Here is a 56,680-nt window from a genome sequence, read left to right as displayed (position 1 = left end):
CTTCGTCGTAGTGCCCTTCGCGCATCAGACGGCGCCCCAACAGTTCCCTCAGCAGGGTGGCGACCGGGCGACGCACGTACTCGTCGTGATCGGTCTGTTCCTGCGGGGTAGGGGCCGGCACCTTGGCATCGACGAAGCCCTTCAGTTCGTTCAGGGTCAGCACCCGCTCGGCGAGGGCGGCGGTGTCCTCCCAGTAGATCGCGCCGCTGCGGTAGAGCATGTCCAGGGCGTCCAGATAGTCGCCGCGCTTAAGCGCGAGCACGGCGCGCTCGCCGTTGACCCGGCAGTGGGGCTTTAGCGTTTCCAGGTAGCCGTCGTTGTCACGTCGGTAGGCCCAGCTTTCATCCTCCGGGAAGGCCTGGGAGGCCTTGGCATAGGCCTGGGTGGCTGTGGCGATGTCTCCGTCGTGCAGGGCTACCTTGGCCCTGATCCACCAGGCGAGGCCCGTGTCGCCGGCCTTCTCCAGCAGACGCCGGGCGGTGTCGTACTGGCCGCTCTGGTAGGCCAGCGTGGCGAGGCGGTCGGCATTGGGCAGTGCCTGTTCGTCCAGCGACAGCAACAGCTGGACGAGGGTTCTTTCGGCTTCGGTCTGGCCGTCGTAGTGCCAGCCGATCCGGCTGAGCAGGCGGATGGTGAGCAACTGCTGCACCTCCGGGACGGCCAGCAGCGGGCGCAGTTGTGCCTCCGGCATTCGGGCCAGTTCGCCGGAGAGAAGCTTGAGGGAGCTGGCGCCGCTGCTGGAGTTCAGCGCTGCCTGGTTGGAATAGAAGCGGATGGCCTGGCCCCAGTCGCCAGCGTCCTTGGCCACGCGGGCCTCTTCTCCGAGGCTGGCGGCGGCCAGTTCCAGCGGGTCGGGGAAGCCGTCCCGGGCCAGTTGGCGGGTCAACTGGAAGGCCTCGCGGGCGGCCTGGGCATGGGCTTGCCGGCGCTGCTCGGCCTCGGCATCGGTCGTCACGTCATCGGAGGCAGGCAAGTTGCGGCTCATTTCCGCCTGCGCGCGTCCCAGGGAGTAGGCAGCCCAGGTGCTGCGGGCCCGGCGTTGCTCGGCGGGCAGGGCGAGCAGGCGGCGGAAGTAGCCGCTGGCCTCTTCTCCGTTCCGGCGGAAGGCCACGGCGCCGGCAATATAGAGACGCTGCTCCTCTGGCAGGTCGCCGGCCTGGGTTTCCACCTCGGCGGGGTCATCCAGGGCGCGCAGTTGCTCGACGCGCTGGGCCATGTCGCGTCCCAGTTCGTCCCGCTCCAACCGTTCCCGCTGGCGGACGTAGTTCTCGTTGTCCGCTTCCCAATAGATCACCAGGGTGGCCTGGCTCACCGGCTTGAGCCCGGCGATGGGCGGGGCCAGGTGGGTGGCCTCGAAGACGAAGTTGTTCTCCGGCATCTCGGCCAGGGTGCGGGCGCGGTTGTCCAGCAGGGTCAGGTTGAAATCAGGCCCGCAGGCCAGGGCCTGGTTGGCCAGCGGCAGGGCCAGGGTGATGGCCAGGACCAGATGGGCTAGGGGCCGATCAGGGGTGTGCATGGAGTCCTCCTTGAGCAGGTGCATGGCAGCGGGCCCAACCCAGCGCGCGGCGTTGGCCCGCTTGCAGGTAGAGGGTAGGGCCGGGCTCGCGTTCCAGGCGCAGGCCGGCGTCCTCCGTGACGAGGCGGTAGCCCGGCAGGGCGTCATGGGCGAAGCAGTCATGGGCGGCCAGTTGCAGGCGAGCAGGCAAGGGTGCCGGGGCATTGCCGAGGTTGGCCAGGGTCAGCTCGTTGAGCTGGGGGTCGTTGTCCGGGCGTCGCACGTCCAGGCGCAGGTCGGCCGCCAGCGCTTCGCCCCGGGCCACCGCTATCAGCGTCGCCAGCGGCCAGGCGCGGCGATCCTCGGGCAGTGGCAGGCGGAACCAGATCAGGCCCGCCAGGTGCGCGGGCGGGGCGCGGCGCAACTGGGTGACCAGCCCGGCGACGCGCTGGGGATTGGCCATCCATTCCTGGCGCGCCCCGGCGATGGGCAGCGGTGCTTCGCTCTCCACCTGAACGCCGTCGTCGGAGCGGATCAAGCCGGCGCCGTAGGCGGGCAGGGCGAGAAGGAAGGGTGTGGGGCTGATGGCATCCCAGCGGCGCGCCCACTCCAGGGCCTGGCGCTCGTCGAACAGGCCCTTATCCGGCGCGCTGACACCGTGCACCTGGAGGACGCTGCCGTCGACCTGGGCGAGCACGTCCGGCAGGCGGGGGCTCGACAGCCAGGCGGGCAGGGCGGTGATGCCGAGCTGCATGCCGGCGGGCAGGCTGGCGCGCAACTCGCCGAGGAAGCGGGCGTAGTCCGCCAGGCGCGCGCTGGCGCAGTCGTGGTCGATCTCCACGGCGACCGGGGCGAGCCCGTTGCGTTGCCAGTCCGCCAGCAGGGCACCGATCTCGTCCCGTGCGCGCCGGCTGTCCAACTGCGGCAACTGGCCGTCCAGGCGCACCACGGCGACCCAGGGGCGGCCGTCCTGGCGCAGCAGGTCGGTGTCGATGCGGGCCCGTGACCAGCCGGCACCCGGGTGGGCCTGGAGGGCCAGTACGCGCAGGGTGGAGAAGGTGGCGTGGCTGGCGCGCAGGGCCTCGGCGTGGGCCGGGGTCCATTGGCGTTGCCAGACGTAGAGCTGCTGATCGAGCGGCGGCGATTGCCCGTCCCGGCAGGCGGCCAGCATCAGCAAGGCTGCGAAGAGTGCCGCGATCCTGCGGCGGATTGGGCCGGTCATGGGCAGTCATCAAGGAAGCGGGCGGGCCTCCTGGCCCGGTCGCGGCGGATTAGACTCCCAATCCCCGGCGCCGGCAAGGGGCGTCCGCCAACCTGTTCACATCCCCTGCAACCGCCCGCCGGATGGTCGGCCGTTCGGTTTGACAGCCGCTTTTCTGTCACCAAAGCTGCATGAGCTATTCACCTTCTGATTACCCTGTGGAGTGCAGCTAATGGACAACCGACTGCTGGTCAAAGGTCTGATTGCGGGATTGCTCTGTGTTGGCAGCGTGGCGGCGCATGCCGATGCTGCCGGCGGCAACGGATGCGGCTGGGGCAACATGCTTTTCGAAGGGCAACGCGGCATGGCCCCCCACTTCCTCGCCACCACCACCAACGGCACCTCGGGCAACGCTACCTTCGGCATGACCTCCGGGACCAACGGGTGCGACACCAGCGTCAAGCTGGGCTACGGCGGCCGCTCGATGCTGGCCATGAACGGCATGCTCGACAACATCGCCGAGGACATGGCCCAGGGCCAGGGCGAGGCGCTGGATGCCTACGCCACCCTGCTGGGCGTGGAGAAGGCCGACCGTGCCCACTTCGCCAAGATCACCCAGGAGAACTTCGCGCGGATCTTCTCCGCCCCCGACGTGACCGGCGAGCAGGTGCTGGCCAATACCCTCGACGTGATGAGCCGCGACCAGCAGCTGGCGCGCTACGCCAAGCAACCGGCCTGATCGGCAGGTGCGACGAAGAAGCCGGGCGATGCCCGGCTTTTTCATGCCTGGGTGTTTGGTGTTTTCACCCTGGGGGCTTCAGCTCGCCGCCGTTCGGCTGTCTCGGCTGGGGGCATCCTCAGACCCTTCCTGCGATTTTCTGCATAAGGAGGGAAATACACCGAAGGCGAATTCCGGCGAGGTTGTCGGAAGGCTCTAGACCAATGTCTAGACCTCAAATCAGGGAGACGGGGCTAAGCTTGCGCGGCAGCTTGTCTGTCCATCCATTGGGAGTCTCCTATGAACAATAACAACAGCGTCGCGCGCCACCTGCCCTGGGCAGTGCTGGCCGTTATCGGCGCCAGTGCCTTGGGCGTGGTCGCGCTGCGCCGCGGCGAGGCCATTAACGCCTTGTGGATCGTGGTGGCAGCCGTGGCGCTCTACCTGATCGCGTACCGCTACTACAGCCTGTTCATCGCCAGCAAGGTGATGCAGCTCGATCCGACCCGCGCCACTCCGGCGCTGATCAACAACGACGGCCTGGACTACGTCCCGACCAACAAGCACATCCTTTTCGGCCACCACTTTGCCGCCATCGCCGGCGCCGGCCCCCTGGTGGGCCCGGTGCTCGCCGCGCAGATGGGCTACCTGCCCGGCACGCTCTGGCTGATCGCCGGCGTGGTGCTGGCCGGAGCGGTGCAGGACTTCATGGTTCTGTTCATCTCCACCCGCCGCAACGGCCGCTCCCTGGGCGAGCTGGTGCGCGAGGAGATGGGCCAGGTGCCCGGCACCATCGCGCTGTTCGGCGCCTTCCTGATCATGATCATCATCCTCGCGGTGCTCTCGCTGATCGTGGTGAAGGCCCTGGCCGAGAGCCCCTGGGGCATGTTCACGGTGATGGCGACCATCCCCATCGCGGTGTTCATGGGCGTGTACATGCGCTACATCCGCCCGGGCCGCATCGGTGAGATCTCGCTGATCGGCGTGGTGTTGCTGCTGGCTTCAATCTGGCTGGGCGGCCAGGTCGCCGCGGACCCGGTCTGGGGGCCGGCGTTCACCTTCACCGGCGTGCAGATCACCTGGATGCTGATCGGTTATGGCTTCGTCGCCGCCGTGCTGCCGGTGTGGCTGATCCTCGCTCCGCGTGACTACCTGTCCACCTTCCTCAAGATCGGCACCATCATCGCCCTGGCCATCGGCATCCTGGTGACCATGCCGATGCTGAAGATGCCGGCCCTGACCCAGTTCATCGACGGCACCGGCCCGGTGTGGAAAGGCAATCTGTTCCCCTTCCTGTTCATCACCATCGCCTGTGGTGCGGTGTCCGGCTTCCACGCCCTGATCAGCTCCGGCACCACGCCCAAGCTGCTGGCCAGCGAGACCCATGCCCGCTACATCGGATACGGCGGCATGCTGATGGAGTCCTTCGTCGCCATCATGGCCATGGTCGCCGCCTCGGTGATCGAGCCGGGCGTGTACTTCGCCATGAACAGCCCGCCGGCCGTGGTCGGCACCGACGTCGCCGCCGTGGCAGCCACCGTCAGCAGTTGGGGCTTCACCATCACCCCCGAGCAGTTGGAAGCCACCGCCCGTGACATCGGCGAGCACACCATCCTGGCCCGTGCCGGTGGTGCGCCGACCCTGGCCGTCGGCATCGCGCAGATCCTCCACCAGGTGCTGCCGGGCGAGAACACCATGGCGTTCTGGTACCACTTCGCGATCCTCTTCGAAGCGCTGTTCATCCTCACCGCCGTGGACGCCGGCACCCGTGCCGGGCGCTTCATGCTGCAGGACCTGCTGGGCAACTTCGTCCCGGCGCTGAAGAAGACCGACTCCTGGTTCGCCAACGTGCTCGCCACCGCCGGTTGCGTGGCCCTCTGGGGCTGGCTGCTGTACCAGGGTGTGATCGACCCGCTGGGCGGCATCAACACCCTGTGGCCGCTGTTCGGCATCTCCAACCAGATGCTCGCCGGCATCGCCCTGATGCTGGGTTGCGTGGTGCTGATCAAGATGAAGCGCCAGCGCTACGTGTGGGTGACGCTGATCCCGGCCACCTGGCTGCTGATCTGCACCACCACCGCCGGCCTGATCAAGCTGCTGGACCCGAACCCCGCCGTGGGCTTCCTGGCCCTGGCCAAGAAGTACAGCGACGCAGCCGACGCCGGCCAGGTGCTGGCACCGGCCAAGGACATGGCGCAGATGCAGCACGTCATCTTCAACGCCTACACCAACGCCACCCTGACCGTGCTGTTCCTCTTTGTGGTGCTCAGCGTGCTGTTCTACGCCTTCAAGGTCGGCCGTGCCGCCTGGAGCAAGCCCGAGCGCAGCGACAAGGAAACGCCGTTCCAGCCGATCCCGGACGCCTGAGGAGTGAACGCACATGTTCAATGACCTGAGCCGCATGGGTAAGTACCTCGGGCAGGCCGCCCGGATGCTGGTGGGCATGCCCGACTACGACACCTACGTCGAGCACATGCGGGGCAAGCACCCGGACCAGCCGGTGATGAGTTACGAGGCGTTCTTCCGGGAGCGCCAGGAAGCGCGTTATGGAGGCGGCAAAGGGCGGCCCATCCGCTGCTGCTGAAACCTGCCCCGCCAGGCTGCTGCGCTTGGCGAGGCAGATCGAGGTACAACCGCGCCACGCTTAGCCGTGGCGCGTGTTTTTGGAGATCACGATGTACCCAACACCCATCCCCGTCACCGTACTCACCGGCTTTCTCGGTGCCGGCAAGACCACGCTCCTGAAGCACATCCTCAAGGCCGAGCACGGCCTGAAGATCGCGGTGATCGAGAACGAATTCAGCGAGACGCCCATCGATGGCCAACTGCTGGGCGACGAGCCCGTGCAGGTCATGACCCTGGCCAACGGCTGCGTCTGCTGCTCCATCCACGTCGAGCTGGAAAAGGCACTGTTCCTCCTGCTGGAGTGCCTGGATGCCGGCGAACTGACCTTCGACCGCCTGGTGATCGAGTGCACCGGCCTGGCCGACCCGGCGCCCGTGGCGCAGACCTTCTTCGCCGATGAAGCCCTCTGCGAGCGCTACGTGCTGGACGGCATCATCACCCTGGTGGACGCCGTCAATGCCGAGCGCCACCTGGCCGAGTCCATCGCCCAGGCCCAGGTGGGGTTCGCCGACCGCATTCTGGTGAGCAAGCGCGACCTGGTGGACGAGGCGCACTTCGAGGCCCTCAACCAGCGCCTTTCGCGGATCAACCGCCGGGCGCCGGTGCGTGTCGTCGATCACGGCCGCATCGACCTGGCCGAGCTGCTGGACGTGCGCGGCTTCAACCTCAACGCCGACATCGGCCCCGTGCTGACCTTGCGCCCCGTGCGCCCGGCCGCCACCCCGGACCGCATCGGCACCCTGGTACTCAAGAGCGACAAGCCGCTGGACATGGAGCGCCTCAGCGCCTTCATGGAGGGCCTGCTGGAGCGCCACGGCAACGCCCTGCTGCGCTACAAGGGCGTGCTCGCGGTGGCCGGCGAAGCCCGTCGCCTGGTGTTCCAGGGCGTACTGCGCCTGTACGGCTTTGACTGGGACCGCGAATGGGAGGCGGACGAGCCACGTGAAAGCGTGATGGTCTTCATTGGCGACAACCTCCCGGAAGACGAGATCCGCGCCGGATTCGAAGCCGCGGCCCGCTGAGCGTCATCGGTGATTGGAGTGCCGCTTGAGCGTCAATGGAATCACTCGCATTGATTCTTTTCCTCTTTCGGCGTGCTCCCCATGACCGATGCCGCAGCGGCACCCGGCGACAACCCTTGGTTCGCTCTACCCTGAGCGCCAGCAACTGGCTCGGAGGCTGGCTGCGGCACCGCCTGGGATGCCGCTGACCCGAATCCACAGGCATTTCGTGCCCGTGGGGGCGAGCTCATTCGCCAAGCACTGCGCAGCGGCTCTGAAGTGTGTGCTGCAGGCACAAAAAAGCCCGGCAGGTGCCGGGCTCTTTCATTCGCCGCTCAGGCACTCAGTTGCCGTAAACCGGGAACTTGGCGCAGATGGCCTTGACCTGCTCGCGCACGCGGTCGACCACGGACTCGTCGCCCATGTTCTCCAGAATGTCGCAGATCCAGCCGGCCAGTTCGCGGCACTCGGCCTCCTTGAAACCACGGGTGGTCACGGCGGGGGTGCCGATGCGCAGGCCGGAGGTGACGAAGGGAGAGCGCGGGTCGTTCGGCACGCTGTTCTTGTTCACGGTGATGAAGGCGCGACCCAGGGCGGCGTCGGCATCCTTACCGGTGATGTCCTGCTTGATCAGGGACAGCAGGAACAGGTGGTTCTGGGTGCCACCGGAGACCACGTCGAAGCCGCGTTCGATGAACACGCTAGCCATGGTCTGGGCGTTCTTCAGAACCTGCTGCTGATAGGCCTTGAACTCGGGCTGCAGGGCTTCCTTGAAGCACACGGCCTTGGCGGCGATCACGTGTTCCAGCGGGCCACCCTGGGCGCCGGGGAACACGGCGGAGTTCAGCTTCTTCTCGATCTCTTCGTTCTTGCGCGCGAGGATCAGGCCGCCGCGCGGGCCGCGCAGGGTCTTGTGGGTGGTGGTGGTGACCACGTCGGCGAACGGCACCGGGTTCGGGTACACACCGGCGGCGACCAGGCCGGCCACGTGGGCCATGTCGACGAACAGGTAGGCACCGACCTTGTCGGCGATGGCGCGGAAGCGGGCGAAGTCCAGCACCTGGGAGTAGGCGGAGAAGCCGGCGACGATCATCTTCGGCTTGTGCTCGACGGCCAGGCGCTCGACTTCGTCGTAGTCGATCAGGCCGGCGTCGGTGATGCCGTACTGCACGGCGTTGTACAGCTTGCCGGAGGAGGATACGGAGGCGCCGTGGGTCAGGTGGCCGCCGTGGGCCAGGCTCATGCCGAGGATGGTGTCGCCGGCCGACAGCAGGGCCAGGTAGACCGCGGCGTTGGCCTGGGAACCGGCGTGGGGCTGGACGTTGGCGTAATCGGCGCCGAACAGCTCCTTGGCGCGATCAATCGCAAGCTGCTCGACCACGTCGACGTACTCGCAGCCGCCGTAGTAGCGCTTGCCCGGGTAACCCTCGGCGTACTTGTTGGTCAGCACGCTACCCTGGGCTTCCATCACCGCCGGGCTGGTGTAGTTCTCCGAGGCGATGAGTTCGATGTGCTCTTCCTGGCGCTGGGCTTCCTGCTCCATCGCGGCGAAGAGTTCGGCATCGTAGCGGGCGAGGGTCAAATCACGGCTGAACATGGCGGTCCTCTCAGGGATCGGTACGTGGAAAGGCGCGCATTCTAACTCATAGGTCGCTGGCTGACACATGAAGGTCGGTCATGCGACAGACAAGTGGCGCTCACGCGGATTCCTCTTCTGCGCCGCGCGGCTCGGCGAGCTTTTCCTGCGGGGCTTAGCTGAGCATGAACAGCGCGGCGCCGCCGAACTGGGCTTCCAACTGGTCGGCGGGCATCGGGCGGCCGAAGAGGAAGCCCTGCACTTCGTCGCAGCCGTGCTCGCGGAGGAAGTCGAGCTGGGCGTGGGTCTCGACCCCTTCGGCGATCACCGCCAGGTTGAGGCTGTGGGACATGGCGATGATGGCGCGGGCGATCTGCGCGTCGCGCTCGCCGTCGGGAAGGCCGTCGACGAAGCTGCGATCGATCTTCAGCACGTCGATGGGGAAGCGCTTGAGGTAGTTGAGCGAGGAGTAGCCGGTGCCGAAGTCGTCCACGGCGATGCACAGGCCGAGGCGCTTGAGGTTGGCGAGGATTTCCATGGCCTCGGCCACGTCGCGCATGAGGATGCTCTCGGTCAGCTCCAGCTCCAGGCAGGCGGGCGGCAGGCCGCTCTCGGCAAGGATGCCGGAGATGCGCTCGACCAGTTGCCCGTCGGCGAACTGACGGGCGGAGATGTTCACCGAGACCTTAGGCAGGCGCATCCTGCTTTGGTGCCACACGCGCAGTTGGCGGCAGGCCTCGCGCAGGACCCAGTCGCCGACCTCCACCACCAGGCCCAGTTCTTCCAGCACCGGGATGAACTCGCCGGGCGGGACCAGGCCGCGCTCGGGGTGGCGCCAGCGCAGCAGGGCCTCGACGCCGGTCAGGCGCTTGCCGTCGCCGGAGAACTGCGGCTGGTAGTAGAGGACGAACTCGTGCTGTTCCAGGGCGTGGCGCAGGTCGCTCTCCAGCTCCAGGCGCTCCAGGGCGCGGGCGTTCATCTCGGCCTGGTAGAACTGGAAGTTGTTCTTGCCGCGTTCCTTGGCGTGGTACATGGCGGTGTCGGCGTTCTTCATCAACTGGCTCGGCTCGTGGCCGTCCTGCGGGCCGAGGGCGATGCCGATGCTGGCGGTGACGAAGAATTCGCGGCCCTCCAGCACGAAGGGTCGGGCCAGGCGCGAGAGGATCTGCTCGGCTACGGTGATGGCGCGGTTCAGCGCGGTCTCGCGCCCGGCGCAGGGCGACAGCAGCAGGGTGAACTCGTCGCCGCCCATGCGGGCGACGGTGTCGTCCTCGCTGACGCAGCCGGCCAGGCGCACGGCGACGTCCTTGAGCATGCAGTCGCCGGCGGCGTGGCCGAGGGAGTCGTTGATCGGCTTGAAACGGTCGAGGTCAAGGAACATCAGCACTACCCATTCCTCGCGGCGCTCGGCGTGCTGGAGGGCGGTGTACAGGCGCTCCTGGAACAGGGTGCGGTTGGGCAGCTGGGTGAGTGCGTCGTAGTAGGCGAGGCGGTGGATGCGCTGCTCGCTGGCCTTGCGCTCGCTGATGTCGCTGAAGAAGCACACGTAGCTGACCAGGTCGCCTTCCTCGTCGTGTACGGCGGTGATACCGACCCAGGCAGGGTAGTGGTCGCCGACGCGGCGCTTGAGCCAGATCTCGCCCTCCCAACTGCCGTGCTGGTTGAGCTGGCGCAGGATGTAGTCGAGCTGGGTGGCCTGCTGGCGGTCGGCGGTGAGCAGCGAGGGCAACTGGTCGAGCATTTCGGCGGACTGATAGCCGGTGATGCGGGTGAAGGCTTCGTTGACCTGGACGATGTAGCCGGCCGGGTCGGTGACCAGGATGGCCGAGGTGGAGTGCTCGAACACCGTGGCGGCCATGCGCAGATCTTTTTCGGCACGGCGCTGCTGGCTGATGTCGCGGCCGACACCGAGCATGCCTTCGAAGCGGCCGTGCTCGTCCCACATGAGCATGATGCGCAGCTCCACCGGGATCTTGCGGCCATCGGCGCGCAGGCAGTCGAACAGGAACAGTTGTGGTGGCAACTGGCTGCGCAGTTCCGCCAGGCGCTGGGGATCGCCCAGGGCGTGGTCGACCTTGTCCAGCAGGATGAACAGCGAGGCCAACTGACGCGGGTTGGCCACGGTGCCGTTGAAACCATGGTCGATCACCCATTCCGGGCTCAGGCCCAGTACCGGTTGCACCGAGGGGCTGACGTAGTTGAGCTTCAGCTCGCGGTCGCTGGTGAAGATGACGTCGCTGATGCTCTCGGCCAGCAAGCGGTAGCGCCGCTCGCTGTCGCGCATCTGCTCGCTGGCCTCGATCTGCTCGGTGATGTCCTTGGCCACGCCGATCAGTCGGCTGACCCGGCCCTGATCGTCGCGGGTCAGGGCCTGCTCGCGGATGTCGAACCAGTGCCAGCTGCCGTCGCGGTGACGCCAGCGCAGCAGGCATTGCAGCAACTGCCCGTCGCTGACCACCTGCTGCAGGCTGCGCATGCGGGCGTACTGTTCCTGGTCGTCCGGGTGGAGGATCTGCTCCCAGAAGTGCTCGCCCATCTCGCGCAGTTCGCGCGGGCTGTAGCCGAGCTGCTGGCCGAGGCGGTTGTTGCTGAGCATCACCCGGCGCGCGCCGATGTCGTGAACGTAGAGGGTGTCGGGCACCGCCAGCACCACATCGGACCAGAAGCGCTCGCGCTCGATCAGCGACAGCTCCATGCGTTTGCGGCTGGTGATGTCGCTCATGCTGAGGGTGACGGCGTGCAGGTCCTGGATCATCTCGGGCATGCGCAGTACCACCCAGAGGTGCCGTTCCACGCCCTGGGGCGTGACGATGCGGGCTTCCAGCTCCAACTGCTGCTGGGTGCCGAGCACGGCGGCGATGAGCTGCATGCGCATGCCGCCGGGGCGCAGCGGGCGGTCGCCGATGATCAGTTGCCACGCCTGGTCGGCGTTGCGCACGCCCAGCAGGCGCAGGGCGAACTGGTTGACCTCGGTGACCCGCAGGCGCTGTTGCAGTGACAGATGCCGCTCGGGGTGGTCCTGCAGCCACTGTTCCAGGGCCTGGGCGTCGCGGATGCCGTTGTGCAGCAGGTGCTCGCGCAGGCTGGCGAGGTCGAGCACGCAGAGGGCGACGCCGGTGCCTTCGAAGATTTCCTGGTAGCGCCGGCGGGTCTCCTGCAGCACCCGCAGGGCCTGCTGTTCCTCGGTGACGTCACGCAGGACCCAGACGTAGCCGATGAGCTTGGCGCCGTCGTTGAGGTCGCTGCGGGTCACGGTGAACAGGCGTTGTACGGTGCCGACGCTGACCTGCACCAGGTCGGGGCCGAGGTCCTGGCTGTACTGGACGGTGTGCAGCAACAACGGGTCTAGGTTGGGCAGCAGGGCCAGCAGGTGGACCTGCTGGGCGTCCTCGCTGCTGAGGCCGAACATGGCTTCGGCCTGGGCGTTGAGGTAGCAGACCAGGCCGTCGGTCCAGGTCACCACCACGCGCTCTTCGATCGCCCCGAGGGCGCTGGCCGCCTGGCGCAGGGAGCGCCGCGAGGCGTCGTTGAGGGCTTGCAGGCTGCGCTGCTCGCGCTGCAGGACGAACAGCGCCAGCAGGGCCATGGCGGCGCAGACGGAGAACAGGGCGAGCTTGCCGATCAGGCCGGGCAGCCTGGTCGCTCGGGCCTGGCGCTCGTCGTACAGGGCGCGCAGTTGCCAGTCGCTGTTGGCCAGGGGCAGTTGGGCAAGGGTCTGGGCCTGCTCTTCGGCGGTCAGGGGCACGCCGGTGGCTTTGCTCTGGTCCGCTTCGGTGCCGCCGTGAATCAGCACGCGCTGGTTGAGGCGGTCCTCCAGCAGCCAGCCGCAGCTCAGGCCGCGCTCCCGTAGCCAGTCTTGCAGTACGGAGGCGTCGAGGCGCAGTGCCCAGCTACGCCCCTGGCCGTCGTGGAGCAACAGGTAGACCAGGCCGCCGGCCTCGGGGGTGAAGGCGAAATGGTAGGGCTGGCCGGCGCTGCGATGGGCCAGGGCGGCAATGTAGAGGCTGTCGTCGCTGCCGGGGGCACTGTCGTCGAGCACGCCGCCCCGGGGCGAGACCCGGACGATGCTGTGCATCTGCGGGTAGAGCACATGGAGGCTGTCGAGCAGGGCTGGCTCGCTGATCTCGCGGCCGCTGTACTGCAGCAGGGCAAGGCCGGCCTCGGCTTGCTGCTCCATGGTGCCCTCCAGTTGCCGTGCGAGCTGCTCGGTGAGGGTGCGGTCATGCTGGCGCTGGTCGGTCTGCAGGCGGTGGTACTCCTGCAGCAGTTGCCAGAACAGCAGCCCGATCATGACCATCACCAGTACCACGAGCAGGCCCTTGACCGAGCGCTGCAGAGCGGGGCCCTGGGGCTCTCCGGGCGCGCGGTGGGTGAGGGCGGGCGAGGTGTCGGGCACGGCGCAATCCTGATCCATCGGCGCGAAGGCCGAACGGGCTGGTCGGGGTTGTCTGGGGAAAGCCGGCTAGCATGCCTGGGGTTGCGGCAAAGTGCCAGCACAGCCGACGAGCGTCCGGCGGGCCGGAATCACCGGCGCGCCGCAGCAGGAAAACGCCCGCAGCCGGTGCGCGAGCAGGGACCCCGATCAGCCCTCTTCGGCGCTCGCTACCGTCGCTTGGGGGGTGGAGGCGGTGGAGGTGACGGTTGTTCCCGGGGTGGGGTGTCGGCGTTCCGGCCATATCTGCGCTGGCGCCAGCTCCAGGAGCGCGGCGATGGCGCGCTCGACCCGGGGATAGGGCAGGCGCTTGGCATTCTTCACCGCCGCACTGGAGACACCGAGTTGGCGGGCCACCTCCGCCAGGCTGTGGCCTCGTGTGCGCAGTTGGTACTTGACCCACTCCCAACGCTCGTCTTCGTCCTGGGGGATATCGAGGGGGAGCGAGGCAGGGTGCGGCGGTTGATCAAGGTAGGCCAGCAGGTGCCGGTGCAGGGCGGGTTGGGCTGTGCGTAATGGCCGCTCGAGGGCGGCGCGGGGGAAGTGCAGGCGGTTGTGCAGGCGTTCGAAGGCAATGGGGCAGGCGAAGGCCTGCCGGTGGAACCGTTCGTCGTTCGGCGCGGGGTGGGCCAGCTCAAGCCGCAAGGCCTGGGTGGATGGTTCGGTCAGCGGGGCCAGGGCATTGGCCAGCAGGGCCAGGATGAGTTCGTCGAACTGCCGGGTGTGGGGAGGGGCCCCGGGCAGCAGGCGGAATTCCACTTGCAGGCCATGGGTGCCGAGTCTCAACTCCAGCCGGGCGGGGGTCACCAGCCAGGCCAGGTGGCGCTGGGCGCACCTCAGTGCTTCGCCGAAGGTGCAGGCGCTCTGCACGGCCTGGCCGTAGAGACCGAGCGCGCCCAGGTCCAGCCGGGTGCCCTGGTACAGGCCGATATGGGGGAGGGGGCCCTCGTCGGCGTGCTCCAGGAGGTTGAGAAAGTCGTCCAGGGGCCAGGACGTGCCCGGCAGCAGGGCGTCTGGACCGTGGCCCAAGGCCTTGGCGAGGGGGGGGAGCAGGTGGCGGCAGCCCAGCAGCAGGCTGGCAGAGATCACCCGCCCCTCTGTGGTGTCAGTCATCGGGAGGGTCAGTAGTAAATGAGTGTGAACACTAACGCGCCGTTGGCGATACCAGCGTTGAACGGTTCGTTCAGCCTTAGATAACGCGCACGGTAGGGAAAGGCGTACGACTGCCCTGGGGAGTCGGTCAGTGCCAGCACGCCCCGTACCACGCGGTTATCCAGGGGGGCCGGCCCCGTTTGCCCCTCGAAGCGCTGGTGCACCTCGATGGCCACGCCCTGGGCGCTGTCGGGGTCAGGGCTCAGGCGCATCAGACCACGGGCGGCGTCCACGGCGCCGTCGCTGGGGCGCAGGGCGATGCCGATGTCGTTCTGCTGCCAGCCGGCCTGTCCGTCGAAGAGCCGGCGGGTTCCGTGGAACGGTGGGCAGTTGACCAGTCGCACGGCGAAGTCGACCCAGGGTGTGGCATCGCCCGGCTGGGCCAGCAATGCCGCAGAGAAGGTGCCGAGGACGACGTCGACATCGGTGGCCATGCAGGTGCTGCTGACCAGGTTGAGGCTGCCGCTCAGCTCGGTTCGCCCTATTTCGCCAGTGCCGCAGTGGAGTGACAGTGCAGGCAATTGGTCACCCGCCAGTGCGCCGGGTTGCAGGGTGGGTTCGGTCTTCACCAGTTGCAGCACCACGGCCGCACCCTGGGCAGTCGACAGGGCGGCGCCGCCTGGTGCGCTGTAGCGCACGCCGACGCCTGGCAGGCCGGTCTGGTAGACCGGCGCCTCGGCTGACTGGGCGTCTTGCCAGAGGGACTGTGCCGGGCGAGGGATGAGTTCGAGTGACAGGGGCTGATCGGCATCGTCGCCGCTGGTGACCTGGGGGGCCGGCAGCCACTGTTCATACAGCACGCTGCCGATGGGGGCGGAGGCCGGCAGGCTGATGGCGGGTGCTCCGAACGGAACCTGGCGACTGCTCGCCGTCATCGCCTGGCAATCAGCCTGGGCGTGGAGCGCTAGCAGACTGGTGAAAAGAGGGGGCAGCCAGGCGGCCAGGCGTATGAAGTGTAGGGTCGGCATGGTCGGCTCCTGATCAGGGGTGGCAGATGAGGTCACGGGGCGGCTCATTGGCATCGGGCAGCGGATGGGGAACTTGGAAGCGGCACTGCTGTTCGGTAGCTTTGCCCCAGGTGGCCATGAGTGTTTCGGGTTGGTTCTCCAGGCGCAGGTAGATGAGGCCACCCTGGCCGACCACGCCCAGTGCACGGCCCTGGTCGTCCTGCAGGCTTGCGCTGAAAGGAAGTGGTGTGTTGTCCGGCAAAACGCCACGGGCCAGCAGGACGCTGCCGGAACGCGTGGGGTACTTCACCATCAGCACGGCGCCGCTGCGGGGGGCTGCGCGCTGCTCGGTCTCGTCGAACTCGACGGTGTCGGCAGAGCCGGCCGGGTCGAGGATCAATTCGTTCATCTGATAGGGCTGGAGCCCGGCCACGACCGCGTGACCTTGACTGTCGAGCACCAGGCCGGGCTGCCTGGCAACCCGGGCCCCCGCGCCGCCCGGTGCGACCAGCACGGCGAATGTATCGCCCTGCATGGGGGTCAGGGTGACGCCCTCCGGGTGGGCGACCAGGCTGCCGTTGAGACCGAGCGTGGTGTTCCGGTAGCCGTTGCCCTGGGTCATGGCCCCGCTCATCAGTGCGCGTGACGACTGGTAGGTACCGCCGAGGCTGGTGGAGCTGGAGCTCTCGCTGCTTCGGGCCCGGGAGAGCGAGTACGAGAGCTGGCGCGCGCTGCCTGCACGGCCTCGCAAGGCCAAGCGTTCGTCATAGGAACCGTCGTGTTGGCGGGAGAAGGTGCTGGACAGGCTTTCGATACCGCCAAAGCGTGCGTCCAGTGGAATGCTGAGCGTCAGTCGCGCCTGGCCGTCGGGTTGTCCTCGGGCGTCCCGGACGCGGGTGAGGTCCAGGCCCAGGCTGACTCGATCAAAGCGATGGGCGTAGCCAATCTGGTACTGCCGCGCCCAACGCGGGTTCCCCCAGTCACGCTGGAGTATCACGCTGGTGTTGAGCTGCCCGGCCGCGCCGACATTGAGCGTAAGGTTCGCGCTTGCTCGGTCGCGCAGTCCGGCCATCGTCGCGTCGGCTTGCACGGGGCGCGGCGAATCCTGGCGGTGTGCTGCGCGGTTGAGGGACTGGTAACCCGGTGATGGGGCATGGCGCACCTCCATGGCGAGGCTTGGCCCGTCCGCGGGCCAGCTGCGTGCATAGGCCAGGCCTAGGCTGCTGCCCTGCTCGCGCTGGCCGTGAATCCGCGCCTGGCTGCGGGTGAGGTCGGCCGCGAGGGCGCCCAGTCTGGTATTGAGCGCTGCGCCAATCATCAGGGCGGTGTAGCCGGGGCTGGCCTGGCCTCCGAGGTAGGCAGTGGTGCGGTTGTCCAGGCCACGTCTGAATAGCCCATCCAGCATCATGGGCTGGCGCTTGAGCGACGGGGCGCGCAGGCGTCCGGCCGCCAGGCTGAAGCGCACCTGGCCCGGCCGCAGCAGTTCCACTGCCGGGCTGTAGGGCAGCGAGATGCGCTGCTCGCTGCCATCGGCTTCCAGGACCCGTACTTCGAGGTCCCCCCCTCGTCCGGGGGGGACGAGGTCATCCAGTTCGAAAGGCCCGGGGGCGACGTTGATCTCCTTCAGCAGGGTGTCGCCCTGCCAGACCTGGACACGTGCCTGGGTTCGGGCGACCCCTCGGAAGACCGGTGCGAAGTTGCGCTGGGAGTAAGGCAGCATGCGGGCGTCGCTATAGAGGCGAACGCCGCTCAGGGGCACGCTCGGGAGCAGTTGCCCGCTGCTGTTGACCTCGCCGATTTCCAACTGGCTGCTCCAGTCGTCCAGATCACGCTGCAGGTAGGTGGCTGCGTTGTGGTAGGTGGATGGGACGCCGCTCTGCCAGGCCTGGCTGCCCTGGTGGCGGAGTCGCCAGCGGCCCAGGTTGAGCCCGCCATCCAGGCTGAGGAAGAGGTTGTCGGTGGTGCCGCTCTCCTGTTCCTGGCGACTGGCATTGAGGTTGTAGCCGAGCGCGAGGGCCGTTACGCCTTCGTCCCACAGGCTGCGGTCCACATAGTCATTAGCATTGCGACGCAAGGCGAACTGGGGGATTTGCAGGTTCAGCACCAGTTCCGCCATGTCGAAGCGGGCTTGCCCGGCGTCCACTTGGTCTTCCAGGCGGCCGCAGGTCGCAGGGGCGATCGTGTGCAGGCGTGCTGCATCGACGCCAATGAGGACGAGCATGTCTGGCTGCAGGCAGGGAAAAGGGCCTCGGTCGTCGGTCACGACCTCGATCTCGCGGCGCAGAGCGATCCGTTCGTTCACGCGGATATCCACCGGGTAGCGGCCCGGCACCACCGGGTACTCGTCCTCGAACTGGCTGAGGTCGAAGTCTCGCGCTTCAGGGGGCAGGAAGGCGTCGTCGAAGACGATGGGGTCGTCGGCAAGGCAATACCTATCCAGAACCAGACACCCTCCAAGTGCCAACAGCACGAGCAGCAGGCAGCGGCAATGCCGCTGCAAAATGGGGTGCATCGAGGGTCAGGGGGTCAGGGGGTCAGGAGGGCGTCATGATCAGCGCTGGCACCGAAGTCGTTGATGATCCGGAATTCGACGGGCGCTTTACCGGAGGCTTGGTGTAGCCCCTTGAGCGGCAGCCGCAGGGTTTCCTTGGGGGCGACCATGGCGGAGCCGTTGTCCAGCGGAATGTTCTGACCGTCGAGGCGAATGCCGACAAAGGTGATATGGAACGGACCCGGGTTGCTGCAGACCAGCTCGCCATCCCGAACCATCCACTGCAGGGTACCTATGCCGGATTCCAGGCTGCCCAGCCCCTTGGGGCGGTAGAACAGTTTGAGTCGGCTGGAAAAGGCCACCTGCAGCTTGTTGCTGGCGCTTCCGGCTGCCGGTTTGGGGGGCAGTTCGAGCACGTTAAGCCAGAACAGCGATTCGCGGTCCTGCGGCAGGCCCTGTTCAAGCAGGCGGATGCGCAGGCTCTGGCCTTTACCCGGATTGACCCGGGACACCGGGGGGGTCAGCAGGAAGGGGCTACGGGCCGTTGCTACGCTTTCGATGTTCGGGCTCTGGTCGATCCAGGCTTGCGCCAGTGCTGGCAGTTCCCCGTTATTGGTCATTTGAACGGTGATCTCCCGTTCTTCGCCGGGGTAGATCACCCGGGTACCGGTAATGACGATGCCCCCTTGGGCGAAGGCGGGGGCGAGCATGGCAAGCATGCACAGCCAGGTGCGGATAGGGTTCATGGTGACTCTGTGACTGGAAATGAAGGGGGGGGAAGGCAGGCATTGCACCTGCCCTCCAGGGTGTTACGGGTAGCTGATGACGTAGGTCGCGGTGGACTCGACGGCACCCGGGGTTACAGCAGCCTTGGCGTAGTAGCGCACCTTGTAGACGGCACTGCCCTGGCCGGCGGTCAGGGTGAGGCCGGTGCTAGTCCCACCAATCAGGTCGAGGGGGTTGCCATTGTTGTCAGTCAGTTCCAGAAGCGCGTTGTCGGCCGGGTCGGTCGCGGCGATGTTGCGCAGGTAGTTCCCGTCCGAGTTGGAGGAGTAGAACACTACCTGGGCCTGGCCGGAGTTGGTCAGGCAGTCTTTCACGCTGATGGTGAAGGGGGTATCGCCGGTGGTGTTGCCCGGAAGTTGCAGGAGAGATGCGTTGGCCTCAGGCAGCGTGACGTTGGCAATGGCAGGGCTCACCACGCCGTTGACGGCGACGGTGCAAGTCTTCTCGACGATCTTGCCGTTGAAACGGATTTCCCCGGTGTCAGGGCCCGCGTTTGCAGCGAAGGCGGTGAGGCTGGCAGTGGAGAGTGCGACAACGGCGGCGGAGGCCATCAATTTCCTGATCATGTTGCGTTCCTTGATTAAGTAAGTGTGGATGTCTGCGCCGTGTACTCCCGGGGCATGGGCAGACCGGCAGCATGTTAGAAAGAGCGGCCTGTGGGACGCTTGCCAGCGTTCTGTAAGGAGGGGAAGTGGTGTTCCGGGAATTCGGCTATCACCTTGGACATAGTGACGATGCTGAGCTACAGGGGGGAGGGGGCGTTGAGGGAGGGCGTGCGGCGTTTGCACAACCCCAGGGGAGCTAATAAGCTGACGCACTTTCCCATCCATTCCGTCTGCGGCCAATGCCTTGCCACGCAAGCCATTGGCCCGATTCCACACGTTCAGCGAGGTCAAACAGTTTGGCTCAGTACGTCTACACCATGCATCGGGTCAGCAAGGTCGTGCCCCCGAAGCGTGAAATCCTCAAGGACATCTCGCTGTCCTTCTTCCCCGGCGCCAAGATCGGCGTGCTCGGCCTGAACGGCGCGGGTAAATCCACCCTGCTGCGCATCATGGCCGGCGTCGACACCGAGATCGACGGCGAAGCCCGCCCGATGCCGGGCATCAAGGTCGGCTACCTGCCCCAGGAACCGCAGCTCGATGCCAGCAAGACGGTCCGCGAGATCGTCGAAGAGGCGGTCGGCGAGATCAAGCAGGCCCAGGCCCGCCTGGACGAGGTCTATGCCGCCTATGCCGAGCCGGACGCCGACTTCGACGCCCTGGCCGCCGAGCAGGCCAAGTTGGAGGCCATCCTCCAGGCCGCCGACGGCCATAACCTGGAGCGCCAACTGGAGGTCGCTGCCGACGCCCTGCGTTTGCCGCCGTGGGACGCGAAGATCGAGCACCTGTCCGGTGGCGAGAAGCGCCGCGTGGCGCTGTGCCGCCTGCTGCTGTCAGCCCCCGACATGCTGCTGCTCGACGAACCCACCAACCACCTGGACGCTGACTCCGTCGCCTGGCTGGAACACTTCCTCCACGACTTCCCCGGCACCGTGGTGGCCATCACCCACGACCGTTACTTCCTCGACAATGTCGCCGGCTGGATCCTCGAACTGGACCGTGGCCACGGCATCCCCTTCGAGGGCAACTACTCCGGCTGGCTGGAATCCAAGGCCAACCGCCTGGCCCAGGAAGCCAAGCAGGAAGCCTCCCACGCCAAGGCCATGAAGGCCGAACTGGAGTGGGTGCGCCAGGGCGCCAAGGGTCGCCAGGCCAAGTCCAAGGCCCGTCTGCAGCGCTTCGAGGAAATGCAGTCCCAGGAATTCCAGAAGCGCAGCGAGACCAACGAGATCTACATTCCGGCCGGTCCGCGCCTGGGCGACAAGGTTATCGAGCTGCACAACGTCACCAAGGGCTACGGCGATCGCGTGCTGATCGACGACCTGTCCCTGAGCATCCCGAAAGGCGCCATCGTCGGCGTGATCGGCGGCAACGGTGCGGGCAAGTCCACCCTGTTCCGCATGCTCACCGGCAAGGAGCAGCCGGATTCCGGCCGCATCGAGATCGGCGAGACCGTGCAGATCGCCAGCGTCGACCAGAGCCGCGACAGCCTGGACGGCAGCAAGACCGTGTGGCAGCAGGTTTCCGATGGCTTCGAGCAGATCAAGATCGGCAACTACGAAGTCCCGTCGCGCAGCTACGTCGGCCGCTTCAACTTCAAGGGCGCCGACCAGCAGAAGTTCGTCAAGGACCTCTCCGGTGGTGAGCGCGGTCGCCTGCACCTGGCCCTGACCCTGAAGCAGGGCGGCAACGTGCTGCTGCTCGACGAACCGTCCAACGACCTCGACGTGGAAACCCTGCGCGCCCTGGAAGAGGCACTGCTGGACTTCCCCGGCGCCGCCATCGTGATCTCCCACGATCGCTGGTTCCTGGACCGTATCGCCACCCACATCCTGTCCTACGAGGACGACGGCAAGGTGACCTTCTTCGAAGGCAACTACACCGAGTTCGAAGCGGACCGCAAGAAGCGCCTCGGCGAGGCGGCTGCCCAGCCGCACCGCGTGCGCTACAAGAAGCTGGCTCAGTAAGCCGGCAGCACCACGAAAAACGGAGCCCTCGGGCTCCGTTTTTCATTCCGGGGGCGCTTACTTCACCTTGCGGCTCAGGTCCTCCAGGCTGCGTTGCAGCTGATCGATGCGGCTGTCCTGGCTGTCCACCTCACGCTTGAGGCCGGACAGGTCGCTGGAGGAGGAACTGCTGCGCTTGGCATCCTCCAGGCCACGCTGCAGTTGATCGATGCGGTTGTCCTGGTTCTCCAGCTCGCGCTTGAGACTGGAGACATCGCTGGACGACGAACTGCCACGCTTGGCGTCCTCCAGGCTGCGCTGGAGCTGATCGATCCGCCCCTTCTGGCTGTCCAGGTCGCGCTGGACGTTGGACAGGTCCGACGAGCCGGTGGTGCGCTTCACCTCCTCCAACTGGCGATTCAGGGTGCTGATGGTGCTGGCCTGGTCACTGACCTGCCGGGTCAGCTTCTCCAGGCTTTCCTGGGTTCTCTTCAACTGCTCCTGCATCTTCTCGAGGGTGTCGATGCTGATGCGGGATTCCTTCAGCGTTGTGCCACCGAGCGGATTGCGATCGACCGTAACCAGGTTGCTGTAGCTGCTGGACGAATTACCGACCTCGATGCCCGCCTGAGCCGCCCCGGCAAGACCCGCCAGGACCAGGGCGGCCAGGGAAGCGGTGAAGGGACGGACAGAACGCTTGGGCAAGCTGGACATGAACAGGTGCTCCTGAGTAGGTGCCGATATGGCACATCGCTATGACTGGAGCGCCGGGGTGCCGTTCCGTTTGTCGGGACGGATCAGTTGTATCCAATCATGACGGCCGATGACGACACGACGGCAGTGGATCGCCGAGCCGGTTTACCTGTGTCGTGAAAACGTCACTTTCTGGTGCTGGCAGCGCTCGAAAGAAGTGCAAAAACGCCAGAATCCGATGGCACGGGTATCTGCCGGAACAGAGCGTTCGGAGCGTAGGTTTATGGCGTGTGGTGGCGGGGATTTACAGCAAATGCACCAAAAAGTTTCATCAATGCGTCATTTTGCCCTGTTTATGTGTCAGATCGCTTGCTAGAGTCTCGCGCTACCGATTGTCCACAAAAGAAAAATACTGGTGAGCATCATGACTCCTTCCCTGGACCTGTTCCTGCAACGGCTCAAGCAACGCGACCCCCACCAGCCCGAATTCCACCAGGCGGTGGAAGAGGTCCTGCGCAGCCTCTGGCCCTTCCTCGAAGCCAACCCCCGCTACCTGCGCGACGGCCTGCTGGAGCGTCTGGTCGAGCCCGAGCGCGCCATCCTGTTCCGCGTGCCGTGGGTCGATGACAAGGGCCAGGCTCAGGTCAACCGTGGCTTCCGCGTGCAGATGAGCAGCGCCATCGGCCCCTACAAGGGCGGCCTGCGCTTCCACCCCTCGGTCAACCTCGGCGTGCTGAAGTTCCTGGCCTTCGAGCAGGTGTTCAAGAACTCCCTCACCTCCCTGCCCATGGGCGGCGGCAAGGGCGGTTCGGACTTCAATCCCAAGGGCAAGAGCGACGCCGAAGTGATGCGCTTCTGCCAGTCGTTCATGAGCGAGTTGTACCGCCACATCGGCGCGGACCTGGACGTACCCGCCGGCGACATCGGCGTCGGTGCCCGCGAGATTGGCTACCTGTTCGGCCAGTACAAGCGCCTCTCCAACGAATTCACCTCGGTGTTCACCGGCAAGGGCCTGGCCTACGGCGGCAGCCTGGTGCGCCCCGAGGCCACCGGCTATGGCTGCGTCTACTTCGCCCAGGAAATGCTCAAGGACCAGGGCCGTGGTTTCGACGGTGCGCGCGTGGCCATCTCCGGGTCCGGCAATGTGGCGCAGTACGCCGCGCAGAAAGTCATGGAGCTGGGTGGCAAGGTGATTTCCCTGTCCGACTCCGGCGGCACCCTGTTCATCGAAGACGGCCTGACCCCCGCGCAGTGGGACGAGATGATGGAGCTGAAGAACGAGCGCCGTGGCCGCCTGGAATCCCTGCAGGGCGCAGGCTTGCGCTTCCTGGCCGGCGAACGGCCGTGGAAGCTGGCTTGTGACATCGCACTGCCCTGCGCCACCCAGAACGAACTGGACGCCGACGACGCCCGCACCCTGCTCGCCAATGGCTGCATCTGCGTGGCCGAGGGTGCCAACATGCCCTCCACCCTCGAAGCGGTGGATGCCTTCCTCGGGGCCGGCATCCTCTTCGCCCCGGGCAAGGCCTCCAACGCCGGCGGCGTCGCCACCAGCGGCCTGGAGATGAGCCAGAACGCCATGCGCCTGCACTGGACCGCTGGCGAAGTAGACCAGCGCCTGCACGGCATCATGCAGAACATCCACCATGCCTGCGTCTACTACGGCGAGGAAAACGGCCGGATCAACTACGTGAAGGGCGCCAACATCGCCGGCTTCGTCAAAGTGGCCGACGCCATGCTGGCGCAGGGGCTGGTCTGACACGACCCACCCGCACCCGGACGAACAAGGGCAGCCAATCGGCTGCCCTTTTCATGCCGCTCCGGCGGCAGGGCCTGTGCGCTACAACGGGCCGTGTAGTCCGCACATAGGCCTCGCACTCAATCGCTGTGCCCACCCAGGGCGCGAGCGGCCGCGCGGTCCTTGTCCCGCTTCCACTCGTCATCACGGTCCCGCGTCACCTGTTCGCGGAACTCCCGCAGCTCCTGGCTGCGCATCTGCTCCTTGCACTGCTCGAAGCCGTCGCCCCAGCCCTCGGCATAGGTGCGGTCGCGCAGGTAGCGGGGCACGTCCTTGCGGAACTCGCCGGTGATCGCCAGCGGCGGCCTGGCGGCCGCTGCTGCAGCCGTCCTGGTAACCGTCGGCGAATGCCGGTGGATAACCCTGGGCAACCGGGTAGTCATGGGTGGTCTCGCAACCGGCGAGAAGCAGGGCCGCGCAGAGCAGGACAGGCAGGGTGGCGCGCATGCACGCCATGGTGAGCTCCCATGCGCCGATAGGGCGGGCGCATTCGCCGGATGGTCGGGGCGCGGGCCGGGTCCGCGCGCCCATTCTCGGCAGCGGGATGTCGTCTTTTCGTCAAGACGCCGTGAGCGTGACGTTGTGGAAGTCTTCCCGCTCGCTCTGGATCAGACAACGCACGGGCAGGAATTGCTGGATCACCTCAATGTTGCTGGTCAGGTGGTCGCTCAGCACGCAGGTGCTGAACTGCCCGCCGCCGGCCAGGGCCATTGGCAGCAGCAACTGGTCGGCCAGGTATTCCGAGGTGGCCGCCCCGCTGGCGAGCCAGGCCAGCAGCGGCCGGATTGCCAGGTCCGCCACCCGTTCGGCCGACAGGCGCGTCTGGCCCAGGGCGCAGAACAGCTCGGTCACCGCGTCGCAGCCCACCTTCAGCAGCAAGGCATTGCCCGGCCCCATGCCGGGTGCGAGGTAGGCGCGTTTCAGCGCCTCCTCTGGCCAGCCCAGGCGCATCGCCACCTGGCGCAGCTCGCGCTCCCCGACGTGGTGCGGGATGTTGGCCAGCACGGCCGTGGCTTCCTGCTCGCGTACCTCGCCGCGTGCTGGCAGCGCCAGCGGGCGCAGTTCGCCCGGCTGCACCTGCAGCATCACCTCACCACCGCCGGCGGGCATGAAGCCATGGCGTAACAACTCCATCTCCACCTGGGCGCCCATGCGGCGCAGCAGGGGCAGCCAGGCATGCTCGATGAAGTCCGTCGGCGGGGCCAGCGGGTTGTGGGTGCCGCCGCTTATCCACAGGCGAGCCGGGCTGTCGGCGAACAGCAGGGCCGGCAGCAGGGTCTGCAGCACCAGGGTGCAGCTGCCCGCACTGCCGATGGCGAAGCGGTAGTCGCCCCCGCGAATCGTGCCGGGAATGAAGGTCAGCTCCATCGAGCCCAATTCGGCCCCCTGGGTGCGTGCGCCACAAATCTGTGCAGAGGCCTGGACCGCCGTCAGGTGCTGGCGCAACAGGCCCGGACGCCCGCGCTGCTTGCGGATGTTGCGGATGCGCATCGGGAGGCCGGTAATCATCGACAGGCTCAGCGCGCTGCGCAGGATCTGGCCACCGCCGATGGCGCCGTCGAGTTCGAGAAAATCCGTGTTCATCTTCAGTGTTCCAATCAGTTGCTTCCGCCTGTGGCGGTTGGCCAGGTCATGGCCATTTCAGTCGGTTGTACGGGTTCCGGATGCTCGCCGGAGAAGTCAGCCAGTTGCGTCCATTCGAGGCTTTCTCTGGGGCGCGGACATACCAGTACCTGGCCCTTTCGTCCCATCAGCAGGCGGCCGCTGCTGTCGAAGTCGACGAAATCGGCATCCCCGAGCGCGGTGGGCTCGCCGTTTCTCCACAAGGTGAAGTGATTCCGCCACTGATACCGAGGCGCCTGGTGTTTCTGCCAGACCAGCATCAGCTCGTCCTGCTGCTTGGTCAGGCGTGTCTGCGTATGCCAGTGGTAGCTGGCTGTCATGCCGGGATGCAGATCCGGCGTCTGCCAACCTTTGCGCAGGAACGCCTCTATGCCGGTGAAAAACTCCCCGCTCGACTCAACCTGCAGCGGCAGGTTGGCGTCTGTGAGCTGCTCACGCGGTTTAGCGATGTTCAGACGCACACGGCGGGGAGCTATGAACAAACCTCCCCCGATAACCGAAGAGTGTGGCCATAGGGCCAACGCGGTGAAGTAGGGGGGGCGGCTGACGGCAGTCCAATGGGGGCCGTAATCCTCGGACCAGTAGCGTCGTCCCTCGCGGCGAGCGAGATAGAGAAAAAGCTCGCCATCTTCCGAGAGATCGCATTGCCCCGTGGCGATGGCGCCATGGAACCACTGGCCAGGCTCGAAGCTGTCGTCCCTCAGGTCCCAGCGGATCATCCGCACCCAATCGCTGGGGCCACGGCGCAGCAGCACCGCTACCGGTGCGCTGCGGGCGAACCAGGCCTGCAGGCTGCACTTGGCGGGTGTTCTTGCCGGGCCCTTGGTCTTGCTGGTCATGTGTTCCTGGTCGTCCTTGTTCATGGTTCGCTACAGCGCCCTCACCAGCGCCGAGAGTTCTTCCTCCGGCATCAGCTGCTGGCCACGCAGGCTTTCCAGCCGGGCCTTGAGCTGGGTCGTGCTGGTCCAGTTGACGAGTCTTTTCTGCCTGTGGCGCCAGGCGCTGAGTGCCTGCAACCAGGGTTCGCGTGATGCTTGCGGTGCCTCGCAGAGCCCGTCCAGCAGTGCCTCCAGCTGGGCGTGGGTGGGGAGTATCCGGCTGAGGCGAAGACCGCCCGCCATGTCGGTTGCGGCAAGGCGTGTCATCGCGGTCCGGAGTGCGGGTTCGAACGCTGGATGGCAAAGGCGCTCCAGGCCCTGCAGCGCTTCGACGACCACGCCCGGCGCGCGGTCATCCAGCAAGGCGAGGCAGGCATCGCCGGCCTGCTCCGGAACCTGCTCCACCAGCACCTGCAAGCCTCTGCGGCGGACCGACGGCAAGGATGAGGCGAGCGCCTGGCGGGCCAGGGGCACGGCCTCATCCATACGCAGCTCGGCGGCCTGGCCGAGCACGCCGTGCCAGCGCCCCCTGTCCGCCGGGTCCAGCACCAGCGCCCGGCGTACCACGGCCGCCGCATCGACACCGTGGCGCGGTGCGGCCCAGCGGGCCAGGTCGCGGACGGATGGTGAGACGTCCAGCAGGGCCGTTTCCAGCCAGCCGTGCAGTTCCGGTGCATTGGGCTCGGCCTTGATCAGCGCGTACAGCGCCCTGGCGCGCAGGCGGCCGTTGCGGTCCGAGAGGGCCAGCCGCCAGAGCGGTGCGGCGGATTCCGCCGGCAGGCGGCCTAGCCTGTCCATGACCCGGGCACGCAATGCCGGATCGGAGTGCACCAGGGCCTTGTCGATCAGCTCGGCATCCGGCTGTTCTTCGTTTGCCAGGGCGTCGAAGACGAAGCGGGCTTCCTGGCCGCGCAGGCCTGGCAATGCCGCCCGCACGCTGCCTCGCAGAGCGGGCTCGCGCAGGCGCGCGCGGATGCGCTCCAGGGCCACGCTGTGGTCGGCGCGCTGCTTGCGCTGCAGGTCCAGCAGCAGGTCGAGGTTATCCAGCAGGCTTTCGGCCGTGGCGTTGGGTTGCCGGTGCTCCAGTTCGGCCCGGGCCAGTTCGCGCAGGCTCGCCACCGGGTCGTTCAGGCAGACGAGGCAGTAGGCGAGGGCGGTTTCATCCTCGCGCTCCAGCTGGCGACGCAGCACGCCCTCGCGGATGAAACCGTTGCGTTGCAGCGGCAATTCGCGGGCCGTGATGACGGTCCCATTGGCCAGTACGGTTTCGGCCTCGTCCAGCCGGTACCGCAGCCAGTCGGTGTACTCGCCCGCTGCCTGTTTTACGCGGAGTTGGTCCCGCCAATGGGCGAGCCATTGTGTGGTGTTCATTGGGTTCTCCTTGGAGGGGGATCAGGCCCCATCCGCTTCCCGCCGGCTCATGGCTTCGGTGCGGGCGTGGTCGATAGCTGTGCCAGCGGCACGGTCTCCGGGCGCAGGGTCGCTGCGCAGGCGTACAGGCGGGTGGTTTCCGTCTGGGCTTCGGCGTCGCTTTCCGCCACCTGTGCCAAGGCGTAGCGGGCCGCTGCCGGCGCGCCGGTATCGATGACTGCGTAGGCTGCCAGGCAGCCTTCCTGCTGGTCCCGGGCGGCCATGGCGCTGGGGTGGCGCTCGGCGACCACGGCGCGCAGGGCTGGCGAGGGCGGTGCCATCGCCTCGGTGAAGGCCGTGCGATCCGGGTGCCAGGTCAGGCGGCGCGTCTCCAGGCGGTCCGCTGTGTCGATCGCGGCGGCATGCTCGTGCACCAGCAGCACCGGGCCGTCGCCCGTGGGTGCCAGCACCCAGCTCTGGTTCGGCCCCGGGGCTTCGTCGTGGGACCAGGCCAGGTGTGGGCCCTGGGGCGTGGCGAGGTACAGGGCGTGATGGCGCTTGGGGTGCTCGAAGCCACCCATCTGGCTGACCAGCAACGCGGGTGTGCCATCCGCCAGCCGCAGCAGGCGAGCGGCCGCGCTGACCTGCCCCTCTTCCTCGCCGGTTATCCACACCCTGGGTGCCGCGTCAGCCCCCAGGGGCGTGCCGGCGCCGTACAGGGGGTCGGGCGCTGCCAGGCTGGCTGGTGCCGCTGTCGCTGCCCAGGGCAGCGCCAACGTGGTGCCGTGTCGGCGGCCGTCTTGCAACAGGCGCAGCTCGAACGGGCAGGGCGCGGTGGTGCAGGCGGGCAGTGACAGCTCGTAGGCCGTCGCCGAGTCCAGGGGCAGGGTGTCCAGCACCTGGCGCTCCTGGGCGGCGAGGCCGCTGGTCAGGCCCAGGAGCAGCAGGCCGGTGAAGGGTTTGAAGTCCATTTCAGCGGTTCTCCATTGAGGCGATGGCGTCAGGTGGCGTGGGTGTGCACGCAGTGACGCATGAATTCATCCAGCAAGGCGTCGTCCCCCTGGCCGCGCGGCAGTTGCGGGGCTTCGCCGGCGCTGGCCAGCTGGGCCTCGATGAAGGCGTGCAGCACCTCGCGGCGCGGGCCGTGGGTGGCTTCGGTGGCGGCACGCTTGAGCTGCAGCAGCTCGTCGATTTCCGCCAGCAGCGCCGGGTCGTCCAGGGTCACCAGCAGGTCCTCGAAGGGCATCGGCGGGCGGCCACGGCCCTGGTCGAGCCAGCGTACCGCCAACAGTGGGCGCAGGACGTAGAGGTACTTCTTGAAACGCACCTCGTCGCCTTGCAGGTAGCCACGGAAGTTCTTCTTGGCCATGGACAGGTAGTGATGGCGCACGGCCCGGGGCGACCAGAAGGCTTCGGCCAGTTCGCGCAGGCGCGCGGTGGCGGCGTCGTCCTGGCGGTAGACCAGGGGCGAGTCGAGCCACTCCAGCAGCGTGGGGTTGGAGTTGCGCAGCAGGCGCAGGGCCTTGCGCAGCTCCCAGCCGCTCACATCCAACTCGTCGTCCAGCGGGCGCTCGATCACGTCGCGCGGCTCGCGTACCTGCAGGTACCAGTCGGGCTGCTCGACGTAGACGAAGCGCACGTCGTAGTCGCTGTCGCTGGAGGCGAAGCCCCAGGCGCGGCTGCCGGATTCGCAGGCGTAGAGCACGGTGACGTTGCGCTCGCGCTCGACCCGTTGCAGTTCCTCCAGCACCCGCTCGCGCATGGCGGCGGGGAGGGGATGGCGGTTTTCCAGTTTCTGCAGCATCAGCCGCTCTCCCTCAGGGGCGAAAGGCGTTGGGAGGGCAACGCCGATCGTTTCTCATCCTTTCACACAGACTACCTGGCGCAGGGTATGCACCACTTCCACCAGCTCGCGCTGGGCGTGCATCACGGCGTCGATGTCCTTGTAGGCCATTGGGATCTCGTCGATCACGTCCTCGTCCTTGCGGCATTCCACATGGGCGGTGGCGCGGATCTGGTCGTCCACGGTGAACAGTTTCTTCGCCTTGGTGCGGCTCATGGTGCGGCCGGCGCCGTGGCTGCAGGAGCAGAACGCCTCCTCGTTACCCAGGCCGCGCACGATGAAGCTGCGCGCGCCCATGGAGCCCGGGATGATGCCCAGCTGGCCCTTCTGCGCCGATACCGCGCCCTTGCGGGTCACCAGGACTTCCTGGCCGAAGTGCTGCTCCTTCTGCACGTAGTTGTGGTGGCAGTTCACCGCTTCCAGGTTGGCCTCGAAGGGTTTCTTGATCACCGTACGCGCCGCCGCGATCACGGCGTGCATCATCAGTGCGCGGTTCTGCTTGGCGAAGTCCTGGGCCCAGCCCACGGCCTCCACGTAGTCGTCGAAGTGCTGGCTGCCTTCTTCGAAGTAGGCCAGGTCGCGGTCCGGCAGGTTGGCGATGTGCTGGCGCATATCGGCCTGGGCCAGTTCGATGAACAGGCTGCCGATGGCGTTACCCACACCGCGCGATCCGCTGTGGAGCATGAACCAGACGCGCTGGGCCTCGTCCAGGCAGACCTCGATGAAGTGGTTGCCGGTTCCCAGGGTTCCCAGGTGCTTGCGGTTGTTGGTCTTCTCCAGGCGCGGGTACTTGTCGGTGATCACCTTGAAGCGCCCGGCCAGGGCCGACCAGGCGTGGTCCGCCAGCTCCGGCACGTCTTCCCAGGACCCCTTGTCTCGGCCACCGCGAGCGGGGCTACGACCGTGGGGCACGGCCTTCTCGATGGCGCTGCGCAGGCCCGCCAGGTTGTCCGGCAGGTCGGAGGCGGTCAGCGAGGTGCGTGCGGCGATCATTCCGCAACCGATGTCTACGCCCACGGCGGCCGGGATGATGGCGCCGACGGTGGGGATCACGCTGCCGATGGTCGACCCCTTGCCCAGGTGCACGTCCGGCATCACGGCCAGGTGCTTGAAGATGAAGGGCATCTTCGCGGTGTTGATCAGTTGCTTGCGCGCGTCCTCCTCCACCGGTACGCCCTGGGTCCAGAGCTTGATCGGCTTGCCGTTGGTGACTTCCAGCAGGTTGTAGTGCTTTTCCATGGTTCCTTCTTTCCTTTCAAAACGGCGACAAGTCGGGTGAAACGGCATCGCGCTCTATCCGATTGAGCTACGGCCCCGGAGAGCCGGCGGGAGTCGAACCCGCGACCACGACGTCCTGTAGTTCCACCGGCATTCGCCGGGCAAATTCGGTTGGCCGCCTGGGCGGCCGGGGTGCAGCGACAAGGGATGTGGACATGAATTGCTCTACCCGCTGAGCTACCCGTTGCCGGGGCGGGGCTCGAACCCGCGACACATGTAGTGCCCATTGCATTCGCTGCCGACCCTTGCGGGCCGTGGTGAAACAGGTGCGACGACAAAAGGTGGTGAAACGTTTTCGTGTTCTACCGTTGAACTACGGCCCCGCAGTATTGGAGCCGACGGGATTCGAACCCGCATCTCGACCGTTGGAGGGTGTAGTTCCACCGGCATTCGTCGCAAAACTCAAGGTGGCACGACAAGGGAAGGTGACTGTTCCGCGTTGCCGCGGGCCGGAATCGAACCGGCTCAACCGATGTACAGCCACCTGCATTCGTGCCGCGCGCTACGGTGACAAGAGTGTGCAGGGACATCGGTGATGGAGTCCCGGCTGCATTCGCCGTCTCGCGCTTCAACGCGTTGCGGGCCCCACCCCATTGCGGGGCCCTTGTTCAGTTCCTATCGCTACAGCTCGGTCGCCTCGATCAGCTCGACCCAGTGCCGCGCGCCGTATTCGCCATTGGCGAACTGGGCGATCACATCGAATACCGCATCGCCGAAACCGCCGACGTTGAGGATGTCCGCTTGCTCCTGCGCCTGGGTGGTGCCGTAGGGCTGGATGTCGATGCAGACCATCTTCGCCTTCGGGTTCAGCCGCTTCAGCTGCTGCCACTGGAGCATGGTTTCGGTGGCGCCGCGCCGCTTGGCGTCGATCCAGGATTCGTTGTCCGAAACCAGGATCAGCGTGTCCACCTTGGCCTTCTCCTTCACCAACTGCGCCAGCGGGGCCGAGCAGTTGGTGCCACCGCCGCCGATCGAGGCCAGCTTCTGCGCGTTGCTCATCACGCTGTCACGCGGGTTGAGGCGCACGTCCACCACCTGGTTCTCGAACGGCATCACCCGCGCCGCCGGCTGCTTGCGCAGTACCGCTGCGGCCATCAGCGCCGCCACGTCGATGCAGCGCACCGTGCTGGTGGCGCCAGGGCGGTAGCCGGTGGCCGGGCTCTGCATGGAGCCGGATACGTCCGGGCACACCACCACGTTGCCGCTCAGCGCCGGCACGTTGGCCAGCGACAGTTCCAGGGCGTCCTGCAGCGCCTCGCGCACCGGCTCCGGTACGTCGCTGCCGGCCATCGTGTAGGCGGTCAGCAACTGGTACGGGTAGACCCGTGACTTGGCCACTGCTTCCCGGTCCGCCAGCCGCGCGGCAACCGCATAGGCCGCGCCGGGCAACTGGAACACACCGTGGCGCGCCAGGGTGTTGAGGTTCATCCGCAGGGTCTGCCAGCCCATGCGCTGTGCCTGTTCCAGCCATTGCGCGGCGCTCAGTTGACGGTCGCCCAGCAACTGGAAGGGCACGTCCGGCAGCTCGTCGCTGGCGCCGCTGCGGAAGGCCAGCAGGGCGCGGGTCAGCGGCGGCAGCGCGTCGGCATCCGCCGGCTTGCCGAGTACCCAGGCGAAGAAGGCTTCACGCCAGGCTTCGCTCGGTTTCGGGTGGACCATCTTCAGCACGTCCGCCAGGGACGGCTGGTTGCCGATCGCGGCCTGCAGCAACTGGCGCTCGCTGGCGGTATTCAGCCACGCCTGCACCAGGCGCTTGGGCTGTGTACCGAGCGATTTGCGACCGGTCACGCCGCTGCGCAGGATCTGCACGACGTTGCGCAGCATCTTGCCGTTGTCCACCACCTGGCCGAAAACCGCCGGCAGCAGGGAGGAACGTTGCGCCGCGAGGGCGGCCACCAGCAGGGCCGGCATGTCCTTCATGTGGCCGGCACGGCGGGCGTAGATGGCGGTCTTGGCCACGAAGGCCGCGTCCAGCTGGGCCACCAGGGCCAGCACCTCGGCCAGTTGCTCGGGAGCGTCGGCGTAGAAGGTCTGGTTCAGGCAACCGGTCATCGCCAGCTGGGCCAGCTTGTGCTTCGGTTGCAGGGCGTAGGCACCGGCCTTGCTGCGGTTGTACGTATCCACCTGCGGCAGGCTGGCTGCCTGAGTGTTGAAGAGGGCGGTGTTGGCCATCGTGGCGTCTCGCTCTGTTGTCCTTTCGTTGAAAGGGATATAGCGAGCGGCGTGCCAGTTTCGTTTTTTGTTCCGGAAATATTTTTCAAGTAATTGATATTTAAGGATTTTATTTTTATGACGAGTGATTCAAGGATCTTGCCCAGGGGGCTTTGAGAAAGATATCCATATTCATAGATATACGAATTTATATTTTTGGATAAACTCGCCTTCACTGACGCACCCTCGACAAGGACATGCAATGCGCTTTTCACTATTTCTCATCTTCAGCCTGCTCGCCGGCCTGGCCCAGGCGGTGCCGCTGCCCGAGGTGCAGGAGGGCGACATCATCTTCCACCAGTCGCGCTCGGCGCAGAGCCTGGCGGTGCAGCAGGCCACCCACTCGCGTTACAGCCACATGGGGCTGGTGTTGCAACACCAGGGCCGGTTGCAGGTGTTCGAGACGGGGGCGCGGGTGCAGTACGTGCCGTTGGCGCGGTGGATCGCCCGGGGCGAGGGTGGCCACTACGTAGCCAAGCGCCTGATCCGTGCCGATGAGTTGCTGACCGCTGACGCCCTGGAGCATATGCACAGGTTGGCCGAGGGCCTGCGTGGGCGCCGCTACGACCTGACCTTCGAATGGAGCGATCAGCGCCTCTACTGCTCGGAGCTGGTGTGGAAACTCTACGAGCGTACCCTCGGCCTGCGCCTGGGCGAGCTGCAGCGCATTCGCGATTTCGACCTCAGTTCGCCGGTGGTGAAGGCGAAGATGCGCGAGCGCTACGGTCAAAAGGTCCCGCTGGATGAGACCGTGATCTCGCCGGTGGCGATCTTCGAGTCGCCCTTGCTGATTACCGTGGCGCAGGAGTGAGCATGGCCCGCAAGACCGTTGCCATCGGCTTCGTTGGCGCGACCCTGGACCGCATGGGCAAGGGCGCCGACCGCTGGAACAAATGGCGCCCCACTGTGGGCCTGTGCCAGCAGCCGGACCTGCTGGTGGACCGGCTGGAGCTGATCCACGGCAGCGATGCCCGCGACCTGGGCCTGTCCCAGCGCATCAAGGGCGACGTGGAGCAGGTGTCGCCGCAGACTGAGGTGCGCCTGCACGAGATGCCGCTGCGCAACCCCTGGGACTTCGAGGAGGTGTATGGCGCGCTGCATGATTTCGTCAGCGCCTACCGCTTCGACACCGAGCACGAGGACTACCTGGTGCACATCACCACCGGCACCCACGTGGCGCAGATCTGCTGGTTCCTGCTCACCGAGGCGCGCTACCTGCCGGCGCGGCTGGTACAGACCTCGCCGGGCCGGCGTCGTGAGGAGGATCGCCACGCCATCGGCACCCATTCGCTGATCGACCTCGACCTGTCCCGCTATGACCGCATCGCCTCGCGCTTCCAGCGCGAACAGCTGGAAGGGCTGGAGCTGCTGAAGTCGGGCATCGCCACGCGCAACCCGGCGTTCAACCGCAGCATCGAGCAGATCGAGCGGGTGGCGGTGCGTTCGCGGGCGCCGATGCTGCTGATCGGCCCCACCGGTGCGGGCAAGTCCTTCCTGGCGCGGCGGGTGTACGAACTCAAGCGGGCCAGGCACCAGGTGGCGGGGCGCTTTGTCGAGGTGAACTGCGCCACCCTGCGCGGCGACGGTGCCATGTCGGCGCTGTTCGGCCACCTCAAGGGGGCCTTCACCGGCGCGCAGAGCGCCCGTGACGGCCTGCTGCGGGCGGCGGACGGCGGCATGCTGTTCCTCGACGAGATCGGCGAACTGGGCCTGGACGAGCAGGCCATGCTGCTCAAGGCCATCGAGGAGAAGCGCTTCTTCCCCATGGGGGCGGACCGCGAGGTGGAGAGCGACTTCCTGCTGATCGCCGGCACCCACCGCGACCTGCGCACTCGGGTGGCCGAGGGGCTGTTCCGCGAGGACCTGTTCGCCCGCATCAACCTCTGGACTTTCGAACTGCCGGGCCTGGCGGGGCGCCGCGAGGACATCGAGCCGAACATCGACTTCGAGCTGGAACGCCACGCCCGCGACCAGGGGCGCCTGGTGCGCTTCAACCTGGAGGCGCGACGTCGCTACCTGGCGTTCGCCTGTTCCGCCGAGGCGCGCTGGAGCGGCAACTTCCGCGAGCTGTCGGCCTCCATCACGCGCATGGCGACCCTGGCCGACAGCGGCCGCATCGACGAGGCGCTGGTGCAGGAGGAGATCGACCGGCTGCGCCGCGCCTGGGGCAACGAGTCTGGCCCGGATGACGGCCTGGCGGCGCTGCTGGGTGAGCGCCTGGCCGAGCTGGACCGCTTCGACCGCCTGCAACTGGCAGCGGTGGTGGCGGTGTGCCGCGAGGCGAGCAGCCTGTCCGAGGCCGGACGGCTGCTCTACGACGTGTCGCGCCAGGCCAAGGCGCAGCCCAATGACGCGGACCGGTTGCGCAAGTACCTGGGCAGGTTCGGCCTGGAGTGGAAAGACCTGGCGCGGTAGGGCGTGAAGGCGCGGGCTCACGGTGAGCGTGCCGATCCGGGCACAGCCGGTGCCGGCGTGCTCGGCTATCCTGTCGGCCTTTTTCACCCGCCATGCAAGGACCGCCCATGAGCCTTCCCCTGTCCGTCGAGCAGTTGCGCGAGCGCTGCGCCGCCGGAGACACCTTCGACTACCTCTACTTCTGGGGCCACACCTCGGCACCGGGCGCGCCGCTGGGCAAAGCCTGCTTCAGCCAGTGGTTCAAGTCGCCCTTCGTGCTGGAGGGTGTTCGTTATGCCACGGCGGAGCACTGGATGATGGCCGGCAAGGCACGCCTGTTCGGCGATGAGCGCGCTTTGCAGGCCGTGCTCGCGGCGCGCACGCCGGCCGATGCCAAGGCCGTCGGGCGGGAGGTGCGCGGGTTCGATGAGGCCCGTTGGCTGGCCGCCCGCTTCGACCTGGTGGTGGCTGGCAACCACGCCAAGTTCGAGCAGAACGCCGAGCTGCGCCGGGTGCTGCTGGCCACGGCCGGTCGGGTGCTGGTGGAAGCCAGCCCGGTGGACCCGGTGTGGGGCATCGGCCTGGCCGAGGCGGATGCGGCGTCCCGCACCCCGGCCACCTGGCGCGGGCTCAACCTGCTGGGCTTTGCGTTGATGGCGGTGCGCGAGCGCTTGGCGGTGGCGCAGCCGATGCAGGAGGTGTGCGAATGAACGCCTTCAGCGCGGAAGACCTCCAGCGCCTGGCCCGGCACGGCCTGGTGCTGTTCGGCGGGCGGCTGATCCACCAGGCACAGCCGCCCGTCACCGACGAGCAACTGGCCGAGGTGGAGCGCCGCGTCGGCCGCCCGCTGCCGCCGACCCTGGTGCGGCTGTGGCGCGTCGCCTATGGCGGCGTGCTGGATTACGACCTGCGGGTGGATTACCAGGGCCACATCCATCCCTATTCGCTGCGGGAGCTGTTCTACCCCGGCAGCGATGGCTACAACGACCTCTGGGGCTGGCTGGAGCACGAGCAGGAGTGGGCCCGGCAGATCGCCGAGGAGGAGGGCCGCGAGTGGGACGGGCGGCTGGACTTCCTGCCCATCGGCGGCTTCGAGTACCTGGAGCGGCTGTATGTCTGCGTCGAGCCCGGGGATTACTTCGGCCGCGTCTACGCCTGGAGCCAGGGCCTGCCGCCGGCTTGGGCGATGCGCCTGCATGAGGATGCCTTTGCCCGGGTGGCTGATGACCTGGAAGGGCTGTTCGCCCAACTGGCCTACGAGCGCGACCCGCTGGCGGAGGATGCCGACGGGTCCGGCCTGGAGTTGCTGGAGGCGCTGATCCCGCTGGAGGAAGGCGATGCCGCCGATCAGGCCCTGGCCGAGCGGGTGAAGGCCTGCCTGGGCGCTCTGGTGCTGGATTGGCAGGCGGCGCTGGAAGCCGGCGCGCTCAGTTCACGACCTGACCTGCAGCGCCTGGCCCTGGAGCAGGCGGTGGAGGCCGACGACACGGCACTGCTGGAGCGGCTGGAGGCGTCAGGTGTTGAGCTTGGCCAACTGATCCGCGGCGGGGTCAACGGGCCGGTGTATGCCCGCCTGCTCAAACGGGACGCGGTCGGTGCCTGGTTCGCTGCGCGCGGCATCGCGGAGCGCCAGCGCGGGGACGCTCAGTAGTGGTACCAGCGCAGTTGCAGCATCACCTGGTTGTCGTCCCCGGCGAGGTGGCTGAACGAGCGCTCCGCTGACAGGCGCAGGCCCAGTTGCTGGCTCAGTTCCCACTGCTGGGTCAGTGACAGCCGGCGGCGCACTTCGCCGTTGTGGAAGTAGTCCCCGGCGGCTTCCAGGCTGAGGGTGCCAAGGCGGTTGTGCCAGAGCAGGCCGGTGTCGAAGCCGCCCGCGCCGGCGACGAAGGCGGCGAAGTCCGGGTTGTGTTCCACGCGGGCCGTGGCCAGGGCGTAGTAGAGGGCATCGTCCCCCAGTTGCCAGGTGGCCCCGGCGCCGCCGTTGAGGTGGCTCACCAGGGTTTCGTCGCCGTCCTTCCCGGGCACCCGCTCCAGGCCGCCGGCGACCTGCCAGGACCAGGGCTGCAGCAGGGCGGTGCGGGGCGTCAGCGAGCGGATGGTGGCGAAGTCCAGCTGCTGCAGTTGCCAGTGGTTTTCCTCGTACTGGCGCAGCTTGAGCTGGAGGATTTCGATCTGGGCCCCGAGGGGGAAGCCCGCCAGGTTGTCCTGCAGGTCGTGGTAGGCCATGCGCAGGCCGTACTCGGCGTAGGCACGGTCTTCGCGGCTGCCCAGGCCCAGTTGCCAGGTGCGCGAGTCGTGGCCGTCCTCGGGCAGGGCCGGGCGTTCCACGTCGAGGGCGGGCGGCGGGTTGCGGTTGATCGCCTGCAGCAGTTGGAAGCCGCGCCGTGCGCGGTCCTTGTCGCGCTCTTCACCGGCGCTGCGGTAGCGGTCCAGGCGGAAGGCGGCATCCTGCACCAGGGCCCGGCGTGGGGCCGGCAGGGCCTGGAATTCGGGTGCCTGCAGCAACGAAGCGTCGTCGGCCAGGCGCAGGGCCCACTGCTGTTCCACGGGCTCCAGCGGTTCGGCTCGGGCGGCCAGTTCCCGCTCGCGGGAGGGGCGGAAGTCGATGCGGTCCACCAGACCGGCGTTCTTCACCGCGCGCACGGTGTCGGTGGGGATGGCGGTGAGGGGGAACTGCTCGGTCAGTTCGGTGCCGGGGCGGGCGATCTCCAGCAGCTCCAGCAGGCGGTAGGAGCAGTTCTCGTCGAAGAAGAAGTAGTCGAAGCGCACCTGCTTCAGTTCCCACACGTGCTCGACCATGCGCCCGGTCTCCTCGGGGCTGAGGTTGAGCCGGTATTCCCACAGGTCGCGGTTCTCCAGGCGGCTGTATTCCTTGAGCTTGTCGCGGTAGGGGACCAGGGCGAAGAGCCCGGGGTAGCCGCCCATCAGGCCTTTCCAGGCGTAGAGGATGCTGTTGTCGGCGCCTTCGATGAAGGCACCGAAGTTGAGCGCGTAGCTGAGCAGGGCGGTGTTGTTCTCGTCCACATCGCTCTGGTCGATGCGCAGCAGGGTGTGGCCGAACATCGAGGAGGGGCTGTTGAGGTAGGCCGCCGGGAACACCAGGACGGTGCTGTGGGGGTTGATGTCCTGGAACCACTGCCGGTATTCACTGCACGCCGGGGTGGGCAGGTCGCGCAGGTCCAGTTGCTCGCGCAGCCAGCGGGTGCGGGCGGGATAGACACATTGAGGGTGCTGGTCGCCGAGGGCCGGGTCGCGGTACAGCGCCTGGACGGTGGCACCGAGTTCCGCTTCCGGGTTGTGTGCGCCTTCGGGTGAGAGGAAGAAGCGCCCGTCGTCGACGTAGCTGCGCCAGCCGCCGAGCTTGCCGCGCTCGTAGTGGCCAAGGGCAATCCAGTAGGGGTCGTTGGCCAGGCGCTGCAGCCTCTCCACGGGGATGGGCGTGGCGGCCAGCAGGGCATTGCAGGTGAGCAGCAGCGGGAGAAGGACAATCCGTTTCAACGGGCGGCTCGCTTTGCCTGGGGAAGGGGGCGAGCTTTCGGGAAGGGCGGGGCGGGTGTCAAGCAAGGTCAGGCGAGGGATTTTCGCAAGCCGTGACGAGGCTCGCCGGCACAGTCGGAACGCCTTGCCACACGCTTCCGGCGAGCGCCAGAATGCGGCCATCTCTCGCGTCGCCCACAAGGATTCCCGATGCCCGCTCCATTCGCTGCTGCTCTCCGCCTGGCTCCTGAAGCGCTCACCCGCTGCTTCGACGCCGGCCAGTTCTCCTTCACCACCACCGACGACCTCGAGCCCTTCCGTGGCGTGCTTGGCCAGGAGCGGGCGGTGGAGGCCCTGCAATTCGGCGTGGCGATGCCCCGTGCCGGCTACAACGTCTATGTCATGGGCGAGCCGGGCACCGGCCGCTTCTCCTTCGTGCAGCGCTACCTCAAGGCCGAGGGCAAGCGCCTGGCAACCCCGGAGGACTGGGTCTACGTCAACCATTTCGACGAGCCCCGCGAGCCCCGCGCGCTGCGCCTGCCACCGGGCGAGGCGAACGCCTTCATCGCCGACATCGGCCAGCTTGTGGATAACCTGCTGGCCACCTTCCCGGCGGTGTTCGAAACGCCCACCTTCCAGCAAAAGAAGAGCGCCATCGACCGCGGCTTCAACCAGCGCTACGACCGTGCGCTGGATGTGATCGAGCGCCTGGCCCTGGAGAAGGACGTGGCGCTGTACCGCGATGCTTCGAACATCGCCTTCACCCCGATGAAGGACGGCAAGGCACTGGACGAGGCGGATTTCGCCCAGTTGCCGGAAGCCGAGCGCGAGCGCTTCCACGATGACATCGCGCTGCTGGAGGAGCGCCTAAACGAGGAGCTGGCCAGCCTGCCGCAATGGAAGCGCGAGTCGAGCAACCAGTTGCGCCAGCTCAACGAGGAGACCATCACCCAGGCCCTGCAGCCGCTCTTGGCGCCGCTCTCGGAGAAGTACGCGGAGAACGCCGGGGTGGTGGCGTATCTGCAGGCGATGCAGGTGAACCTGCTGAAGACCGTGGTCGACCAGTTGCTGGACGACAAGCCGGACGTGCAGCGCCGCGAGATGCTGGAGGAGCAGTACTGCCCCAGTCTCGTGGTTGGGCACCCCGACGGCAGCGGGGCGCCGGTGGTGTTCGAGCCGCACCCGACCTACGACAACCTGTTCGGCCGCATCGAGTACGGCACCGACCAGGGCGCGCTCTACACCAGCTACCGCCAGTTGCGCCCGGGTGCGCTGCACCGCGCCAACGGCGGGTTCCTGGTGCTGGAGGCGGAGAAGATGCTCAGCGAGCCCTTCGTCTGGGATGCGCTGAAGCGCGCGCTGCATTCGCGCCAGCTGAAAATGGAGTCGCCGCTGGCCGAACTGGGCCGCCTGGCCACCGTGACCCTGACGCCCCAGGTGATTCCGCTGCAGGTGAAGGTGGTGATCATCGGCTCGCGCCAGCTCTATTACACGCTGCAGGACCTGGACCCGGACTTCCAGGAGATGTTCCGGGTGCTGGTGGACTTCGATGAAGAGATCGACTTCGACGAGGAGACCCTGGAGCAGTTCGCCCAGTTGCTGAAGACCCGCACCACCGAGGAGGGCATGGCGCCACTCAGCGCGGATGCCGTGGCGCGCCTGGCGACCTACAGCGTGCGCCTGGCGGAGAATCAGCGGCGGCTGTCAGCGAAGATCGGCGACCTGTTCCAGTTGCACAGCGAGGCGGACTTCCTGCGTCAGCTGGCCGGTGAGCCGGTGACCAACGCCGAACACGTGGAGCGGGCGCTGAAAGCCAAGGCCACGCGCACCGGCCGGGTGTCGGCGCGCATCCTCGACGACATGCTGGCCGGCACCATCCTGATCGACACCGAGGGCGCGGCCGTGGGCAAGTGCAACGGCCTCACGGTGCTGGAGGTGGGGGACTCGGCGTTCGGCGTGCCGGCGCGGATTTCCGCCACCGTCTACCCGGGTGGTTCGGGCATCGTCGACATCGAGCGCGAGGTCAACCTGGGCCAGCCGATCCACTCCAAAGGGGTGATGATCCTCACCGGCTACCTGGGCAGCCGCTACGCCCAGGAGTTTCCCCTGGAGATTTCCGCGAGCATCGCGCTGGAGCAGTCCTACGGCTACGTGGATGGCGACAGCGCCTCCCTGGGCGAGGCCTGCACGCTGATCTCGGCGCTGTCGCGCACGCCGCTGAAGCAGTGCTTCGCCATCACCGGCTCGATCAACCAGTTCGGCGAGGTGCAGGCCGTGGGTGGGGTGAATGAGAAGATCGAAGGCTTCTTCCGCCTGTGCGAGGCCAGGGGGCTGACCGGCGAGCAGGGGGTGATCATTCCCCACGCCAACGTCACCAACCTGATGCTCGACGAGCGGGTGGTGCAGGCCGTGCGCAAGGGCCAGTTCCATGTCTACGCCGTGCGCCAGGCCGACGAGGCCCTGAGCCTGCTGGTGGGCGAGCCGGCTGGCGCGCCGGATGAGAAGGGTCGCTTCCCGGCGGGCAGCATCAATGCGCGCGTGGTGGCCCGCCTGCGGGAGATCGCCGAGATGGGCATGGAGGAAGAGGAGAAGGCTCCCGCCAAGGACGCAGAGGCTGTTGCCGCCGCCGTCGTTGCCGAGAAGGCGCCGGAGCCCGCCAAGCCGAAGCGCAAGGCGCCCCCCCGGAAGGCACCTGTTGCCGACGGTGGCAAGGCGCCGGAATGACCTGACAGACGGTTTGACGTCGTGCCAGGGAGGGCGCGGCTGGTCAGGCTTCGAGCAAGGCCCCACAGCACAGGCGGGGCGGCGCTTCGGCGGTTTTGCAGACATTCATTCCACAGGGTTATCCACAGAAGGCGTGGATAAGAATTCCTCGCTTTCCCAGGTTTTCGGGGTGTAGGCTGGGCGCCAGGTCCACGCGAGGAATGCCGTCATGTCCCGCACCCTCTGCCTTACCCGTCAATGCCTGGGGCTGGTCACCCGTATCGAGTGCGTGATCCTGCCGCTGGCCGGTGACAACGGCCTGTGGACCCTCATCTGTGCGGCCGGCATTTCCGGCACCCAACCGTCCGCCATTCGCGCCCAGGGCCCGTTCCATGGGCCTTTCGTCGCCGAGTCGGTGATGGCGAGCATCGCTGACTGCCTAGGTGAGCTGGGCTACTGCCCCTGCGAGGAACCCATGACCTGGCGCCTGCACCAGCAGGCGGAGCTACGTCGCCTGAACCAGGCGCGAGGGCGCACGATGGGGGACTGCCTGTCGCGCCCCGACAGTTGATGGCGGTTTTTCGAGCAGCCGCTGCAACGCCTTAGGCACCGGCGGTGGTAGCGTTCCTTGCAGCGCTCATGCACAGGGTTATCCACAGCTTTCGGGGATATTTCCGGGCGTTTCATTCTGTTTTTCTAAAGGAGACTGCTCGCTATACTCGCCGCCATTTCCACCCCTGTTGCGAGGCTTCATGGAACGCTTTTTGGAAAATTCGATGTACGCGGCGCGCTGGCTGCTGGCGCCCATCTACTTCGGCCTGTCGTTGGCGTTGCTGGCGCTGGCGCTGAAGTTCTTCCAGGAGATCTACCACGTCATTCCCCACGTCTTCGAGAAGACCGAGGGTGAACTGATCCTGGTCCTGCTCTCGCTGATCGACATGTCCCTGGTCGGTGGCCTGCTGGTGATGGTGATGATCTCCGGTTACGAGAATTTCGTGTCGCAACTGGACATCGACGAGAACAAGGAGAAGCTCAGCTGGCTGGGCAAGATGGACTCCGGTTCGCTGAAGATGAAGGTGGCGGCGTCCATCGTGGCGATCTCGTCCATCCATCTTCTGCGGGTCTTCATGGATGCGCAGAACATCGATAACGACAAGATCCTCTGGTACGTGGTGGTGCACATGACCTTCGTGATCTCGGCGTTCGCCATGGGCTACCTGGACAAGATGAGCAAGAGCAGTCACTGAGCCTTGCTGCAGCGGCCGCCCGCCCGCCTTCCAGGCCGGCGGGCGGTTTCTTTTCCGGGGTAGGGCGGTGCCAGGGGCTGTGCTAGTCTGGCCGACCTTTTTTCCCTGTGCGGAGCCCGGCCATGTCCGAACTCGATCTTTCCAGTGATGAATCCCGCGTCAGCTACGGCATTGGCCGCCAGCTGGGTGACCAGATCCGTGACAACCCTCCGCCCGGCGTGAGCATCGATGCGGTGGTCGCCGGCCTGCGCGATGCCTTTGCTGGCGTGGAAAGCCGTGTCGAGGCGGCTGACCTGAACGCGGCGTTCCGGGTCATCCGCGAGCGCATGCAGGCCCAGGCTCAGGCCCAGGCTGAAGCGGCGGCTGGCGAAGGCCGTGCCTATCTGGCGGAGAACGCCAAGCGCGAAGGTGTGACCGTGCTGCCGTCCGGCCTGCAGTTCGAGGTGCTGGTGGCGGGCGAGGGCGCCAAGCCGTCGGCCGAAGACACCGTGCGCACCCACTACCACGGTACGCTGATCGACGGCACCGTGTTCGACAGCTCCTACAACCGCGGCGAGCCGGCCGAGTTCCCGGTGGGTGGCGTGATCCCAGGTTGGGTCGAGGCCCTGCAACTGATGAATGCCGGCAGCAAGTGGCGCCTGCACGTACCCAGCGAACTGGCCTATGGCGCGCAGGGCGTGGGCAGCATCCCGCCCCATAGCGTGCTGGTGTTCGATGTGGAGCTGCTGGCGATCCTCTGATCCCGCGAAGAGCGATGCCCGGGCCGGCCGTCCTGGCCTGCCCGGGCACCTGCGGGGCCTTGTCAGCCCCGTTTGCAGGCGAGCGCCCCGGGGCGCCCGCTTGCGGGTGGCGCGTCCTGCACCACCCGGATCTCCGTCATGCCAGGTGGGCGTCCTGTTGCGGCCTCAAGGCCCGCGCGTAGCAGAACAGGAAGAGGTTGCGCACCAGTTCCTTGAGCACCAGTGGCTCGCTGGAGTTCAGGCCGGCAAGGTCGAGGTCGCCTTGGTCACGCAGTTCGTCGAGGGCTTCTTCTTCCAGTACGGCGCAGATTTCCCCGGTTTCGCGGTGGAGGATGCGCAGGTAGGGGTGGGGGCGATCCAGCCAGGCATCGATCAGGTAGGTCATGGCTCATCTCCTTGAAAAGCTGTGAGATGAGAATAATTCCTATTATCAAAATAGCAAGGGTCTATTGCTGCCTTTCGTCGCCAGCCGTTTTCTGCGGGCATGAAAAAGCCCGCCGTATGAGGCGGGCTTCCCGGTGAGCGCTTTGGCTCAGTGCGTGCGTGCGACGGCGAACTGCGTCAGCTCGATCATGGCGTCGCGGTGCTCGCTGGGCGGCAGGGCGTCCAGGCAGGCGATGGCACGCTCGGCATAGTCGCGGGCGAGGCGGGCGGTGTAGTCGAGGGCGCCGGCGGCTTCCACGGCTTCACGGATGCCCTCCAGGTCCTGGCTGCCGCCTTGCTGGATGGCCTTGCGGACCAGAGCGGCCTGATCGGGGCTGCCGTCACGCATGGTGACGATCAGCGGCAGGGTCGGCTTGCCTTCGGCGAGGTCGTCGCCGACGTTCTTGCCAAGGGTAGTGGCATCACCGCGGTAGTCGAGCAGGTCGTCCACCAGCTGGAAGGCGATGCCGAGGTAGTCACCGAAGGTCCGCAGGGCTTCGGCCTGGGCTTCGCTGGCACCGGCGAGTACGGCGGCGCTGTGGGTGGAAGCCTCGAAGAGCATCGCGGTCTTGCCGCGGATGACTTCCATATAGGTCTCTTCGGTGGTGCTGGCGTCGCGGATCTTCGACAGCTGCAGTACTTCGCCTTCTGCGATGACGCGGGTGGCCTGGGAAATGATGCGCATCACCGGCATGGAGCCCAGCTCGACCATCATTTCGAAGGAGCGCGCATAGAGGAAGTCGCCCACCAGCACGCTCGGCGCGTTGCCCCACAGGGCATTGGCGGTGGAGCGGCCGCGGCGCAGGCCCGAGGCATCGACGACGTCGTCGTGCAGCAGGGTGGAGGTGTGCAGGAATTCGATGGTGGCGGCCAGCAGGCGCAGTTGATCGCCGCCGAATCCGAGGGCATTGCCGCTGAGCAGGACCAGCAGCGGGCGCAGGCGCTTGCCGCCGGCGGAGACGATGTAGTCGCCGATCTTCTCGACCAGGGGTACGCGGGAGGTGAGTTGCCGACGGATGATGTCGTCGACTGCGGTAAAATCGTCCGCCACCACGCGGTAGAAGGCCTGGGGTTGCATCAGCGAGGGGTGCTCCTTTGAGAATGCGCGGCATGCTAGGGGGCGGGTAGGGGGCTGTCAAGGCAAGCCCCGCCGGTGCTTGCGCGGCTTTTGCGGCTTGCGTACAATCGCGGCCCCTGAACTTCCTTGGGCATTTCCCTGCCTTACGCAATTGCACGGGTTCCAGTTCCGGCCCCATGCAGCCATGCCGACCCATTCCTCTTTCTATAAAGCGTCGGGTGAGCAGGTTTAACGGAGAAAATCCATGTACGCAGTTATCGTTACCGGCGGCAAGCAGTACAAAGTCGCTGAAGGTGAATTCCTGAAGATCGAGAAGCTGGAAGTCGCCACTGGCGAATCCGTGACTTTCGATCGCGTTCTGCTGATCGGCAATGGCGACGACGTGAAAATCGGCGCTCCGGTTGTCGATGGCGCCAAAGTGGTTGCCGAAGTGGTCTCTCAAGGCCGTCACGACAAGGTTCGCATCATCAAGTTCCGTCGTCGTAAGCACCACATGAAGCGTCAGGGCCACCGCCAGTGGTTCACTGAAATCAAGATCACCGGCATCCAGGCCTAATTTCCTTTTTGGAGGATTTGACTCATGGCACACAAAAAAGCTGGCGGTTCTACCCGCAACGGTCGCGACTCAGAAAGTAAACGCCTTGGCGTGAAACTGTACGGCGGCCAAGTCATCAAGGCTGGCAACATCATCGTTCGTCAGCGTGGCACCAAGTTCCACGCAGGCGTTGGCGTTGGCCTGGGCAAGGACCACACCCTGTTCGCGAAAGTGGACGGCGTTGTGAAGTTCGAGGTCAAAGGCGCCTTCGGTCGCAAGTACGTGAGCGTCGTCGCGGCCTGATCGCGATCTCGCTGCAAAAGCCCTGTCTCGCGACGGGGCTTTTTTGTTTCTGACAGCGGAAACTGCGCATAGCGCCGGCTCCCTGTATCCTTGTGTTCCTTTTTAATTGGCCCGCCACCGTGGCGGGAGGCTTCCTGATGAAATTCGTCGATGAAGTTTCGATCTTTGTAAAAGCAGGCGACGGCGGCAATGGCCTGATGAGTTTCCGTCGCGAAAAATTCATTGAGAAAGGCGGCCCCAACGGTGGCGATGGTGGCGACGGCGGTTCCGTGTACATGGAAGCCGATCCGAACCTCAACACCCTGGTGGATTACCGCTATACCCGTCGTTTCGATGCCCAGCGTGGCGAGAACGGCGGCAGCAAGGACTGCACCGGCCGCAAGGGCGAAGACCTCGTCCTGCCGGTGCCGGTTGGCACCACGGTGATCGATGCCGGTACCCAGGAGATCATCGGTGACCTGACCGTGCCTGGTCAGCGCCTGCTGGTGGCTCAGGGTGGTTGGCATGGTTTGGGTAACACCCGCTTCAAGTCCAGTACCAACCGCGCGCCGCGCCAGACCACCAAGGGCAAGCCGGGCGAGTCCCGTGACCTCAAGCTGGAGTTGAAGGTGCTGGCTGACGTCGGTCTGCTGGGGCTGCCGAACGCGGGCAAGAGCACCTTCATCCGCGCGGTGTCGGCCGCCAAGCCGAAAGTGGCGGATTACCCCTTCACCACCCTGGTGCCGAACCTGGGTGTGGTCAGTGTCGGGCGCTTCAAGAGCTTCGTCGTGGCCGACATTCCGGGGTTGATCGAGGGCGCTGCCGAGGGTGCCGGCCTGGGGATTCGCTTCCTCAAGCACCTGGCGCGTACTCGCCTGCTGCTGCACATCGTCGACATGGCGCCGCTGGACGAGAGCGATCCGGCCGAGGCGGCTGCGACCATCGTCGAGGAGTTGGGACGCTTCAGCCCGGCGCTGACCGAGCGTGATCGCTGGCTGGTGCTGAACAAGGCTGACCAGTTGCTGGATGAAGAGCGCGAAGCGCGCATGAAAGAGGTGATCGAGCGCCTCGAATGGGAAGGGCCTGTTTTCGTCATTTCCGCCTTGGAGCGCGAAGGTACCGAGGCGTTGTCCCAGGAGATCATGCGTTATCTCGACGAGCGGACCCTGCGCATGGAAGAGGACCCGGCCTACGCCGAGTCGCTCGCCGAGCTGGACCAGCGCATCGAGGATGAGGCGCGCGCCCGCCTGCAGGCTCTGGATGATCGCCGTGCGCTGCGCCGTGCCGGCCTGAAGAGTGCCGACGCTGCCGACGACGATGATGATTTCTTTGATGATGAGGACGACGGCGACGGGCCGGAGATCTTCTACGTTCCCTGATGACCGCGCCTTCGGGCGCACCGGATGATCGCCATAGGCTGTGCGCCATGGGCCGCACGGCTTTCTAGCTAAGGTTGGAAGATATGCGGGACAAGGTGACTGGCGCGCAGCGCTGGGTGGTGAAGATCGGCAGTGCTTTGCTGACCGCTGATGGGCGTGGCCTCGATCGCGATGCCATGGCGGTGTGGGTGGAGCAGATGGTGGCGCTGCGTAATGCGGGCGTCGAACTGGTGCTGGTGTCGTCCGGCGCGGTAGCGGCGGGCATGAGCCGGTTGGGCTGGAATACCCGCCCGAAGGCCATGCACGAGCTGCAGGCTGCGGCTGCCGTCGGGCAGATGGGGCTGGTGCAGGCCTGGGAATCCAGTTTTGCCGAGCATGGCCGTGGCACTGCCCAGATCCTCCTGACTCACGACGACCTTTCCGACCGCAAGCGCTACCTCAATGCGCGCAGCACCCTGCGTGCGCTGGTCGATCTGGGTGTGATTCCCGTCATCAACGAGAACGACACGGTTGTCACCGATGAGATCCGCTTCGGTGACAACGACACCCTGGCGGCCCTGGTGGCCAACCTGGTGGAGGCGGACCTGCTCGTTATCCTCACCGATCGCGATGGCATGTTCGATGCTGATCCGCGTCACAACCCCGATGCCCAACTGATTTTCGAAGCGCGTGCCGATGATCCAGCGCTGGATGCCGTGGCGGGCGGAACTGGTGGTGCGCTGGGGCGCGGTGGCATGCAGACCAAGCTGCGTGCGGCGCGCTTGGCGGCGCGCTCCGGGGCGCACACGATCATCGTCGGTGGCCGTATCGAGCGCGTGCTGGATCGCCTGAAGAGCGGCGAGCGCCTGGGTACGCTCCTGGCGCCCGAGCGCGGCATGCTGGCCGCCCGCAAGCAGTGGTTGGCGGGCCACCTGCAGACCCGCGGCACCCTGGTGCTGGATGCGGGGGCGGTGAAGGCGTTGCGTTCCGACCACAAAAGTCTGCTGCCGGTAGGGGTGAAGGCGGTGCAGGGCAGCTTCCGTCGCGGTGAGATGGTGGTGTGCGTCGACCCCGAGGGGGGCGAAGTGGCGCGTGGCCTGGTGAACTACAGCGCCCTGGAGGCGCAGAAGATCATTGGCCAGTCGTCCGAGATGGTGGAGAAGCTGCTGGGCTACATGGGTGAGCCTGAGCTGGTGCATCGGGACAACCTGGTCCTGATCTGACGAGGAGGTGTCATGAGGCTTCTGAGGGGATTGCTGGCGGCCGTGGCTGCGATGCCGATGCTGGCGGCGGCCGAGGAGATCGGGTCGGTCTCCACCGTGTTCAAGTGGCTCGGGCCCAATGACAAGATCGTCATCGAGGCGTTTGACGACCCCAAGGTGGAAGGGGTGACCTGCTACCTGTCGCGAGCCAAGACCGGTGGCGTGAAAGGTGGCCTGGGTCTGGCCGAGGATCGCGCGGAGGCCTCCATTGCCTGTCGGCAGGTGGGGCCTGTGCGTTTCACGGCTGACCTGAAGGATGGCGAGGAAGTGTTCAAGGAGCGTACGTCGCTGGTGTTCAAGACCATGCAGGTGGTGCGCTTCTTCGATCGCAAGCGCAACACGCTCGTCTATCTGGTCTACAGCGATCGCATCATCGAGGGTAGTCCGCAGAACGCGGTGACGGCCATTCCGATCATGCCCTGGCCGAACAAGCCCTGAGTCAACGATGGAAAGCCCGGTTTGCCGGGCTTTTTGTTGCCTGGTGAACATGCAGTGCCAAATCGCGGGCAATAAAAAACCGGCCATCAGGCCGGTTTTTCGTACAAGAACGAGCTTAGGCGGCAGCCTGGCCCAGCGCCTTGATGTGCGCGTTCAGGCGGCTCTTGTGACGAGCAGCCTTGTTCTTGTGGATGATGCCTTTGTCGGCCATGCGGTCGATGACCGGTACAGCAGCGGTGTAGGCTGCTTGGGCCTTGGGCAGGTCCTTGGCGTCGAGCGCCTTGACTACGTTTTTGATGTAGGTACGGACCATGGAGCGCAGGCTGGCGTTATGGCTACGACGCTTCTCAGCCTGTTTCGCGCGTTTTTTGGCAGAAGGTGTATTGGCCACCGTCAAGCTCCTCGGAAACTGGGGGATACGAACAAATAAGGCCGCGAATCATGCCGATGCGCTGTGGCGATGTCAAGGGCGGTTGAGTGCCCTTGCCGTGGCGGGCGACGAGCGTGCAGCGTGATTTCTTCGCTGCGCAGCTCTACACTCGCGCGCTCCGGGGCAGCCCGGGCGTCGGCTTCTGCGGTCGCGCATTCTTTCCTTCGGCCTCCTGGGATGCAAGCCTTTACGTCATGAATCTGCTCAAGTCGCTGGCCGCCGTCAGCTCCATCACCATGCTGTCGCGGGTACTGGGCTTCGTTCGCGACACCATCGTGGCCCGTGCCTTCGGTGCCGGCATGGCCACGGATGCCTTCTTCGTTGCCTTCAAGCTGCCCAACCTGCTGCGGCGGATCTTCGCCGAGGGGGCCTTCTCACAGGCCTTCGTCCCGATCCTGGCGGAGTACAAGAGCCAGCAGGGCGAGGAGGCGACCCGGACCTTCATCGCCTATGTGGCCGGACTGCTGACCCTGGCGCTGGCGCTGGTCACGGCGCTGGGCATTCTTGCAGCACCCTGGGTGATCTATGCCACCGCTCCGGGCTTCACTGACACCCAGGAGAAGTTCGAGCTGACCACCGACCTCTTGCGGGTCACCTTTCCCTATATCTTCCTGATTTCGCTGTCGTCCCTGGCCGGGGCGGTGCTGAACACCTGGAACCGCTTTGCGGTGCCGGCCTTCGTGCCGACGCTGCTGAACGTGGCGATGATCGTCTTTGCGGTGTTCCTCACGCCTTACTTCCATCCACCGGTGATGGCGCTGGCCTGGGCGACCCTGGCGGGTGGGCTGGCCCAGTTGCTGTTCCAGCTGCCGGCGCTCAAGCGCATCGGCATGCTCGTGCTGCCGCGTCTGAACCTGCGCGATGCCGGCGTCTGGCGGGTGCTGAAGCAGATGGGGCCGGCCATCTTCGGGGTCTCCGTAAGCCAGATCTCGCTGATCATCAACACCATCTTCGCGTCCTTCCTGGTGGCCGGTTCGGTGTCCTGGATGTACTACGCCGACCGCCTGATGGAGCTGCCCTCCGGCGTGCTTGGCGTGGCGCTTGGCACCATCCTGCTGCCGTCGCTGGCCAAGACCTACGCCAACGATGACCGCACAGCCTATTCCGAGCTGCTGGATTGGGGGCTGCGCCTGTGTTTCCTGCTGGTGCTGCCCTGCGCCCTGGCGCTGGCGCTGCTCGCCGAGCCGCTGACGGTGTCGCTGTTCCAGTACGGCAAGTTCACCGCCCATGACGCACTGATGACCCAGCGTGCGCTGATCGCCTACGCCGTCGGTCTGCTCGGGATCATCCTGGTGAAGGTCCTGGCGCCTGGCTTCTATGCCCGGCAGAACATCCGTACCCCGGTGCGTATCGCCCTGCTGACCCTGGTGGTGACCCAGTTGCTCAACCTGGTGCTGATCGGGCCGTTGCAGCACGCCGGCCTGGCGCTGGCCATCGGGCTGGCGGCCTGTCTCAACGCCGCCTTGCTGTTCTGGCAGTTGCGCCGGCAACGTCTTTTTCTGCCCCAACCGGGCTGGGGTGTGTTCCTGCTCAAGCTGCTGGTAGCGGTTGCGGTGATGGGGGCGATCCTCGTGCTGGGGGGGAGCTGGCTGCCGGCCTGGGACAGCGGTGGCATGCCTGAGCGCCTGGCGCGGCTGATGCTGCTGGTGGTCGCCGGTGCCGGCAGTTATTTCGCCACCCTGGCGGTGCTGGGTTTCCGCCTTCGCCACTTCGCTCGCCGGGCTGTCCGATAGCGGGGTCTTGCCCTCCGGAGAGCGGCTTTGCGACACGTCAGACGTGCCTGTTGTGATGGCGCGGCTGTGCGTATAATCGGCCACTTTGTGAACAAGACGTGTGCTATGCAGCTGGTCCGAGGTCTTCATAACCTGCGGCCCCGATCCGGGGGCTGCGTTGCCACCATCGGCAATTTCGACGGCGTCCACCGGGGGCACCAGGCCATTCTCAAGCGCCTGCGCGAACGTGCGGCCGAGCTGGGCGTACCCAGCTGCGTGGTGATCTTCGAACCCCAGCCCCGTGAGTTCTTCGGTCCCGATACCGCCCCCGTCCGCCTGACGCGCCTGCGCGACAAGCTCGAGCTGCTGGCCGGTGAGGGCGTGGATTTCGTCCTGTGCCTGGCGTTCAACCGGCGCTTGCGCGAGCTGTCCGCTGCCGAGTTCGTCCATGCGGTGCTGGTGGAAGGGCTGGGTGTGCACCACCTGGAGATCGGTGACGACTTCCGCTTCGGCTGTGATCGTGCCGGCGATTTCGCCTTCCTCCAGGCTGCCGGGGCAGCCGAGGGCTTTACCGTCGAGGCCGCTGCCACCGTCGAACTGGATGGCATGCGGGTCAGCAGCACCCGTGTCCGCGAGGCCCTGGCCGCCGCCGACTTCCCGCTGGCCGAGCACCTGCTCGGGCGGCCCTTCAGCATCACCGGCCGTGTCCTGCATGGCCAGAAACTGGCGCGGCAGCTCGGCACGCCGACTGCCAATGTGCAACTCAAGCGACGCCGTGTACCGCTCTCCGGGGTCTTCCTGGTCAGCGTGGAGCTGGATGGCCAGCGCCTGCCTGGTGTCGCGAACATCGGCGTGCGCCCCACCGTGAAAGGGGACGGCAACGCCCATCTGGAAGTGCACCTGTTGGACTTCGCCGCGAGCCTCTACGACCGGCGCCTCAGCGTCACCTTCCACCGCAAGCTGCGCGAAGAGCAGCGTTTCGCCTCCCTGGAGGCCCTCAAGTCGGCGATCGACGCGGACGTCGCCGCAGCCCGTGCCTACTGGCAGGGCGCCCACCTTCAATGATGAGCCTGGACTGACATGACCGATTACAAAGCGACCCTCAACCTGCCGGAAACGGCATTCCCGATGAAGGCCGGTCTTCCCCAGCGTGAGCCGGAGACCCTGCAGCGCTGGGACTCCATTGGGCTCTACCAGAAGCTGCGCCAGATCGGTGAGGGCCGCCCCACGTTCGTCCTGCACGATGGCCCGCCCTATGCGAACGGCGAGATCCACATCGGTCACGCGCTGAACAAGATCCTCAAGGACATCATCGTCCGTTCCAAGACCCTGTCCGGCTACGACGCACCCTATGTGCCGGGCTGGGACTGCCATGGCCTGCCCATCGAGCACAAGGTGGAGACCACCCACGGCAAGAACCTGCCGGCGGACAAGGTCCGTGAGCTGTGCCGTGCCTACGCCACCGAGCAGATCGAGCAGCAGAAGACCGACTTCATCCGCCTGGGTGTGCTGGGTGACTGGGGCAACCCCTACAAGACCATGAACTTTGCCAACGAGGCCGGCGAGATTCGCGCCCTGGCCGAGATGGTCAAGGGCGGCTTCGTGTTCAAGGGCCTTAAGCCGGTCAACTGGTGCTTCGATTGCGGTTCGGCCCTGGCCGAGGCCGAGGTTGAGTACAAGGACAAGCAGTCCGACGCCATCGACGTCGCCTTCCCGGTAGAGGACGCCGACAAGCTGGCCGCCGCCTTCGGCCTGGCCAGCCTTTCCAAGCCGGCCGCCATCGTGATCTGGACCACCACGCCCTGGACCATCCCGGCCAACCAGGCGCTGAACGTCCACCCTGAATTCGAGTACGCCCTGGTGGACACCGGCGCTCGCCTGCTGGTGCTGGCGACCGAACTGGTGGAGTCCTGTCTGGCTCGCTATGGCCTGGAAGGTCAGGTGATCGCCACTGCCAAGGGCGAGGCGCTGGAGCACATTCGCTTCCGTCACCCCTTCTACGAGCGCTTCTCCCCGGTCTACCTGGCCGAGTACGTCGAGCTGGGCGCCGGCACGGGTGTGGTGCACTCCTCGCCGGCTTACGGTGAAGACGACTTCCGTACCTGCAAGGCGTACGGCATGAGCAACGACGACATCCTCAGCCCGGTGCAGAGCAACGGTGTGTATGTGGCTGACCTGCCGTTCTTCGGCGGCCAGTTCATCTGGAAGGCCAACCCGCTCATCGTCGCCAAGCTGGAAGAAGTGGGCGCGCTGCTCAAGCACGAGGCGATCAAGCACAGCTACATGCACTGCTGGCGCCACAAGACCCCGCTGATCTACCGTGCCACCGCCCAGTGGTTCGTCGGCATGGACAAGCAGCCCAACCAGGGCGGCACCCTGCGCGAGCGCGCCCTGGCGGCCATCGAACAGACCCAGTTCATCCCGGCCTGGGGCCAGGCACGTCTGCACAGCATGATCGCCGGCCGTCCCGACTGGTGCATCTCGCGCCAGCGCAACTGGGGCGTACCCATCCCGTTCTTCCTGCACAAGGCCACCGGCGAGCTGCACCCGCGCACCGTCGAGCTGATGGAGGAAGTGGCCAAGCGCGTCGAGCAGCAGGGCATCGAGGCCTGGTTCAAGCTGGAGCCGGCCGAGCTGTTGGGCGACGAGGCTGGTGACTACGAGAAGATCCTCGACACCCTGGACGTCTGGTTCGACTCCGGCACCACCCATTGGCACGTGCTGCGTGGTTCGCACCCGCAAGGCCACGCCAGCGGTCCGCGTGCGGACCTCTACCTGGAAGGTTCCGACCAGCACCGCGGCTGGTTCCATTCCTCGTTGCTGACCGGCAGCGCCATCGACGGCCATGCGCCCTACAAGGGCCTGCTGACCCATGGCTTCACCGTGGACGAGCGCGGCCACAAGATGTCCAAATCCCTGGGTAACACCGTGGCGCCGCAGAAGATCAACAACACCCTGGGCGCCGACATCCTGCGTCTGTGGGTTGCGGCCACCGACTACTCGGGCGAGATGGCCGTTTCCGACCAGATCCTGCAGCGCAGCGCCGACGCCTACCGGCGTATCCGCAACACCGCGCGCTTCATGCTGGCCAACCTCAACGGTTTCGATCCGGCCCGCGACCTGCTCCCGCCGGAGCAGATGCTCGACCTCGATCGCTGGGCGCTGGACGCCGCTGCCCGCCTGCAGGACGAGATCCTCGAGGCCTACGGCGAGTACCGCTTCTGGAACGTCTACTCGAAGCTGCACAACTTCTGCGTGCAGGAGCTGGGCGGTTTCTACCTCGACATCATCAAGGACCGTCAGTACACCACCCGTGCCGACAGCGTGGCCCGTCGTTCCTGCCAGACCGCGCTGTTCCACATCACCGAGGCGCTGGTGCGCTGGATCGCGCCGATCCTGGCCTTCACCGCTGAGGAGATCTGGCAGTACCTGCCGGGTGAGCACAACGAGTCGGTCATGCTGAACACCTGGTACGAAGGCCTGGCCCGCCTGCCGGAAGGTTTTGCCCTGGATGCGGCCTACTGGACCCGCGTCATGGCGGTGAAAGGGGCGGTCAACAAGGAACTGGAAGCCCTGCGCTCGGCCAAGGCCATTGGCGGCAACCTGCAGGCCGAAGTCACCCTGTTCGGCGATGACGCCCTGCAGGCCGATCTGGCCAAGCTGGGCAACGAGCTGCGCTTCGTGCTCATCACTTCCACTGCTGAAGTCCGCCCGGCGGGCGAGGCGCCGGAGCAGGCCGTGGCCACCGAGGTGCCTGGCCTGAAGCTGCGCATTCTCAAGTCCGGACACGCCAAGTGCGGTCGTTGCTGGCACCACCGTGCCGACGTCGGCACCCACGCGGCGCACCCGGAGCTGTGCGGTCGTTGCGTGGAGAACATCGAAGGCGCCGGCGAGGTTCGCCACCATGCCTGAGGCCCGTTTCGGTCGGCTGGGCTGGCTGCTGCTGAGCGTCCTGGTGTTCCTGCTGGACCAGGGCACCAAGTGGGCAGTGCTGGACCTGATCCCCAAGCACACCCGCATCACGGTGATCCCCGGCTGGTTCGACTGGACCCACGTCTACAACACCGGCGCTGCCTTCAGCTTCCTGGCGGACAGCTCGGGCTGGCAGCGCTGGCTGTTCGCGATCATCGCCATCGTGGTGAGCGGCGTACTGGTGGTCTGGCTCAAGCGTCTGAAGGCCGACGAGACCTGGCTGGCCATCGCCCTGGCCGCCGTGCTCGGCGGCGCGTTGGGCAACCTGTACGACCGCGTGGTGCTGGGCCACGTGGTCGACTTCATCCTGGTGCACTGGCAGGACCGCTGGTACTTCCCGGCGTTCAACCTGGCCGACACCGCGATCACCCTCGGCGCCATCATGCTGGCGCTGGATATGTTCAAGACGAAGAAGTCCGGAGAAGCCGCCCATGACTGAGTCCCTCGCCACCGAGCTGCGCATCGGCCCGGACCGTGAAGTGACGCTGAACTTCGCCATCAAGCTGGAGAACGGCGACGTGGTTGACAGCACCTTCGGCAAGCAGCCAGCCACCTTCAAGGTCGGCGACGGCAACCTGCTACCGGGCTTCGAGAATGCGCTGTTCGGCCTCAAGGCCGGCGATCGCCGCGAGCTGCCCATCAGCCCCGAGCAGGGTTTCGGCCAGCCGAACGAGCAGAATGTCCAGGTCATGCCCCGTGGCCAGTTCCAGGACATGGAGCTGTCCGAAGGCCTGCTGATCATCTTCAACGATGCCGCCAACGCCGAGTTGCCCGGTGTCGTGAAGGCCTTCGACGCTGACCGCGTGACCATAGACTTCAACCACCCGCTGGCCGGCAAGACGCTGCGCTTCGATGTGGAAATCCTGGCGGTTCGTCCGCTCTGATCCGTTTCCCGGCAGGGGAGGGCGGCCGGCAGGCCTGGAGGTAACAAGCATGCAGATCAAACTCGCCAACCCCCGTGGGTTCTGTGCCGGCGTGGACCGTGCCATCGAGATCGTCAACCGTGCGCTGGAAGTGTTCGGCCCGCCGATCTACGTCCGCCACGAAGTGGTGCACAACAAGTTCGTCGTCGAAGACCTGCGCGCCCGTGGCGCCGTGTTCGTCGAAGAGCTGGATCAGGTGCCGGACAACGTCATCGTCATCTTCAGCGCCCATGGTGTGTCCCAGGCCGTGCGCCAGGAGGCCGAGCGCCGCGGCCTCAAGGTGTTCGACGCCACCTGCCCGCTGGTGACCAAGGTGCACATGGAGGTGGCCCGCTACAGCCGTGACGGCCGCGAATGCGTGCTGATCGGCCACGCCGGTCACCCGGAAGTGGAAGGCACCATGGGCCAGTACGACTCCGCCAATGGCGGTGCGATCTACCTGGTGGAGAACGAGGACGATGTGGAGCGCCTGGTGGTTCGCAACCCGGAAGCTCTGTCCTTCGTCACCCAGACGACCCTTTCCATGGACGACACCAGCCGCGTGATCGATGCCCTGCGGGCGCGCTTCCCCTCCATCGGCGGGCCGCGCAAGGACGACATCTGCTACGCCACCCAGAACCGCCAGGACGCGGTGAAGCAACTGGCTGACGAAAGCGATGTGGTGCTGGTGGTGGGCAGCCCCAACAGCTCCAACTCCAACCGCCTGCGCGAACTTGCCGAGCGCATCGGCACCCCGGCCTACCTGATCGACGGCGCCGAAGACCTGCAGCAAGGCTGGTTCGCCGGTGTGCAACGGGTCGGCATCACCGCCGGCGCCTCTGCCCCCGAGGTGCTGGTGCAGGGCGTGATCCAGCAACTGCGCGAGTGGGGCGCCGAGGTTGCGCTGGAGCTGGACGGGCGGCCGGAGAACGTTACCTTCTCGATGCCCAAGGAGCTGCGGGTCAAGGCGATCTGAGCTACGGCAGTGAATAAAAAACGGTTCTTCGCGGAATCAGGGGAAAGAGCGAGTTGACAGTCAGGGAGGTAGGTAGATTGGCAGTCACCAAACGAACCAACCCCC

General features: G+C 66.4%; 46 protein-coding genes and 1 pseudogene (1 of these 47 cut by a window edge). 25 read left to right on the top strand and 22 right to left on the bottom strand.

What is annotated here, in order from left to right; all coding sequences use genetic code 11:
• Both A7D27_RS15950 and A7D27_RS15945 read right to left on the bottom strand, forming a co-directional pair.
• Positions 1–1,516 carry the 5' portion of a hypothetical protein gene (locus A7D27_RS15950; protein WP_069565414.1) on the bottom strand. The gene continues 659 nt to the left of window position 1, outside the view, so the window shows 1,516 of its 2,175 coding nt (coding positions 1–1,516); it begins with the start codon at positions 1,514–1,516; its stop codon lies off the left edge, out of view.
• Positions 1,503–2,717: a DUF3142 domain-containing protein gene (locus A7D27_RS15945; protein WP_069565413.1), complete on the bottom strand. Its 1,215-nt coding sequence runs from the start codon at positions 2,715–2,717 to the stop codon at positions 1,503–1,505. The genes A7D27_RS15950 and A7D27_RS15945 overlap by 14 nt, the downstream gene beginning before the upstream one ends.
• 211 nt (positions 2,718–2,928) lie before the next feature.
• Between A7D27_RS15945 and A7D27_RS15940 the strand changes: the two genes are divergently transcribed.
• From A7D27_RS15940 to yjiA, 4 genes are all read left to right on the top strand, one after another.
• Positions 2,929–3,435, top strand: coding sequence for a DUF3015 domain-containing protein (locus A7D27_RS15940; RefSeq protein ID WP_069559892.1), 507 nt, complete (start codon positions 2,929–2,931; stop codon positions 3,433–3,435).
• Positions 3,436–3,714: 279 nt separating this feature from the next.
• The gene (locus tag A7D27_RS15935; RefSeq protein ID WP_069559891.1) at positions 3,715–5,781 is read left to right on the top strand and encodes a carbon starvation CstA family protein; all 2,067 of its coding nucleotides are present in this window, start codon (positions 3,715–3,717) and stop codon (positions 5,779–5,781) included.
• 13 nt (positions 5,782–5,794) lie between these two features.
• Entirely contained in the window at positions 5,795–5,998 is a 204-nt protein-coding gene (locus A7D27_RS15930; protein WP_069565412.1) for a YbdD/YjiX family protein, read from the top strand.
• Between the two features lie 91 nt (positions 5,999–6,089).
• Positions 6,090–7,061 carry a GTPase gene (gene yjiA, locus A7D27_RS15925; protein ID WP_069565411.1) on the top strand — a complete coding sequence of 324 codons (972 nt, stop codon included), beginning with the start codon at positions 6,090–6,092 and terminating at the stop codon, positions 7,059–7,061.
• A 322-nt stretch (positions 7,062–7,383) separates the two neighbouring features.
• Here yjiA and glyA read toward each other — a convergent pair whose 3' ends face one another.
• The 7 genes from glyA to A7D27_RS28365 form a co-directional block, all read right to left on the bottom strand.
• Positions 7,384–8,637, bottom strand: coding sequence for a serine hydroxymethyltransferase (gene glyA, locus A7D27_RS15920; RefSeq protein ID WP_069565410.1), 1,254 nt, complete (start codon positions 8,635–8,637; stop codon positions 7,384–7,386).
• 154 nt (positions 8,638–8,791) lie between these two features.
• Positions 8,792–13,030, bottom strand: a complete 4,239-nt coding sequence (locus tag A7D27_RS15915) for an EAL domain-containing protein (RefSeq protein WP_139134107.1) — start codon at positions 13,028–13,030, stop codon at positions 8,792–8,794.
• 168 nt (positions 13,031–13,198) lie between these two features.
• The gene (locus tag A7D27_RS27255) at positions 13,199–14,161 is read right to left on the bottom strand and encodes an AraC family transcriptional regulator ligand-binding domain-containing protein (protein ID WP_083265655.1); all 963 of its coding nucleotides are present in this window, start codon (positions 14,159–14,161) and stop codon (positions 13,199–13,201) included.
• A gap of 8 nt (positions 14,162–14,169) precedes the next feature.
• Positions 14,170–15,168, bottom strand: a complete 999-nt coding sequence (locus A7D27_RS15905; RefSeq protein ID WP_069565409.1) for a fimbrial protein — start codon at positions 15,166–15,168, stop codon at positions 14,170–14,172.
• A 13-nt stretch (positions 15,169–15,181) separates the two neighbouring features.
• Positions 15,182–17,659: a fimbria/pilus outer membrane usher protein gene (locus A7D27_RS15900; RefSeq protein ID WP_069565408.1), complete on the bottom strand. Its 2,478-nt coding sequence runs from the start codon at positions 17,657–17,659 to the stop codon at positions 15,182–15,184.
• A gap of 14 nt (positions 17,660–17,673) precedes the next feature.
• The gene (locus tag A7D27_RS15895; RefSeq protein ID WP_256557176.1) at positions 17,674–18,348 is read right to left on the bottom strand and encodes a molecular chaperone; all 675 of its coding nucleotides are present in this window, start codon (positions 18,346–18,348) and stop codon (positions 17,674–17,676) included.
• Positions 18,349–18,447: 99 nt separating this feature from the next.
• Positions 18,448–18,990, bottom strand: coding sequence for a fimbrial protein (locus A7D27_RS28365; RefSeq protein WP_069559883.1), 543 nt, complete (start codon positions 18,988–18,990; stop codon positions 18,448–18,450).
• A 335-nt stretch (positions 18,991–19,325) separates the two neighbouring features.
• On the opposite strand from A7D27_RS28365, the gene ettA reads away from it, so the two are divergent.
• A complete protein-coding gene (ettA, locus tag A7D27_RS15885; protein ID WP_044410459.1) occupies positions 19,326–20,993 on the top strand; it encodes an energy-dependent translational throttle protein EttA in 1,668 nt (555 codons plus the stop codon).
• A gap of 57 nt (positions 20,994–21,050) precedes the next feature.
• Here ettA and A7D27_RS15880 read toward each other — a convergent pair whose 3' ends face one another.
• Entirely contained in the window at positions 21,051–21,686 is a 636-nt protein-coding gene (locus A7D27_RS15880; protein ID WP_069565407.1) for a hypothetical protein, read from the bottom strand.
• A gap of 403 nt (positions 21,687–22,089) precedes the next feature.
• Here A7D27_RS15880 and gdhA point away from each other — a divergent pair, with 403 nt between their 5' ends.
• On the top strand, positions 22,090–23,424 hold the full coding sequence (gene gdhA, locus A7D27_RS15875; RefSeq protein ID WP_069565423.1) for an NADP-specific glutamate dehydrogenase: 1,335 nt from the start codon (positions 22,090–22,092) through the stop codon (positions 23,422–23,424).
• Between the two features lie 119 nt (positions 23,425–23,543).
• Here gdhA and A7D27_RS15870 read toward each other — a convergent pair.
• The 8 genes and pseudogenes from A7D27_RS15870 to A7D27_RS15835 all read right to left on the bottom strand — a co-directional run bounded on the left by A7D27_RS15870 (position 23,544) and on the right by A7D27_RS15835 (position 32,607).
• Positions 23,544–23,910, bottom strand: a pseudogene (locus A7D27_RS15870) (hypothetical protein).
• A 111-nt stretch (positions 23,911–24,021) separates the two neighbouring features.
• Positions 24,022–25,047, bottom strand: coding sequence for an RNA 3'-terminal phosphate cyclase (gene rtcA, locus A7D27_RS15865; RefSeq protein WP_069565406.1), 1,026 nt, complete (start codon positions 25,045–25,047; stop codon positions 24,022–24,024).
• 14 nt (positions 25,048–25,061) lie between these two features.
• Entirely contained in the window at positions 25,062–25,949 is an 888-nt protein-coding gene (locus tag A7D27_RS15860) for a hypothetical protein (RefSeq protein ID WP_069565405.1), read from the bottom strand.
• A gap of 6 nt (positions 25,950–25,955) precedes the next feature.
• Entirely contained in the window at positions 25,956–27,335 is a 1,380-nt protein-coding gene (locus A7D27_RS15855; RefSeq protein WP_069565404.1) for a HEAT repeat domain-containing protein, read from the bottom strand.
• A gap of 47 nt (positions 27,336–27,382) precedes the next feature.
• Positions 27,383–28,285 carry a hypothetical protein gene (locus A7D27_RS15850; RefSeq protein WP_069559877.1) on the bottom strand — a complete coding sequence of 301 codons (903 nt, stop codon included), beginning with the start codon at positions 28,283–28,285 and terminating at the stop codon, positions 27,383–27,385.
• Between the two features lie 29 nt (positions 28,286–28,314).
• Entirely contained in the window at positions 28,315–29,118 is an 804-nt protein-coding gene (locus A7D27_RS15845; protein ID WP_069559876.1) for a nucleotidyltransferase domain-containing protein, read from the bottom strand.
• Between the two features lie 54 nt (positions 29,119–29,172).
• Positions 29,173–30,396, bottom strand: a complete 1,224-nt coding sequence (locus A7D27_RS15840; RefSeq protein ID WP_069559875.1) for an RtcB family protein — start codon at positions 30,394–30,396, stop codon at positions 29,173–29,175.
• Between the two features lie 660 nt (positions 30,397–31,056).
• Positions 31,057–32,607, bottom strand: coding sequence for a TROVE domain-containing protein (locus tag A7D27_RS15835; protein WP_069559874.1), 1,551 nt, complete (start codon positions 32,605–32,607; stop codon positions 31,057–31,059).
• A gap of 241 nt (positions 32,608–32,848) precedes the next feature.
• On the opposite strand from A7D27_RS15835, the gene A7D27_RS15830 reads away from it, so the two are divergent.
• From A7D27_RS15830 to A7D27_RS15815, 4 genes are all read left to right on the top strand, one after another.
• Entirely contained in the window at positions 32,849–33,457 is a 609-nt protein-coding gene (locus A7D27_RS15830) for a YiiX family permuted papain-like enzyme (protein WP_069559873.1), read from the top strand.
• A gap of 2 nt (positions 33,458–33,459) precedes the next feature.
• The gene (gene rtcR / locus A7D27_RS15825; protein WP_069559872.1) at positions 33,460–35,061 is read left to right on the top strand and encodes an RNA repair transcriptional activator RtcR; all 1,602 of its coding nucleotides are present in this window, start codon (positions 33,460–33,462) and stop codon (positions 35,059–35,061) included.
• Positions 35,062–35,168: 107 nt separating this feature from the next.
• Entirely contained in the window at positions 35,169–35,750 is a 582-nt protein-coding gene (locus tag A7D27_RS15820) for an NADAR family protein (RefSeq protein WP_069559871.1), read from the top strand.
• Positions 35,747–36,691, top strand: coding sequence for an SMI1/KNR4 family protein (locus A7D27_RS15815; protein ID WP_069559870.1), 945 nt, complete (start codon positions 35,747–35,749; stop codon positions 36,689–36,691). The genes A7D27_RS15820 and A7D27_RS15815 overlap by 4 nt, the downstream gene beginning before the upstream one ends.
• Here the strand turns inward: A7D27_RS15815 and A7D27_RS15810 are convergent.
• Positions 36,685–38,538, bottom strand: coding sequence for a DUF4105 domain-containing protein (locus A7D27_RS15810; RefSeq protein WP_069559869.1), 1,854 nt, complete (start codon positions 38,536–38,538; stop codon positions 36,685–36,687). The two genes, A7D27_RS15815 and A7D27_RS15810, sit on opposite strands and share 7 nt — an antisense overlap.
• 189 nt (positions 38,539–38,727) lie before the next feature.
• Here A7D27_RS15810 and A7D27_RS15805 point away from each other — a divergent pair, with 189 nt between their 5' ends.
• The 4 genes from A7D27_RS15805 to A7D27_RS15790 all read left to right on the top strand — a co-directional run bounded on the left by A7D27_RS15805 (position 38,728) and on the right by A7D27_RS15790 (position 43,207).
• The gene (locus tag A7D27_RS15805; protein WP_069565403.1) at positions 38,728–41,241 is read left to right on the top strand and encodes a Lon protease family protein; all 2,514 of its coding nucleotides are present in this window, start codon (positions 38,728–38,730) and stop codon (positions 41,239–41,241) included.
• A 208-nt stretch (positions 41,242–41,449) separates the two neighbouring features.
• Positions 41,450–41,791, top strand: coding sequence for a hypothetical protein (locus A7D27_RS15800; protein ID WP_069559867.1), 342 nt, complete (start codon positions 41,450–41,452; stop codon positions 41,789–41,791).
• 181 nt (positions 41,792–41,972) lie between these two features.
• Entirely contained in the window at positions 41,973–42,467 is a 495-nt protein-coding gene (locus A7D27_RS15795) for a TIGR00645 family protein (protein WP_069559866.1), read from the top strand.
• Between the two features lie 122 nt (positions 42,468–42,589).
• Complete coding sequence (locus A7D27_RS15790; protein WP_069565402.1) at positions 42,590–43,207, top strand: FKBP-type peptidyl-prolyl cis-trans isomerase; 618 nt, start codon at positions 42,590–42,592, stop codon at positions 43,205–43,207.
• A 136-nt stretch (positions 43,208–43,343) separates the two neighbouring features.
• Here the strand turns inward: A7D27_RS15790 and A7D27_RS15785 are convergent, their stop codons facing one another.
• A complete protein-coding gene (locus A7D27_RS15785; RefSeq protein ID WP_044410414.1) occupies positions 43,344–43,592 on the bottom strand; it encodes a hypothetical protein in 249 nt (82 codons plus the stop codon).
• 147 nt (positions 43,593–43,739) lie between these two features.
• Positions 43,740–44,708 carry a polyprenyl synthetase family protein gene (locus tag A7D27_RS15780; protein ID WP_069559864.1) on the bottom strand — a complete coding sequence of 323 codons (969 nt, stop codon included), beginning with the start codon at positions 44,706–44,708 and terminating at the stop codon, positions 43,740–43,742.
• 244 nt (positions 44,709–44,952) lie between these two features.
• On the opposite strand from A7D27_RS15780, the gene rplU reads away from it, so the two are divergent.
• From rplU to A7D27_RS15755, 5 genes are all read left to right on the top strand, one after another.
• Complete coding sequence (gene rplU, locus A7D27_RS15775; RefSeq protein WP_044410409.1) at positions 44,953–45,264, top strand: 50S ribosomal protein L21; 312 nt, start codon at positions 44,953–44,955, stop codon at positions 45,262–45,264.
• 24 nt (positions 45,265–45,288) lie between these two features.
• Entirely contained in the window at positions 45,289–45,546 is a 258-nt protein-coding gene (gene rpmA, locus A7D27_RS15770; protein ID WP_044410405.1) for a 50S ribosomal protein L27, read from the top strand.
• A gap of 137 nt (positions 45,547–45,683) precedes the next feature.
• A complete protein-coding gene (gene cgtA, locus A7D27_RS15765) occupies positions 45,684–46,904 on the top strand; it encodes an Obg family GTPase CgtA (protein WP_069559863.1) in 1,221 nt (406 codons plus the stop codon).
• 83 nt (positions 46,905–46,987) lie between these two features.
• Positions 46,988–48,106 carry a glutamate 5-kinase gene (gene proB, locus A7D27_RS15760; RefSeq protein ID WP_069559862.1) on the top strand — a complete coding sequence of 373 codons (1,119 nt, stop codon included), beginning with the start codon at positions 46,988–46,990 and terminating at the stop codon, positions 48,104–48,106.
• A 12-nt stretch (positions 48,107–48,118) separates the two neighbouring features.
• Positions 48,119–48,583: a CreA family protein gene (locus A7D27_RS15755; RefSeq protein ID WP_069559861.1), complete on the top strand. Its 465-nt coding sequence runs from the start codon at positions 48,119–48,121 to the stop codon at positions 48,581–48,583.
• A 115-nt stretch (positions 48,584–48,698) separates the two neighbouring features.
• Here A7D27_RS15755 and rpsT read toward each other — a convergent pair whose 3' ends face one another.
• Complete coding sequence (rpsT, locus tag A7D27_RS15750; RefSeq protein WP_028629627.1) at positions 48,699–48,974, bottom strand: 30S ribosomal protein S20; 276 nt, start codon at positions 48,972–48,974, stop codon at positions 48,699–48,701.
• Positions 48,975–49,207: 233 nt separating this feature from the next.
• On the opposite strand from rpsT, the gene murJ reads away from it, so the two are divergent.
• The 6 genes from murJ to ispH all read left to right on the top strand — a co-directional run bounded on the left by murJ (position 49,208) and on the right by ispH (position 56,575).
• Positions 49,208–50,746, top strand: a complete 1,539-nt coding sequence (gene murJ / locus A7D27_RS15745; protein ID WP_069565401.1) for a murein biosynthesis integral membrane protein MurJ — start codon at positions 49,208–49,210, stop codon at positions 50,744–50,746.
• Positions 50,747–50,851: 105 nt separating this feature from the next.
• On the top strand, positions 50,852–51,790 hold the full coding sequence (ribF, locus tag A7D27_RS15740; protein WP_069559859.1) for a bifunctional riboflavin kinase/FAD synthetase: 939 nt from the start codon (positions 50,852–50,854) through the stop codon (positions 51,788–51,790).
• 15 nt (positions 51,791–51,805) lie between these two features.
• Positions 51,806–54,637: an isoleucine--tRNA ligase gene (ileS, locus tag A7D27_RS15735; protein WP_069565400.1), complete on the top strand. Its 2,832-nt coding sequence runs from the start codon at positions 51,806–51,808 to the stop codon at positions 54,635–54,637.
• Entirely contained in the window at positions 54,630–55,136 is a 507-nt protein-coding gene (gene lspA, locus A7D27_RS15730) for a signal peptidase II (RefSeq protein ID WP_069559857.1), read from the top strand. Before ileS ends, lspA begins: the two co-directional genes overlap by 8 nt.
• On the top strand, positions 55,129–55,581 hold the full coding sequence (locus tag A7D27_RS15725) for a peptidylprolyl isomerase (protein ID WP_069565399.1): 453 nt from the start codon (positions 55,129–55,131) through the stop codon (positions 55,579–55,581). The genes lspA and A7D27_RS15725 overlap by 8 nt, the downstream gene beginning before the upstream one ends.
• 49 nt (positions 55,582–55,630) lie before the next feature.
• The gene (gene ispH, locus A7D27_RS15720; RefSeq protein WP_069565398.1) at positions 55,631–56,575 is read left to right on the top strand and encodes a 4-hydroxy-3-methylbut-2-enyl diphosphate reductase; all 945 of its coding nucleotides are present in this window, start codon (positions 55,631–55,633) and stop codon (positions 56,573–56,575) included.
• Positions 56,576–56,680: the final 105 nt, after the last annotated feature.

Source organism: Pseudomonas sp. 1D4 (assembly GCF_001728925.1).
GTDB lineage: Bacteria > Pseudomonadota > Gammaproteobacteria > Pseudomonadales > Pseudomonadaceae > Metapseudomonas > Metapseudomonas otitidis.
Note: the sequence above shows the minus strand (reverse complement) of the source record. Positions and strands in the feature narration are given on the sequence as shown.

What these genes read in the sequence shown, in the direction of transcription:
- A7D27_RS15905 (WP_069565409.1), bottom strand. Translation starts at nt 15,168, where the DNA reads ATGCCGACCCTACACTTCATACGCCTGGCCGCCTGGCTGCCCCCTCTT.
- A7D27_RS15850 (WP_069559877.1), bottom strand. Translation starts at nt 28,285, where the DNA reads ATGGACTTCAAACCCTTCACCGGCCTGCTGCTCCTGGGCCTGACCAGC.
- A7D27_RS15945 (WP_069565413.1), bottom strand. Translation starts at nt 2,717, where the DNA reads ATGACCGGCCCAATCCGCCGCAGGATCGCGGCACTCTTCGCAGCCTTG.
- glyA (WP_069565410.1), bottom strand. Translation starts at nt 8,637, where the DNA reads ATGTTCAGCCGTGATTTGACCCTCGCCCGCTACGATGCCGAACTCTTC.
- yjiA (WP_069565411.1), top strand. Translation starts at nt 6,090, where the DNA reads ATGTACCCAACACCCATCCCCGTCACCGTACTCACCGGCTTTCTCGGT.
- ribF (WP_069559859.1), top strand. Translation starts at nt 50,852, where the DNA reads ATGCAGCTGGTCCGAGGTCTTCATAACCTGCGGCCCCGATCCGGGGGC.
- A7D27_RS15940 (WP_069559892.1), top strand. Translation starts at nt 2,929, where the DNA reads ATGGACAACCGACTGCTGGTCAAAGGTCTGATTGCGGGATTGCTCTGT.
- A7D27_RS15930 (WP_069565412.1), top strand. Translation starts at nt 5,795, where the DNA reads ATGTTCAATGACCTGAGCCGCATGGGTAAGTACCTCGGGCAGGCCGCC.
- proB (WP_069559862.1), top strand. Translation starts at nt 46,988, where the DNA reads ATGCGGGACAAGGTGACTGGCGCGCAGCGCTGGGTGGTGAAGATCGGC.
- cgtA (WP_069559863.1), top strand. Translation starts at nt 45,684, where the DNA reads ATGAAATTCGTCGATGAAGTTTCGATCTTTGTAAAAGCAGGCGACGGC.
- A7D27_RS15835 (WP_069559874.1), bottom strand. Translation starts at nt 32,607, where the DNA reads ATGGCCAACACCGCCCTCTTCAACACTCAGGCAGCCAGCCTGCCGCAG.
- A7D27_RS15785 (WP_044410414.1), bottom strand. Translation starts at nt 43,592, where the DNA reads ATGACCTACCTGATCGATGCCTGGCTGGATCGCCCCCACCCCTACCTG.
- A7D27_RS15855 (WP_069565404.1), bottom strand. Translation starts at nt 27,335, where the DNA reads ATGAACACCACACAATGGCTCGCCCATTGGCGGGACCAACTCCGCGTA.
- A7D27_RS15800 (WP_069559867.1), top strand. Translation starts at nt 41,450, where the DNA reads ATGTCCCGCACCCTCTGCCTTACCCGTCAATGCCTGGGGCTGGTCACC.
- A7D27_RS15805 (WP_069565403.1), top strand. Translation starts at nt 38,728, where the DNA reads ATGCCCGCTCCATTCGCTGCTGCTCTCCGCCTGGCTCCTGAAGCGCTC.
- A7D27_RS15895 (WP_256557176.1), bottom strand. Translation starts at nt 18,348, where the DNA reads ATGCTCGCCCCCGCCTTCGCCCAAGGGGGCATCGTCATTACCGGTACC.
- A7D27_RS15815 (WP_069559870.1), top strand. Translation starts at nt 35,747, where the DNA reads ATGAACGCCTTCAGCGCGGAAGACCTCCAGCGCCTGGCCCGGCACGGC.
- gdhA (WP_069565423.1), top strand. Translation starts at nt 22,090, where the DNA reads ATGACTCCTTCCCTGGACCTGTTCCTGCAACGGCTCAAGCAACGCGAC.
- A7D27_RS15780 (WP_069559864.1), bottom strand. Translation starts at nt 44,708, where the DNA reads ATGCAACCCCAGGCCTTCTACCGCGTGGTGGCGGACGATTTTACCGCA.
- A7D27_RS15880 (WP_069565407.1), bottom strand. Translation starts at nt 21,686, where the DNA reads ATGTCCAGCTTGCCCAAGCGTTCTGTCCGTCCCTTCACCGCTTCCCTG.
- A7D27_RS15795 (WP_069559866.1), top strand. Translation starts at nt 41,973, where the DNA reads ATGGAACGCTTTTTGGAAAATTCGATGTACGCGGCGCGCTGGCTGCTG.
- A7D27_RS15725 (WP_069565399.1), top strand. Translation starts at nt 55,129, where the DNA reads ATGACTGAGTCCCTCGCCACCGAGCTGCGCATCGGCCCGGACCGTGAA.
- rplU (WP_044410409.1), top strand. Translation starts at nt 44,953, where the DNA reads ATGTACGCAGTTATCGTTACCGGCGGCAAGCAGTACAAAGTCGCTGAA.
- murJ (WP_069565401.1), top strand. Translation starts at nt 49,208, where the DNA reads ATGAATCTGCTCAAGTCGCTGGCCGCCGTCAGCTCCATCACCATGCTG.
- lspA (WP_069559857.1), top strand. Translation starts at nt 54,630, where the DNA reads ATGCCTGAGGCCCGTTTCGGTCGGCTGGGCTGGCTGCTGCTGAGCGTC.
- ispH (WP_069565398.1), top strand. Translation starts at nt 55,631, where the DNA reads ATGCAGATCAAACTCGCCAACCCCCGTGGGTTCTGTGCCGGCGTGGAC.
- ileS (WP_069565400.1), top strand. Translation starts at nt 51,806, where the DNA reads ATGACCGATTACAAAGCGACCCTCAACCTGCCGGAAACGGCATTCCCG.
- A7D27_RS15820 (WP_069559871.1), top strand. Translation starts at nt 35,169, where the DNA reads ATGAGCCTTCCCCTGTCCGTCGAGCAGTTGCGCGAGCGCTGCGCCGCC.
- A7D27_RS15790 (WP_069565402.1), top strand. Translation starts at nt 42,590, where the DNA reads ATGTCCGAACTCGATCTTTCCAGTGATGAATCCCGCGTCAGCTACGGC.
- A7D27_RS28365 (WP_069559883.1), bottom strand. Translation starts at nt 18,990, where the DNA reads ATGATCAGGAAATTGATGGCCTCCGCCGCCGTTGTCGCACTCTCCACT.
- A7D27_RS15915 (WP_139134107.1), bottom strand. Translation starts at nt 13,030, where the DNA reads ATGGATCAGGATTGCGCCGTGCCCGACACCTCGCCCGCCCTCACCCAC.
- rpmA (WP_044410405.1), top strand. Translation starts at nt 45,289, where the DNA reads ATGGCACACAAAAAAGCTGGCGGTTCTACCCGCAACGGTCGCGACTCA.
- rtcA (WP_069565406.1), bottom strand. Translation starts at nt 25,047, where the DNA reads ATGAACACGGATTTTCTCGAACTCGACGGCGCCATCGGCGGTGGCCAG.
- A7D27_RS15935 (WP_069559891.1), top strand. Translation starts at nt 3,715, where the DNA reads ATGAACAATAACAACAGCGTCGCGCGCCACCTGCCCTGGGCAGTGCTG.
- A7D27_RS15755 (WP_069559861.1), top strand. Translation starts at nt 48,119, where the DNA reads ATGAGGCTTCTGAGGGGATTGCTGGCGGCCGTGGCTGCGATGCCGATG.
- A7D27_RS15840 (WP_069559875.1), bottom strand. Translation starts at nt 30,396, where the DNA reads ATGGAAAAGCACTACAACCTGCTGGAAGTCACCAACGGCAAGCCGATC.
- A7D27_RS15860 (WP_069565405.1), bottom strand. Translation starts at nt 25,949, where the DNA reads ATGAACAAGGACGACCAGGAACACATGACCAGCAAGACCAAGGGCCCG.
- A7D27_RS27255 (WP_083265655.1), bottom strand. Translation starts at nt 14,161, where the DNA reads ATGACTGACACCACAGAGGGGCGGGTGATCTCTGCCAGCCTGCTGCTG.
- A7D27_RS15830 (WP_069559873.1), top strand. Translation starts at nt 32,849, where the DNA reads ATGCGCTTTTCACTATTTCTCATCTTCAGCCTGCTCGCCGGCCTGGCC.
- A7D27_RS15900 (WP_069565408.1), bottom strand. Translation starts at nt 17,659, where the DNA reads ATGCACCCCATTTTGCAGCGGCATTGCCGCTGCCTGCTGCTCGTGCTG.
- A7D27_RS15845 (WP_069559876.1), bottom strand. Translation starts at nt 29,118, where the DNA reads ATGCTGCAGAAACTGGAAAACCGCCATCCCCTCCCCGCCGCCATGCGC.
- rtcR (WP_069559872.1), top strand. Translation starts at nt 33,460, where the DNA reads ATGGCCCGCAAGACCGTTGCCATCGGCTTCGTTGGCGCGACCCTGGAC.